Origin of the sequence: Kocuria kalidii, from assembly GCF_044462225.1 — a bacterium.
GTDB classification, from domain to species: domain Bacteria; phylum Actinomycetota; class Actinomycetes; order Actinomycetales; family Micrococcaceae; genus Kocuria; species Kocuria kalidii.
In genome coordinates this window covers 56,279-100,770 of record NZ_JBISWJ010000025.1, presented here as the reverse complement: position 1 = coordinate 100,770, position 44,492 = coordinate 56,279, and the positions used below count along the sequence as shown (strand labels likewise).

General features: G+C 75.1%; 36 protein-coding genes (1 of these 36 cut by a window edge). 14 read left to right on the top strand and 22 right to left on the bottom strand.

Translation table 11 applies throughout. The annotated features are described in order from the left end of the window. The 4 genes from ACH9D3_RS04315 to ACH9D3_RS04300 form a co-directional block, all read right to left on the bottom strand. On the bottom strand, positions 1 to 1,017 hold a 1,017-nt coding region (locus ACH9D3_RS04315), incomplete at its 3' end, for a peptidoglycan bridge formation glycyltransferase FemA/FemB family protein (protein ID WP_396409997.1). 55 nt (positions 1,018 to 1,072) lie between these two features. Continuing rightward, complete coding sequence (locus ACH9D3_RS04310) at positions 1,073 to 2,689, bottom strand: LCP family glycopolymer transferase (protein WP_396409996.1); 1,617 nt, start codon at positions 2,687 to 2,689, stop codon at positions 1,073 to 1,075. Between the two features lie 64 nt (positions 2,690 to 2,753). Next, complete coding sequence (purE, locus tag ACH9D3_RS04305) at positions 2,754 to 3,239, bottom strand: 5-(carboxyamino)imidazole ribonucleotide mutase (RefSeq protein ID WP_396399232.1); 486 nt, start codon at positions 3,237 to 3,239, stop codon at positions 2,754 to 2,756. A 136-nt stretch (positions 3,240 to 3,375) separates the two neighbouring features. Further along, positions 3,376 to 4,539: a 5-(carboxyamino)imidazole ribonucleotide synthase gene (locus ACH9D3_RS04300; protein ID WP_396409999.1), complete on the bottom strand. Its 1,164-nt coding sequence runs from the start codon at positions 4,537 to 4,539 to the stop codon at positions 3,376 to 3,378. Between the two features lie 316 nt (positions 4,540 to 4,855). Here ACH9D3_RS04300 and ACH9D3_RS04295 point away from each other — a divergent pair, with 316 nt between their 5' ends. Next, complete coding sequence (locus ACH9D3_RS04295) at positions 4,856 to 5,452, top strand: GtrA family protein (RefSeq protein WP_396409995.1); 597 nt, start codon at positions 4,856 to 4,858, stop codon at positions 5,450 to 5,452. 12 nt (positions 5,453 to 5,464) lie between these two features. Here ACH9D3_RS04295 and ACH9D3_RS04290 read toward each other — a convergent pair whose 3' ends face one another. Next, complete coding sequence (locus tag ACH9D3_RS04290; RefSeq protein ID WP_396409994.1) at positions 5,465 to 6,247, bottom strand: TIGR03089 family protein; 783 nt, start codon at positions 6,245 to 6,247, stop codon at positions 5,465 to 5,467. A gap of 309 nt (positions 6,248 to 6,556) precedes the next feature. Here ACH9D3_RS04290 and ACH9D3_RS04285 point away from each other — a divergent pair, with 309 nt between their 5' ends. The 5 genes from ACH9D3_RS04285 (at position 6,557) to ACH9D3_RS04265 (ending at position 10,954) form a co-directional block, all read left to right on the top strand. After that, positions 6,557 to 7,087, top strand: a complete 531-nt coding sequence (locus tag ACH9D3_RS04285; protein ID WP_396399199.1) for a WhiB family transcriptional regulator — start codon at positions 6,557 to 6,559, stop codon at positions 7,085 to 7,087. A 14-nt stretch (positions 7,088 to 7,101) separates the two neighbouring features. Next, positions 7,102 to 7,788, top strand: a complete 687-nt coding sequence (locus tag ACH9D3_RS04280; protein ID WP_396409993.1) for a DUF3499 family protein — start codon at positions 7,102 to 7,104, stop codon at positions 7,786 to 7,788. A 146-nt stretch (positions 7,789 to 7,934) separates the two neighbouring features. Then, a complete protein-coding gene (locus ACH9D3_RS04275) occupies positions 7,935 to 8,294 on the top strand; it encodes a Trm112 family protein (RefSeq protein ID WP_396409992.1) in 360 nt (119 codons plus the stop codon). Between the two features lie 279 nt (positions 8,295 to 8,573). Beyond that, positions 8,574 to 9,791 carry a L,D-transpeptidase gene (locus ACH9D3_RS04270; RefSeq protein ID WP_396409991.1) on the top strand — a complete coding sequence of 406 codons (1,218 nt, stop codon included), beginning with the start codon at positions 8,574 to 8,576 and terminating at the stop codon, positions 9,789 to 9,791. Positions 9,792 to 9,946: 155 nt separating this feature from the next. Continuing rightward, entirely contained in the window at positions 9,947 to 10,954 is a 1,008-nt protein-coding gene (locus ACH9D3_RS04265) for a TIGR01906 family membrane protein (RefSeq protein ID WP_396409990.1), read from the top strand. 177 nt (positions 10,955 to 11,131) lie between these two features. Here ACH9D3_RS04265 and ACH9D3_RS04260 read toward each other — a convergent pair whose 3' ends face one another. Beyond that, positions 11,132 to 12,775 carry a phospholipid carrier-dependent glycosyltransferase gene (locus ACH9D3_RS04260; RefSeq protein ID WP_396409989.1) on the bottom strand — a complete coding sequence of 548 codons (1,644 nt, stop codon included), beginning with the start codon at positions 12,773 to 12,775 and terminating at the stop codon, positions 11,132 to 11,134. Between the two features lie 78 nt (positions 12,776 to 12,853). Between ACH9D3_RS04260 and rsmI the strand changes: the two genes are divergently transcribed. Then, entirely contained in the window at positions 12,854 to 13,771 is a 918-nt protein-coding gene (gene rsmI, locus ACH9D3_RS04255; RefSeq protein WP_396409988.1) for a 16S rRNA (cytidine(1402)-2'-O)-methyltransferase, read from the top strand. A 153-nt stretch (positions 13,772 to 13,924) separates the two neighbouring features. On the opposite strand, the gene ACH9D3_RS04250 is transcribed toward rsmI, so the two are convergent. From ACH9D3_RS04250 to ACH9D3_RS04240, 3 genes are read right to left on the bottom strand one after another with little or no spacing between them, the layout of a single operon-like run. Continuing rightward, entirely contained in the window at positions 13,925 to 16,324 is a 2,400-nt protein-coding gene (locus tag ACH9D3_RS04250) for a transglutaminaseTgpA domain-containing protein (RefSeq protein ID WP_396409987.1), read from the bottom strand. Next, positions 16,321 to 17,796, bottom strand: a complete 1,476-nt coding sequence (locus ACH9D3_RS04245; protein WP_396409986.1) for a DUF58 domain-containing protein — start codon at positions 17,794 to 17,796, stop codon at positions 16,321 to 16,323. Before ACH9D3_RS04245 ends, ACH9D3_RS04250 begins: the two co-directional genes overlap by 4 nt. Then, on the bottom strand, positions 17,793 to 18,743 hold the full coding sequence (locus ACH9D3_RS04240) for an AAA family ATPase (RefSeq protein ID WP_396399190.1): 951 nt from the start codon (positions 18,741 to 18,743) through the stop codon (positions 17,793 to 17,795). Before ACH9D3_RS04240 ends, ACH9D3_RS04245 begins: the two co-directional genes overlap by 4 nt. Before the next feature lie 197 nt (positions 18,744 to 18,940). On the opposite strand from ACH9D3_RS04240, the gene ACH9D3_RS04235 reads away from it, so the two are divergent. Further along, a complete protein-coding gene (locus ACH9D3_RS04235) occupies positions 18,941 to 19,954 on the top strand; it encodes a TatD family hydrolase (RefSeq protein WP_396399189.1) in 1,014 nt (337 codons plus the stop codon). Positions 19,955 to 20,058: 104 nt separating this feature from the next. Here the strand turns inward: ACH9D3_RS04235 and ACH9D3_RS04230 are convergent, their stop codons facing one another. After that, positions 20,059 to 20,955 (bottom strand): DUF559 domain-containing protein, encoded by an 897-nt coding sequence (locus ACH9D3_RS04230; RefSeq protein ID WP_396409985.1) that lies wholly within the window; start codon positions 20,953 to 20,955, stop codon positions 20,059 to 20,061. A 256-nt stretch (positions 20,956 to 21,211) separates the two neighbouring features. Between ACH9D3_RS04230 and rsmA the strand changes: the two genes are divergently transcribed. Beyond that, positions 21,212 to 22,114: a 16S rRNA (adenine(1518)-N(6)/adenine(1519)-N(6))-dimethyltransferase RsmA gene (rsmA, locus tag ACH9D3_RS04225; protein ID WP_396409984.1), complete on the top strand. Its 903-nt coding sequence runs from the start codon at positions 21,212 to 21,214 to the stop codon at positions 22,112 to 22,114. Then, on the top strand, positions 22,111 to 23,058 hold the full coding sequence (locus ACH9D3_RS04220; RefSeq protein WP_396409983.1) for a 4-(cytidine 5'-diphospho)-2-C-methyl-D-erythritol kinase: 948 nt from the start codon (positions 22,111 to 22,113) through the stop codon (positions 23,056 to 23,058). The genes rsmA and ACH9D3_RS04220 overlap by 4 nt, the downstream gene beginning before the upstream one ends. A 49-nt stretch (positions 23,059 to 23,107) precedes the next feature. On the opposite strand, the gene ACH9D3_RS04215 is transcribed toward ACH9D3_RS04220, so the two are convergent. The 9 genes from ACH9D3_RS04215 to ACH9D3_RS04175 all read right to left on the bottom strand — a co-directional run bounded on the left by ACH9D3_RS04215 (position 23,108) and on the right by ACH9D3_RS04175 (position 35,272). Beyond that, positions 23,108 to 23,731 carry a glycosyl transferase gene (locus ACH9D3_RS04215; RefSeq protein ID WP_396409982.1) on the bottom strand — a complete coding sequence of 208 codons (624 nt, stop codon included), beginning with the start codon at positions 23,729 to 23,731 and terminating at the stop codon, positions 23,108 to 23,110. A gap of 147 nt (positions 23,732 to 23,878) precedes the next feature. Beyond that, on the bottom strand, positions 23,879 to 24,319 hold the full coding sequence (pssD, locus tag ACH9D3_RS04210; RefSeq protein WP_396409998.1) for a PssD/Cps14F family polysaccharide biosynthesis glycosyltransferase: 441 nt from the start codon (positions 24,317 to 24,319) through the stop codon (positions 23,879 to 23,881). A gap of 11 nt (positions 24,320 to 24,330) precedes the next feature. Next, entirely contained in the window at positions 24,331 to 25,665 is a 1,335-nt protein-coding gene (locus ACH9D3_RS04205; RefSeq protein WP_396409981.1) for a hypothetical protein, read from the bottom strand. A 148-nt stretch (positions 25,666 to 25,813) separates the two neighbouring features. Then, positions 25,814 to 27,358, bottom strand: a complete 1,545-nt coding sequence (locus ACH9D3_RS04200; protein ID WP_396409980.1) for an oligosaccharide flippase family protein — start codon at positions 27,356 to 27,358, stop codon at positions 25,814 to 25,816. Continuing rightward, entirely contained in the window at positions 27,355 to 28,629 is a 1,275-nt protein-coding gene (locus ACH9D3_RS04195) for an O-antigen ligase family protein (RefSeq protein WP_396409979.1), read from the bottom strand. The genes ACH9D3_RS04200 and ACH9D3_RS04195 overlap by 4 nt, the downstream gene beginning before the upstream one ends. A 7-nt stretch (positions 28,630 to 28,636) precedes the next feature. Further along, the gene (locus ACH9D3_RS04190) at positions 28,637 to 29,599 is read right to left on the bottom strand and encodes a glycosyltransferase (protein ID WP_396409978.1); all 963 of its coding nucleotides are present in this window, start codon (positions 29,597 to 29,599) and stop codon (positions 28,637 to 28,639) included. Next, entirely contained in the window at positions 29,589 to 30,419 is an 831-nt protein-coding gene (locus ACH9D3_RS04185; RefSeq protein ID WP_396409977.1) for a CDP-alcohol phosphatidyltransferase family protein, read from the bottom strand. The genes ACH9D3_RS04190 and ACH9D3_RS04185 overlap by 11 nt, the downstream gene beginning before the upstream one ends. After that, on the bottom strand, positions 30,419 to 34,498 hold the full coding sequence (locus ACH9D3_RS04180; protein ID WP_396409976.1) for a fibrinogen-like YCDxxxxGGGW domain-containing protein: 4,080 nt from the start codon (positions 34,496 to 34,498) through the stop codon (positions 30,419 to 30,421). The genes ACH9D3_RS04185 and ACH9D3_RS04180 overlap by 1 nt, the downstream gene beginning before the upstream one ends. A 33-nt stretch (positions 34,499 to 34,531) precedes the next feature. Continuing rightward, positions 34,532 to 35,272: a hypothetical protein gene (locus tag ACH9D3_RS04175; protein WP_396409975.1), complete on the bottom strand. Its 741-nt coding sequence runs from the start codon at positions 35,270 to 35,272 to the stop codon at positions 34,532 to 34,534. Positions 35,273 to 35,731: 459 nt separating this feature from the next. Here ACH9D3_RS04175 and ACH9D3_RS04170 point away from each other — a divergent pair, with 459 nt between their 5' ends. Both ACH9D3_RS04170 and ACH9D3_RS04165 read left to right on the top strand, forming a co-directional pair. After that, a complete protein-coding gene (locus ACH9D3_RS04170) occupies positions 35,732 to 36,838 on the top strand; it encodes an acyltransferase family protein (protein WP_396409974.1) in 1,107 nt (368 codons plus the stop codon). Between the two features lie 160 nt (positions 36,839 to 36,998). Then, positions 36,999 to 37,445, top strand: a complete 447-nt coding sequence (locus ACH9D3_RS04165) for an adenylyltransferase/cytidyltransferase family protein (protein WP_396409973.1) — start codon at positions 36,999 to 37,001, stop codon at positions 37,443 to 37,445. Positions 37,446 to 37,449: 4 nt separating this feature from the next. Here the strand turns inward: ACH9D3_RS04165 and ACH9D3_RS04160 are convergent, their stop codons facing one another. Continuing rightward, complete coding sequence (locus ACH9D3_RS04160) at positions 37,450 to 38,904, bottom strand: polymer-forming cytoskeletal protein (protein WP_396409972.1); 1,455 nt, start codon at positions 38,902 to 38,904, stop codon at positions 37,450 to 37,452. Between the two features lie 207 nt (positions 38,905 to 39,111). Here ACH9D3_RS04160 and ACH9D3_RS04155 point away from each other — a divergent pair, with 207 nt between their 5' ends. Continuing rightward, positions 39,112 to 40,401, top strand: coding sequence for a ScyD/ScyE family protein (locus ACH9D3_RS04155; protein WP_396409971.1), 1,290 nt, complete (start codon positions 39,112 to 39,114; stop codon positions 40,399 to 40,401). A gap of 195 nt (positions 40,402 to 40,596) precedes the next feature. Here the strand turns inward: ACH9D3_RS04155 and ACH9D3_RS04150 are convergent, their stop codons facing one another. Both ACH9D3_RS04150 and ACH9D3_RS04145 read right to left on the bottom strand, forming a co-directional pair. Then, positions 40,597 to 41,856 (bottom strand): aminoglycoside phosphotransferase family protein, encoded by a 1,260-nt coding sequence (locus ACH9D3_RS04150; RefSeq protein WP_396409970.1) that lies wholly within the window; start codon positions 41,854 to 41,856, stop codon positions 40,597 to 40,599. 4 nt (positions 41,857 to 41,860) lie between these two features. Then, a complete protein-coding gene (locus tag ACH9D3_RS04145) occupies positions 41,861 to 43,705 on the bottom strand; it encodes an ATP-binding cassette domain-containing protein (protein ID WP_396409969.1) in 1,845 nt (614 codons plus the stop codon). Between the two features lie 338 nt (positions 43,706 to 44,043). On the opposite strand from ACH9D3_RS04145, the gene ACH9D3_RS04140 reads away from it, so the two are divergent. Then, positions 44,044 to 44,492, top strand: the 5' portion of a protein-coding gene (locus ACH9D3_RS04140; RefSeq protein ID WP_396399167.1) for a hypothetical protein. The gene runs 319 nt beyond the window's last position; 449 of the gene's 768 nt are visible here — the first part of the coding sequence; the start codon lies at positions 44,044 to 44,046; the stop codon falls past the right edge of the window.

Genomic DNA, 44,492 nt, shown 5'->3' with positions numbered 1-44,492 from the left:
CCGCACCCCTGCGACGGCCGCACGGAGCCGGTCCGGGAGCTCCTCCCGCAGCCGCGGCAGGCTCCGCCGGGCCGAGGCTGCGGTCTCCCGGGCGGCCCGCACGCGGGTGTACGCGGCGTACCTCCCGCGGCGCACGGGCAGGTCCCACGTCCCCGGGTAGGACTCCGGCCGGCCCCCGAAGGACCGCTTGAACTTCGTGAAGCCGTGCCACGCGTGGTCGGGTCCGGCGTCCTCGGGCGCGGTGCCGAAGAGGTCGAACCGGCTCAGACCCTTCTGCTTGGCGTCGAGGACCATCCGCACGACCAGCGGGATCCCGGCCGAGAGCCGGCGGTGCTCGAAGTCCATCGCGGCGTGGGCGTAGGTGCGGGTGTCGTCCGAGTCGTAGACGAGCGAGGCGCCGATGGGCTCGCCGTCGAGCCGCGCCACGTAGAGGACCGCCGCGCCCGCGGGCATGAGGCTGCGGGCGGCCTCGCGCAGGTAGGCGTCCTGCTGGCGGGCGAAGTCCTTGCGCTCGGCCGTGGCCTCGAGGAAGTCCAGCAGCACGGCGACGTCCTCGGGGTCGGTCGAGGCCGTGAAGGTCACGCCCTTCTTCGCGATGTTGCGGTGCAGGTTGCGGTTGGTGGACTTCATGTCCTGCAGGATCGCGTCCTCGTCCTGCGTGAGGTCGATCACCTGGGTGTGCCCGGGCTGGACCTGCCGGGGCGCCGGTCGCAGGCCGCGCCGGCGCAGGGACGCCTCGGGCGTCTCGAGGCCGTCCGTCACGGCGGCGTCCACGGGCTCGATCCGCACGAACCAGCACCGCTCGGCCCGGGCCGTGCGCACGAGGTCCTCGAGAGCGGCCTCGAAGGCCTGGGGGGTGCGGGCCTCGGGGCCGTACGGGCAGTACAGGTACTGCCCGGTCCGGCCGCCCTCGAGGATCGCGAGGTAGCGCCAGCCGTCCCCGGAGGCCCGGAACACCTTGTGCCCCAGGTTCCGCTGGAAGTCGGCCCATGCGTTCGACTGCAGTATGTTCGCCACGCCCCCACTGTACCGGGGCGTCCGGGCGCCGCCGGCGAGCCCGGGCCGGGCTGGGTCAGGGCACCGAGCAGGTGCCGTTCGGGGTGAGCTCCTGCGTCCCCACGAGGGGCCCGGCGGCCGGGACGGGGACCGTCATCGCGATCCCGGAGCCCACCGCGGTGCCGGGGGACCGGGCCTCGGCCCGCTGCGCGCCGCGGTCCGTGGCCTCCTCGAGCACCTGGTCGACGTCCTCGTGCAGCTGGTCGTAGTCCGGATAGGTGGGGAAGGACGGGTCGTAGTAGGGCGGGCCGGCGGCGTACTGCACCAGCTCGTGCTCCTTGGCCTTGAGGGCCACGTCCACGAAGGAGCCGATCTGGCTCTGCGGGATGTCCGTCTCGACGACCTGCGTCCCGGACTCCGCGAGGTCCTGGAACCGGGTCAGCACGTTGACGGGGTTGAGCTGCTCGAGCATCGCGGCCTGCACGCAGCGCTGGCGGGCCTGGCGGTCGTAGTCGGTGGCGCCCTCGCGGGACCGCGCGTACCAGAGGGCGTGGTAGCCGTCCAGGTGCTGGACGCCGGGCTCGATGTACCCGAAGATCTCGTTCGGCAGGCCGGTGGCGAGGTCGGTCCCGCCGCCGATCGGGACGCGCCCGCCCACGTCGACGGTGATGCCGCCGAGGGCGTCCACGAGCTGCTCGAAGCCGTCCATCTCGACGATCGCGTAGGCCTGGACCTCGATCCCGAGGATGCCCTCCGCGGCGTCCTTCATGGCCGCGGCGCCGGGGTCCTCGGCATCCGGGTAGAGGTCGGCGTGGTTGTTCGTGACGTCGGTGTAGAGGGCGTTGAGGATGCACGGGTCCCCGCAGTTGAAGCCCTCCGGATAGACCTCCGCCAGCGGTGAGTCCTCGGGGAAGGGCGTGTTCTGCAGGTTGCGGGGCAGGGAGATGGTCACCGTCCGCCCGGAGTCCGCGTCCACGCTGAGCACCGCCATCGAGTCGGGGCGGCGGCCCGTGCGGTCCTCCCCGGAGTCGGTGCCCATGAGCAGGATGTTGTAGCGCCCGTCCGAGGGGCGGAAGGGCAGACCCCCGCCGAAGACGTCGGAGACCGCACCGCGGGTCACCGAGAGCAGGTAGGCGGAGTAGGCGAGCCCGCCCGAGGTGACGAGCATGAGCGCCACCGTGGCGGCGGCCACCGCCCGGCGGGTGCGCTGCACGAGCAGTCCGGGCCGGATGAGCCGGAGGGTGTCGAAGAAGAGGAACGCCCAGCCCGCCGCCAGGGCCAGCAGAGCGGCGGTCAGCAGCAGCGACGTGAACGAGTTCGTCAGGAACCAGACCAGGGGGGCGCGCCACAGGACCAGGCAGACGAGGGCCAGGGCGAGCGCGGCCCACACGACCACGTCGACCTTCAGGGCGGTCCGGCCGGTGGCCCGACGACCCGCGACGAGCTGCGCGCTGCCGGGGACCACGAGCGTGGACAGCAGCAGGGTCCAGGCGCGACGTCCCCGGGTGGACTCCCCGGCGTGCTGGGGGTGCCGCAGGGGGTCGGTGAGCCGGCCGGGGGTCGCGGCGTCGTCGTCGACCCCGCGCACGGCCGTCACGGCGTCGGGCGGGAGGTCCCGGGTCCGGGACCCCTCGTCGGACGCGCCGCGGGACGGGCGGGGATCGTGCTCAGCGCGGGGGGTGTGGCCGTTCACGGGCAGCTCCGGCGGGGAAGGACGGGCAGGGAAGGACGGGCGGGTGAGGCTCGGGGCGGACGGGTCAGCCGTCGAGGCGGGTGCGCAGGGCGGCGCCCTTGTCGTGGGCCGTCCGCCGCAGCTCGTCGGCGAAGCGCAGGAGCTGTCCGCGCAGGGCCTCGGCCCGTGCGTCGGCGCCGGCGGCGAGGATCCGCGCGGCGAGCAGCCCGGCGTTGCGGGCCCCGCCGATCGAGACGGTGGCCACCGGGACGCCGGCGGGCATCTGCACGATGGACAGCAGCGAGTCCATGCCGTCCAGCGTGCGCAGGGGGACGGGGACGCCGATCACGGGGAGGGGCGTCACCGACGCCAGCATCCCCGGCAGGTGGGCCGCTCCGCCGGCCCCGGCGATGAGCACCCGCAGTCCCCGGTCGTGGGCCCGCTGACCGTACTCGATCATCTCGGTGGGCATCCGGTGGGCGGAGACGACGTCCGCCTCGTACGGGATCCCGAACTCCTCGAGGGCCGTGGCGGCGGCCTCCATCACCGGCCAGTCGGAGTCGGACCCCATCACGACGCCCACGACGGGCTGCTGCTTCTCGTTCACTGCTGCTCCTGGGGTGCTCGGCGGGCGGGGGACGGCACCGCGGTCCCTTCCGGTGCCACGGTATCCGTCCCGGCTGGACGGGCCGTGGGAGGCACGCGGGTCATTCCTGCCCGTCGCGCAGCACGGCCGCGGCCCGAGCGGCCCGCCGGCGCAGCTCCGGGATCTCGTCCGCGGCGCCGGTGACGTTGACGTGGCCGATCTTGCGCCCGGGCCGGACCGCCTTGCCGTAGTTGTGGATCTTGGCGCGGGGCTCCGCGCCCATCGCGGCCCGGTACGCGCCGAAGAGATCCTGGTTCGCCCCGCCCAGGTAGTTCTTCATCACCGCGGCCCCGCCGATCAGCCCGGTGTCCCCGAGCGGGAGGTCCAGCACGGCCCGCAGGTGCTGCTCGAACTGGCTGGTCACGGATCCGTCCATGGTCCAGTGCCCGGAGTTGTGCGGGCGCATGGCCAGCTCGTTGACCAGGAACCCGGCGCCGCGGCCGGGGGTCTCGAAGAGCTCGGCGGCCATCACGCCGGTCACTCCCAGCTCGGTGGCCAACGTCCGGGCGGCGTGCGCGGCGGCCGTCGCGACCTCGGGCAGCAGTCCGGGGGCGGGTGCGAGCACCTCGTCGCACACGCCGTCCACCTGGATCGACTCCACCACCGGCCACGCGAGCACCGCGCCGGAAGGGGTGCGGGCCACGAGGGCGGAGAGCTCGCGGGCGAACGCGACCTTCTCCTCGGCCAGCAGGGGGCCGTCCGTGCGGTCGAACCACCGCGACGGCTCGGCGCCGCGGGCGGCGTCGGCGGTGCCGAGCACCATCACGCCCTTGCCGTCGTAGCCGCCGCGCGGCGTCTTGAGCACCACGGGCCAGCCCGTGTCCTCGCCGAAGGCGATCAGCTCGTCGACGTCGGCCACCGCCGCCCACCGCGGGTTGGGGAGGCCGAGGTGCTCCACGGCCGCGCGCATCCGCAGCTTGTCCTGGGCGTGCACGAGCGCGGCCGGGCCGGGGCGGACGGCGACGCCCTCGTCCAGCAGGGCCTGCAGGTGCTCGGTGGGCACGTGCTCGTGGTCGAACGTCAGGACGTCGACGTCCGAGGCGAACCGGCGCAGCACGGCGAGGTCGGTGTAGTCGCCCACGGGCGCGGTGGGCACGGCGGCGACGGCCGAGACGTCGGGGCCCTCGGCGAGCACGCGGAGCTCGATCCCCAGGGCGGTGGCGGAGGGCGCCATCATGCGGGCGAGCTGCCCGCCCCCGACGACGCCGACGACGGGACCGGTCACAGAAGAAGTCACCCGACCAGGGTATCCCGGTCCGCCGGGCCCTCCGGTCCCGCACCCGGGGGCCTCCCGGCGGTCCCCGTGGCCCGTCGGCTCCTCCGGCGGCCGCCCGGCAGCCGGGCGGCAGCTGCCCGAGAACTGCCCGAGAACTGCCCCGTGGTTCCCGGGGACCGCCCGTCGGCGTGCGGAAGCTCACCGGTGCCGCGGGGGAGGGGCGAGGTAGGATGTCCCGAGGTCCGCCGCGGGTGCTCCCCCGCGCCCGTCGACCGCTGCGCCGGCCGGCGCCCACCGCCTCACCACCTGGGAGACCTGAAGCCGCGTGAACCGTCTCGTCGACCGTTTCGATGCCCTGTGGCACCTGTTCGTCAAGGAACTCATGAAGTTCGGCGTCGTCGGCGCCCTGGCCTTCCTCATCAACGCGTCGATCACCTGGGTCCTCATGCACACCTGGTTCCAGGACGGGCACCTCAAGGCGAAGTTCGTCGCCACGGCCGTCGCGATCACCTTCGCCTGGGTCGCGAACCGGCTGTGGACGTTCCGGCACAAGCGGCAGTCGGACAAGCGCCGTGAGCTCGTCCAGTTCCTCGTGGCCAACGGCATCGGCATGGCCATCGAGCTCGGCTGCCTCGGCTTCAGCTACTACGTCCTGGGCCTCACCAGCACCTACGCCTCGTTCGTGTCCGGCACGATCATCGGGACCATCCTCGGCACGGTCTTCCGGTACTTCGCCTACCGCTTCTGGGTGTTCACCGAGGAGCTCGACCAGGACCCGGACTTCGCGGACACCGCGGACCTCGAGATCGCCCTGATCACGGGCCGCGCGCCCGGCCAGGGCGCGGAGCGCCCGCACCGGGACAGCGCGGGGCACCCGGTCCCGGACGCCCCCGAGGGCGCGGGACCCGCCGACGGACGCTGAGCGCGGCCCGGTTCAGAAGGCCGTGGCGTTCTCGGCCGCCAGCACCGACCGCCAGGCCGCGTCGGCAGGGTCGGCCGGGCGGTCCGTGACGACCACGGCCCGGCCCCCGGCCAGGACCGCCAGCACGCGCAGCAGGAGTTCGGTGTCCATCCGCCGTCCCGGCACGTGCACCGCGGAGGCCCGGCCCCAGGAGCTCTCCCGCTCGGCCCCCAGCTCGCCCGCGGCCGGGAGCAGCCGCCCGTGCTCCAGGACGCCCTCGGTGCCTGCGAGCGCGGCGCCGTCCGGCGCCGGCTCCTCGAGACCGGCGTACACGTCCGCGTGGGCGCGGACCTCGGCGCAGTAGTCGAGCACGTCCCCGCCCGGCAGGTCCCCGCGGTAGCCGAGCGAGAGCGCCGGCCGGTCCAGCAGGACCGCGCGCGCACCGGGAGGGACCCGGTCCAGCAGCGGGGGCGGTGCGCCCTGCGCGTCGACGAGTCCCACGACGGCCCGGTCGCCCGCCTCCGCCCCGGCGTCCAGCGGGTCCACGGCACGCACCGCGGCGCCCATGCGCCACGTGCCCAGGACGGCGGCGAGACTGCGCCAGTGCAGGTCGTCGCCCAGGGCCACGACGTCGCCGGCCGCCAGGTCCAGCTCGTCGACCCACAGGTTCGCGGTCTTGGCCACCCAGTTGTCGAGCACCCGCCCCGAGAGCTCCACGCGCTCGCCGTCCTGCCCGTACCAGATCAGGGCGGGGCGGCTGCTGCTCCGCAGCTTGTCCACCAGACGGGGGACAGAAGGGGGGATCGTGCCGGCCATGGGTCCTCCTCGCGACAGCCGCCCCGGACGGGGCGGCGCGGCATATGCGTGGTACAGCATTCTTCACGGTCCGCGGTGTGTTCGAGAAATTGCTCCGTGACGTGGAAAAACGTCTACTCCCATCGGCATTTTTCCCCGTTATCGTGGCAAGGGTGCCCTCGCCCCGAGGGTTGACGCAGTGGTAGTTACACGCGTGTAATTATGAAGTCCGGCAGGCGGTCAGCAAAGATACGTTCTCCGGGATGCAACGGGCCGGCTCCCCCCGCACTGGGCCGGGCCCGAGCAATCATGTCGGATGGAAGGAAAATCATGGGAGAGGCCGCACGCCAGCAGGTCCTGGAATCCACCCCCCTCGGTATGGGACGCCGGAGCATGCGCTCGGTCCCCGAGGACTGGTTCGTGGACCCCGCCGACCCCCGTGCCGCCGAGCGGCACGTCCGGCGGGTGAGCGGCAGCCTGGAGGACCAGGCCACCGCCTTCCTCACGTCCCACGACGCCGTGCAGAACCTCTCCGGCGCCGGGGCGGCCCCCGTGCTCGACCTGCTCGAGGCGCCCGCCCCCGACGAGGGCTCCGACTGGAGCGCCGTCGCCGGTCTGTACGCCGTGGACGAGGACGAGGGAGAGCTCGCGTGGCAGACCGACGCGCTGTGCGCCCAGACCGACCCGGAGGCCTTCTTCCCGGAGAAGGGCGGGTCCACCCGGGACGCCAAGCGTGTCTGCGAGGCCTGCCCCGTCCAGGCCGAGTGCCTCGACTACGCGATGAGCAAGGACGAGAAGTTCGGCATCTGGGGCGGGCTCTCGGAGCGTGAGCGCCGCCGCCTGCGCCGCCTCGCCCGCTGAGGTAGTTTCAGGCCATGAGCTCCTCCGGCAGTGCCACCCGCCGCTGCTCCCGCCAGACCTGCTCGCGGGACGCGATCATGACCCTCACGTACGTGTACTCGGACTCGACCGCCGTGGTCGGCCCGCTCGCCGGGCACGCGGAGCCCCACGCCTACGACCTGTGCAGCGTGCATGCGGACCGGCTGACGGTGCCCCGCGGATGGCGCGTCGTCCGGCTGGAGCTGCCGGAGACGCGGGCCCGCCGGGAGGACATCGGCGCCGTGGCCGAGGCGGTCCGGGAACCGGAGCCCTCGGCCCCCGTCCGCGAGCGTCGCCGGACGGTGCTGCGCGACGTCTCCCTGCCGCGCGCCTCGGCGCCGGGGAGGTCGCGGCCCGGACCCGCCCGGACGGCCGCCCCCGAGGTCCCTCGGGAACCGGCCCCCGGCACCCCGCGGGCGGCCGGTCCGGAGATCTCGTCGACGGTGCCTCCGGCGAGCTCCCGGCCGGCAGCGCCGGGACGTTCGTGGACGGCGGCCCCGGAGGCCTCCCGAGCGACGGGTCCGGCGCCCGCCGGGACGCCCGCTGCGCAGACCCCCCGCACGACGCCCCGGGACGCTCCCCGGGGGCTGGACCGGGAGCCCGGTCCCGAGGTCGTGTGGCACGACCTCCCGGTCCCCGGTTCGCTACAGCGGCCGCACCTGCGCCGTCCCACCGCGCGCTGAGGCCCTCCCCGCCCTGCCCGGACCACCAGCCTGGGCGCGTCCCCGGCGGCGTCCGCGGCGCACCGGTGCTTCCGCCCTAGGATGAGCCCCAGACCGCATCTGCCCGGTGCGGTGGCTCTTCCCCCCGGAGCACCAGGAGTCCCCCCATGACCGTCCCTGCAACCATGACCAGCCCTGCGACCACGGCTGTCCCGGCGACGACGCGGCCGACGCACGGGTTCCGGGCCGAGGACCGGCACGCGAGCCGGTCCGCCCCGCGCCACGACGTCCCGGCCGGCGGCCGCACGGCCCCCTGGGCGCTGCCGGGCCCCGGCCCCGCACCGGTGCCCCCGGCCGCGGGCGCCCCGGCCCCCCGGCTGCTCGAGATCCTGCGCTGCCCCCTGACGGGGGGAACGCTGATCCCCGTGGACGCCGACCGGCTGATGAGCGACCGTCCGTTCCGTGACGGCGTGCACCCGGTCTATCCGATCGTCCGCGGCATCCCCTGCCTCACGCCCGTGCGCTGACTCCGGTCCGTCACGGAGCGGCCGCACCGGCACGCGGTCCGGGCTCGCCGTGGGCGTCACGAAGGCGTTAACATTCGTGATTCCACGGCGGCGAGCGGGGCCGTTCGCCGGGGCCGGACCTATCGTGGAAGCAGTTCCCCCAGCGTTCCCCCCCACCCCCCCCCGACGCCCGAGGTGCCGCTTCCCATGTCCCTGTCCTCCTGCCCGGATCCTGCGCCCTCTGCGCCACCTGCGGTGCGGACGGCGCCGCGCGGGCGGTGCTTGCTCGTCCTCGGGGCCGTGACGGCACTGCTCGCCACCGGTTGCGCGCACGCCTCCGGCGCTCCCTCCGGAGAAGCCGCCGCGACCGCCCCGAGCGCGTCCGCCCCGGCCGCGTCCCTGCCGGCCCCGTCCGCCCCGGCTGCTGCGCTGGAACCGGCCACGACGGCCCCGGTGGAGGTCACGGTCGCCCCCGTGGACGCCTCCGTCGAGCACAACCCCGTGGAGCCGGTCGTCGTGCGGGCCGAGGAGGGCGAACTGACCGACGTCGTCCTCGTCCCGGCGCCGGGCGGCGCGCCGGTGCCGGGGGAGCTCTCTGCCGACGGGCGAACCTGGACCAGCACCGGGGTCCTCGCCTTCGACACCCCGTACGTGCTGCACTGGAGCGCCGCGTCCGGGGCCGGGCCCGCGGCGGGCACCAGCACGTTCACGACCGTCCTCGCGGCCCACGAGGTCGACGCCCGCCTCAACGTGGTGGACGGCGGGGTGTACGGCACCGGGCAGATCCTGGAGTTCTCCTTCTCCGAGCCCGTGGTGCACAAGGCGGCGGTGGAGGACGCCGTCACCGTCGAGGGCGGCGGGGACCGGGCGGGCGCCTTCCGCTGGTACTCGGACACGACGCTCCGCTACCGGCCGGCCGAGAGGTGGACGCCGCACTCGCGGATCACCGTCTCCCTGGACCTGCTCGGGCTCGACGTGGGCCGCGGCATGGTGGGCAACCACGACCTCCGCCGGAGCTTCTCGACCGGCGCCGAGCACTACGCCCGGGTGGACGACGCGACGAAGACGCTCACCGCCTACGTCGACGGCGAGGTCGCGGCGACGTTCCCCGTGACGCTCGGCAACCCGGACTGGCCCTCGACCACGGGCCGGAAGGTCATCATGGAGCAGGCCCCGGAGTACCTGTTCAAGGCGTCCTCCCTGCACCTGCAGCCGGGGGACCCGCACTGGTACGACACGTTCTGGGCCTCCAACGTGTCCCGGCTGACGGCGAGCGGCGAGTTCGTGCACCAGGCCCTGCCCTCCGCGATGCCCGTCCTGGGGATCGCCAACGTCTCCCACGGGTGCGTGGGCATGCCCCCCGAGGGCGCGAGGTTCATCCACGACGTGTTCCGCCCCGGGGACGTCGTCGAGATCGTCGGCACCGGGTATCCGCAGGCGGACCCCGACGACGGGTACGGCGACTGGAACATCCCGCTCGAGCACTACGCCGACGAGTCGTGGACGGGCGACTGGTGAGGCCACGCCGCTGAGCCCCCGGAGCTCCCGGGGGCTCGCCGGGGCTCCCGGGCGGCGGGGGAGGGGGGCGTCCGGGAGATGGGTAGGATCGGGACCGACCGGCCCGCGCCCGCCCGCGCCGGACCCCCCGACCCCTCCGACCGAAGGACCCGCCCGTGGCCACCTCCAGCAACCACCAGGCCCCCTGGCAGCAGGCCGAACCGCACCCTGACGAGGAGGAACGGCGCGAGGAGCCCGTGTGGACGGGGCTGCTCCCGGCCGTCGTCCCCGCGGGGACCGGTGCCGACGACGGGCAGGCCGGCGCGCACGAGCGCCGCAGCGGGTCCGGCCGGACGGGCAGCGGCTCCCGCGCCGTCGGGGCGGCCGGGACCGCGGGGGACGACGAGCCGGACGCGGAGGCCCGCCGCCGGACCGCGCTGCGCCGGGACGCGCTGGCCGACGAGCCCCGGCTCCCGCGGCTGCAGCAGGTCTTCCTGGTGCTCGTGCTCCCGCTCGCGCTGCTGGCCGCGGCCGTGCGCGCGGTCGCCACGCCCCTGTTCCTGTGGGCGGAGTACCACCGCCCGGGCTTCCCGGCGGACTCCTACGGCTTCTCCACGGAGGAGCGGATGGTGTTCGGCTCCTACGGGCTGGACTACGTCATGAACTGGGCTCCGGCCGGGTTCCTCGCCGGTGTCCGGGACGCCGACGGCGCCCAGCTGTTCCTCGGCTCCGAGGTCGGCCACATGACCGACGTGAAGATCGTGCTGCAGAGCGCGCTCGCCGTGGTCGCGGTCCTCGCGCTGCTCGGCATCGTCTCCTCCCTGTACCTGCGGGCGAAGGCCCCGGGCGCCGCCTCCGGTGCCCTCTTCTTCGGGTCGTGGCTGACCGTGCTGCTCCTGGTCGTGCTGGCGGTCGCCGCGGTGCTCGGGTGGCAGCAGTTCTTCGCCCTGTTCCACTCCCTGTTCTTCGCGGACGGCACCTGGACCTTCCGGGCCTCGGACACCCTCATCCGGCTCTACCCCACCCAGTTCTGGATGGACGCCGCGATCGCGGTGGCCGGGCTCGCCCTCCTCGGGGCGCTCGCGGTCATGGCCGCCACCTGGCCCACCGCGTTCCGCCGGCACCGGGCCCTCGACCGGGTGCGCCGGCGGCAGGAGCTCAAGCGCCGGCTGGCCGGTCGCTGAGCCGGACGCCGGGCCCGGCGCGGGCCCGGTCGTTCGACCTCGGGCGGGGCCTGGCCTCGAACCGGGTCCGGCCTCGCACCGGTCCCCGGGCCCGGCCTCGCGCCGGTCGCCGGGCCCGGTGCGGGACCGGTCGTGGCTCCGGTCCTCGCGCCGCGCGCGGGGCCCGGGCGTGCCGGATCAGATCCAGGCGGCGAACCACATCCGCTCCCGCCACTGGGCGTACTCGACCGTCTCGGCGTACCAGACGGGCGCGAAGTGCGCGCTCAGCAGGAGCACCGCGGCCGTGAAGACGCCCACCACCACGAGGCCGGCGCGCCGCCGCCGCACGGAGTCCCCGGACCGGCCCAGCACCAGCCCCAGCATGCCGGCGAGCATCAGCATCAGGGCCGGCTGCACCGGCAGCGCGTAGAAGTAGTACATGGTGCGCTCGGGGAACAGGAACCAGGGCAGGTACCCGGCCGCGAACACCCCGGTCAGCGCCCCGAAGCGCCAGTCCCGCCGCACGGCCCACAGCCACGCGGCCACGAGCACGGCGGCGATCCCCGTCCACCACAGCAGGGGGTTGCCGATGTTGAGGATGGCCTGCGAGCAGTGCTCCGCGGCGCACCCGGCCGTGCCACGCTCCGGGTCCTCGTAGAAGTAGGAGGTGGGCCGGCCCAGGGTCAGCCACAGCCACGGCAGCGCCTCGTAGGAGTGCTCGGTGCCCAGGCCGCTGTGGAAGCCGTAGGCCGAGGAGTGGTAGGCCCACAGCGAGCGCAGGGGCGCCGGGAGCCACTGGACGCCCTCGCCCGGGTGCTGCTGCGCCCAGGTGCGGTCGTAGGCGTCCGCCGAGGCGAACCAGCCCGCCCAGGAGGAGACGTAGACCACGAGCCCCGTCCCGACGACCGCGAGGAACGCGGGCGCGCCGTCCCTGAGCACTCCGGCCCGCATCCAGTGCCGGACCCCGGCCACCCGGCGGGCGTTGAGGTCCCACAGGACCGACAGCACGCCCAGCGCGGCCACCAGGAACAGCCCGCTCCACTTGACCCCGACCGCCAGCCCGCACGCCACGCCCGCCGCGATCCGCCACCACCGCACCCCCAGCCAGGGTCCCCACGCCAGGCGGCGCAGCAGTTCGGCCTCCGGGACGTCCTGCCCGGGTGCGACCCCCAGCCGGGCGACCAGGCGCCGGCGGCCGTGCTCCCGGTCCAGCAGGAGCAGCACGAAGGCGAGCTGGAGGAAGAACATCAGGAACACGTCCAGCATCGCGAGCCGGGACTGCACCAGGTGCAGCCCGTCGACCGCGGTGAACAGCCCCGCCAGCGTGGCCACCGTGACCGAGCGGAAGAGCAGCCACCCGGCGGCGCACACCAGGGCGATGGAGAGCGTCCCGACCAGGGCCGCGGAGAAGCGCCACCCCACGGGGTCCTCGGCGCCGAACAGCCACATCCCGAACGCGATGAGCCACTTGCCGACCGGCGGGTGGACCACGTAGGACGGGATGCTCAGGGCCTCGGGCGGGGTGCCCGCCACGAACAGCTCGTCCGCGCCCTCCGGCCACTGCCGCTCGTAGCCGTGCTGCAGCAGCGAGTACGAGTCCTTCACGTAGTAGGTCTCGTCGAAGACGATCGCGTCCGGGTGGGAGAGCCGGTGGAAGCGCAGCAGCCCGCCGAGCAGGACCACCAGCAGCGGTGCCAGCCACGCGAGACGGGCCACGGCCGCAGGGGCCGGCAGCAGCCGCTCGCGCAGGGCGGCCGGGTCCAGGGAGCGGCGCAGGGTGCCGACCGGTGCCGCCGGCCGCGGCGCCGGGGCCAGGACTGGGGTGCGCACCGGGGAACTCACGGTGTCATCGTAGGGGACGGGGCCCTGCGGGTCCGGGGCGGCCGTCAGCGCCGGGGGAGCGCGCCGTAGAGTGGACCCGTGCACACGGAACCCCACGACGACGCCCCTGCCGACGCCGCCGCCGAGGCTCTCCCCCGCCCGGCGGGCGGGACCGGGGCCCCCGGGCAGGTGGTCCTGGCGGGCACCCCGATCGGCAACCTCGGCGACGCCCCGCCCCGGCTCCGGACCGCCCTCGAGACCGCGGACGTGCTCGCCGTCGAGGACACCCGGCGGCTGCGCCGGCTCACCGCCGGGCTCGGCGTCACCACGCGCGGGCGGGTGCTCACCCACCACGAGCACAACGAGGCCGGACGGGTCGCCGAGCTGCTCGACGCCGTCCGCGCCGGCGGCACGGTGCTGGTCCTCTCCGACGCCGGGATGCCCACCGTCTCCGACCCCGGCTACCGGCTCGCGGAGGCCGCCGCCACCGAGGGCCTGACCGTCACCGCGATCCCCGGCCCCTCGGCGGTGCTCATGGCGCTGGCCGTGTCCGGCCTGCCCACGGACCGGTTCACGTTCGAGGGCTTCCTGCCGCGGAAGTCCTCGGAGCGCGCCGGCCGGCTGGCCGAGCTCGACGGCGAGCGGCGCACCATGGTCTTCTACGAGGCGCCCCACCGGCTCGAGGTCATGCTCACCGCCCTGCGGGACGCGTTCGGCGCGGGCCGCCGGGCGGTCGTGGCGCGGGAGCTCACCAAGCTGCACGAGGAGGTCGTGCGGGGCACGCTGACCGAGCTCGTCGACTGGTGCGGGGAGGGCCAGGTGCGCGGGGAGATCGCCGTCGTCGTCGCCGGTGCCCCGGCCCCCGCGGCGGCCCGGCCCGAGGACCTCGTGGCCGAGGTCGAGGACCTCGTGGCCGGCGGGACCCGGCTCAAGGACGCCGCCGGACGGGTCGCCGAGCGCTCCGGCGTGGGCAAGCGGGAGCTCTACGAGACGGTCCTGTCCGCCCGCAAGGCCTAGCACCCCGGCCCGGCGCGCCCACCGCCGGCTCCGACTCCGGTTCCCCGATCCCGATGCCCGCCGAGTCCCCAGATCGGCCGCATTTCCCCATGATCGATCGTGGGGGAATGCGGCCGATGTGGGGACTCGGCGTTCGGTGGGGCCGCCGGGAGGTCAGGGACGGGTGGTCACCGAGCGGGGGAGCCACCGGGCGCGGCGTGCCCCGGGTCCGCCGCGCGCCTCCAAGCCCGCCCGCAGCGCCGTGACGTCCTCGGGGGCGGCCTCGGGCGACCACGCCGTCGTCCCCGGCGCGTAGAGGGCCCGTTCGGCGTCCCGGCCGAGCCGGCCCAGCGGCCCCGCGGCGGCCGGAACCGCGGCGCCGAGCCGCTCGACGAACGCCCGGGGGGTCTCGGCGGCGGCGCGGCCGAGCCCGTGGTCGACGGCGAGGTCCTCCACCTCCGCCCACCCCGCCAGGGCCCGGTCCGCCGCCGGGGCCCGAGGGTCGCCCAGCACGCCCGTCCGGCGCCGGCGCCGGCGGGACCGGAGGAGCCGGGGGAGCGCGGCGAGCAGGGCGAGCAGCGCGGCGGCCAGGGCCCCGGCGAGCCAGGGCAGCCACGCCGCCGGACCCGTCTCCTCCGGCACGGGGGCCGCGGAGACCTCGGGGGTCGGCACCGCGGTCGGCTCGGCCGACGGGGCGTCCGTCTCCGAGGGCCCGGCCGTGGTCGCCGGTGTGGGGGCGTCGGTCGGCTCGTCGGTGGGCTCCGCGGCGCCTTCACCCTCCGGCGACCCGCCCTCCCCGTCCTGTGCCTGCTCGGCCGCGTAGCCGGGGAGGTCGCCGGTGCCGGGCGTCGGCTCGAAGCGCACCCACCCGGAGCCCTCGAACCACAGCTCGGGCCACGCGTGGGCGTCGCGGGGCAGGACCGGGAAGGCACCCGGGTCCGCCGGGTCCGCCGCGTCGCCGAACGGGTCCCCGACGGCCGGGCCGGCGGAGGGCAGGTAGCCGACGGCCACGCGCGCGGGGATGCCCAGCTCGCGGGCCATGACGGCCATCGCCGGGGCGAAGTGCCCCGCGTAGCCCGTGCGCACGGCCAGGAACTCCTCGAGGGAGGCCATCCCGCCGGCGTCGTAGCCCTGCTCGAGCGGAGCGTCCACGTCGTAGCGGAACTCCTCCGAGCGCAGCCACTCCTGCAGGGCCAGCGCCTGGTCGAACGCCGTGGGCGCGTCCCCGGCCCGCTCCCGGGCCGCCTCCCGGAGAGTGGCCGGCGTGCCGCCGGGCAGCTCGCGGAACGGGGCGAGCTCCGGGTCGTCCGGCGCGGCGGGGGCCTCGCGCAGCTCGGCGGACGTGGGCTCGGGCGCGATCGAGCGGACGTCGTAGGCCGTGCCCTCGGGCGGCACCCGGTCCCCGTGCACGGTGAGGTCCCGGGGGCTCCACGCCCATCCGCCGTCCTCGAGCCCCGCCACGTCCACGGGCGCCCACGGCAGCGGGAGCCAGGGCTCCGACCAGTCCCGCAGCCCCACGGCGGTGCTCCGCTCGGGGCCGTCGGCCACCGGGCTGAGGGGCGTGGGCCCGAGGGCGTCGAGCTCGGGGTCGAGCCCGGTGCTGTCCGGGAACCACTCCGCGCCGGAGAAGTCGGCCAGGGTGAGCACCCGCAGCAGCTCGGGCTCGCCCGTGCTCGTCGTGTACTCGAGCCGGGGCACCTGCTCCGCGGTGCGCAGGTCCTGGCCCACGGCCCGCAGCGGTCCCACCCCGGGGGCGCGATCCCCGGCCGGGCCGCTGCCCTGGGGGAACGCGCCGTTCACGAAGCCCGGCACGAGTCCCGGGACCAGCAGGGTCACGGCGAGCACGCCGGCACCCACCACCAGGACCCGCGGCCAGCTGCCCGGCGCCGCGGCGGTGCGGGGCTCCCGGACCGCGCCGAACCGGCGGCCGCCGCCGAGCAGGACCAGGGCGGCGAGCACGGCGGCGGCGGTCCCCACCGGGCCCACGCTCTCCGGCAGCACAAGGGCGGGCACCACCAGCGGCGCCAGCACGCCCAGGGCACTGACCCCGGGCAGCCGCAGCGCCACGAGCACGGTGTCCACGAAGAGCGTCACCGCTCCCGATCCGAGGGCCGCGACGAACGCGAGCGCCGCGGCATCCGGGTACGGTGCCGGTCGTGCCGCGAGGACCCCGGCGGCCTCCCGCCACAGCTGCGCCGCGAGCTCCAGGCTCCCGGCGGTGGGGACCAGGCCGAGGAGCGCGGGATCGCGCAGGAACAGCACGGTGAGCACGAGCACCAGGGCGCCGGCGCCGAACAGGGGCGCGAGCACGGCCGGCAGACCCAGCACCCGGGCCGTGGTGGTCGCCGCGACCACGGCGAGCGCGGCCAGCAGCGCGCCGGGGACCCAGCCCGCGCCGTCGAGCACGCCGGTCAGCGCCACGAGGGACAGCCAGACCGCCACGAGGACCGTGCCGGCCAGACCCAGGGCGGCGGGCGCCGGGCGGCGGTCCGTCGCCGGGCCCCCGCGTGGCCGGTCGGACCCCGGGGCTGCCGCTGCGCCGGGATCCGCCGGCGTGCGGACGGCGGCGCTCATCGGCGGGCCCCGGCCGTGCGGGACCCGCTGCCGAGCTGCGCCCACGCGTCCTCGGGCGCGGCGGACGCCGTGACGACGACGACGGACCACCCCGCCGCCTCGAGCACGCCGGCCCCGTCCGGGCCCCGGTCCGCGCCCCTGCCGGGCGAGGAGGTCACCAGCACCGCGCTGCCCGTCGCGGCCCGCTGCGTCCCGCGCAGGACCCGCTCGGCGGCGGCGGCGGACAGGTCCCCCGAGACCAGCAGCACCGGGTGCACCAGGCCGTCGCGGTCGAAGCGGTCGGCCAGCTCGTCCTCCGCGGTCCGGCCGTCCGCCGTCCCGCCGGTCGCGGTTCGGCCGGTCGCGGTTCGGCCGTCCGCGGTTCGGCCGTCCGCGGTCCGGTCGTCGGCGGTCGGGTCGTCCCTTGTTCGGCCGGGAGCGGGCTCGGGGCGCACCCGCGCCAGACCGTGCCGGGCGTCCTCGGCGCCGTCGTCGGTGACGGCGGCGGCGCGGGTGCGCGCGGGAGCGGCGTCGTCGTCGTCCGCCCCGCCGCGGGGCAGCGGATCCCCGGAGGCATCGAGGGCGTGCACGGCGGTCTCGCGCTGCGTGAGGTGCTCGAGCACGGCCGCGGTGAAGGACACGGCCCACTCGAACTCGACCGTGCTGGGGAGCACACCGGCCCACAGCCGCTCCCCGGGCCAGGAGGCCTCGTCGCGGTCCAGGAGCAGGGTCAGCCGCCGGGTGCTGCGGGGGTCCTCCTGGCGGACCATCAGCTGCCCGTGCTTGGCGGAGGCGGCCCAGTGCACCCGGCGCATCGGGTCCCCGTGCCGGTACTCGCGGGTGGTGACGTTGTCCGGTCCCGGCTGCGGCTGCGCCGTCCGGGACGGGTCGGTGCCGGACTCCCGCAGCCGGTGGGCGCTGATCTCCGGCAGCTCCACGGGATCCGGCGCCACGTGCAGGGACGTGCGCTCGGAGGCGTCGAGCAGCTCGGCGGCCAGCCCGAACGGGTCCGCGACCCGCACCGTGGCCGGGCCCAGGGCGTACACGCCCCGGCGGCGCGGCCGCACGGTGTAGGCGGCGGGCTCCCCACCGGTCTCCACGCTCAGCTCCCGGTCCCCGCCCAGCGGCTCCGGCACCGTCTCGTGCACGGCGACCGCCCCGGAGACCGACCCGCCGCGGCGGCTCCGGTGCCGCACGCGCAGCCGGACCACGGCGGAGTCCCCGGCCGTCACGAGCGCGGGGGCCACGCCGCGCTTGAGCAGCACCCTCGGCTTCACCACGTACAGGGACAGCGCCGCGAACAGCGGGGCCGCTCCCAGGAAGAGCGCCAGCGCCAGCACGTCCTTGCGGCCCAACCAGGTGGCCAGCAGCAGGCACAGCGCGCCCGCCCCGAGGAACGCCCAGCCGCGTCCCGTGAACCGGGCGCGGGAGTCCACGGGCTGCTCCGCGCGCTCGCCGTCCGCCGTCCGCTCTCCCTCCGGCCGGCGGCTCATCGGCTCCGGGGGGAGTGCTCGGCCGGGACCCGCACCTCGTCCAGCACCGCCCGCACCAGCTCCTCCGCGGAGTCCGTGCCGGCGCGGCGGTCCAGGATCAGGCGGTGGGCGAGCACCGGCACCGCGACGGCCCGGACGTCGTCGGGCAGGGCGTACTCCCGCCCGCTCAAGGCCGCCTCCGCCCGGGCGGAGGCCTGTAGCTGGAGCAGCGCACGGGGGCTGGCGCCCAGCCGGATCTGCGGGTGCGAGCGCGTGGCCTGGCCCAGGGCCACCACGTAGGCCCGCACCGCGTCCGAGACGTGGATCCCGCGCACGTGGGCCACCAGGCGTGCCGCGTCCTCGAGGGTGACCACCGGCCGCAGGCCCTCGAGCGGGGATCCGCCGCCGTGGTCGGAGAGCATCGTCATCTCCGCCGCGGTGTCCGGGTAGCCCATGGAGATCCGGGCCGTGAACCGGTCCCGCTGCGCCTCCGGGAGCGGGAACGTGCCGTCCATCTCCACCGGGTTCTGCGTGGCCACCACCATGAAGGGGGTCGACAGCCGGTAGGTCGTCCCGTCCGCGGTGACCTGTCCCTCCGCCATGCACTCGAGCAGCGCGGACTGGGTCTTGGCCGACGCCCGGTTGATCTCGTCCCCGATCACCACGTTGGCGAACACCGGGCCGGGCTTGAACTCGAACTCCCGCCGCGCCTGGTCGTAGACGGACACGCCCGTGATGTCCGTGGGCAGCAGGTCCGGGGTGAACTGGATGCGCGAGACCGTCCCGCCGACCGCGGTGGCCAGCGTGCGCGCCAGCATCGTCTTGCCCACGCCCGGCACGTCCTCCACCAGCAGGTGCCCGCCCGCCAGCAGCACGCTCAGGGCCGTGCGCGCCGCCTCGGGCTTGCCGTCGATCACCGTGTTGATCCGGTCCAGGATCGCCTGCGTGTACTGGGGGAAGGACTCCATGGGCTCCTCGGCTTCCTGCTCGGGCGTCTGCTCCCAGTATGTCTGTCCGACTCCACCTCGTAGATTGGTCCGTGCCCGCGTGTTCCCGCACCGTTGCCCGTCCTGTCCCGCCTGCCCCGCCTTCTCCGTCATTCCTGTCCGTCCACGTCTGACGTCCTCCGCCCGTCCTCCGCCCGACTTCCTCCGAGGTGCCGCCCGTGACCGACCCCAACGCCACCCTCCTCGCCAGCTCCCTGTGGCCCGACCCGGCCGCCCGGCCCGTCCCCGCCCCAGGCGCGGCGCCTGCCGCCTATCAGCCGGAGCACCACGCCGTGCCCGAGGACGCGCCCGACGGCGAGGGCACCCGGCGCCGCTCCGCCCGGGCCGACGACGGGCGACGCCGCAACCTCTCCTACCCGCCCGCGCCCGAGCCGCTGCCGCACCCGGTGGTCGACAACCACACCCACCTCGACCTGCAGGACGGGCAGGTCCACGTCTCGGTCCGGGACGCCGCGGACGCCGCGGCGCTGGCCGGGGTGGGCGGGCTCGTGCAGGTCGGCTGCGACGTCCCGTCCTCCCGCTTCGCCGTGGCCGCGGCCCGGGCCGACCCCCGGGTGCTGGCCGCGGTGGCCCTGCACCCCAACGAGGTGCCGGGGCTCGCGGCCGCGGGGACCCTCGACGAGGCGCTCGCGGAGATCCGCGAGCTGGGGCGGCACGAGCGGGTCCGGGCCTTCGGGGAGACCGGTCTCGACCACTACCGCACCGAGGGGGAGGGCCGGGAGCACCAGAAGATCTCCTTCCGGGAGCACATCCGCTTCGCCAAGGAGACCGGCAAGGCCCTGCAGATCCACGACCGGGACGCCCACGCCGACGTCGTCGCCGTCCTGCTGGAGGAGGGGGCCCCCGAGCGCACCGTGTTCCACTGCTTCTCCGGGGACGCGGAGCTCGCGCGGACCTGCAACGAGCACGGCTGGTACATGTCCTTCTCCGGGACCGTCACCTTCAAGAACAGCCACGACCTCAGGGCCGCACTGCGCACCGCCCGCCCCGAGCTGGTGCTCACCGAGACCGACGCCCCGTTCCTCACCCCGCACCCGTACCGGGGCCGGCCCAACGCCAGCTACGTGGTCAACTACACGGTGCGCGGCATGGCCGGGATCCTGGAGGAGGAGCTGGAGCCGCTGTGCGAGCGCCTCTGGGCGAACACGGTCGCGGTGTACGGGGAGTTCTGAGCCGCGGCGGGCACCCCCCTCGGCCCGCACACTGAGTCCCCACGGTGCGGTCGCTCCCTGCCGCCGGGGCGGCAGCTGCGGCGGGGCAGGCAGGGCAGGGCGGGTCAGCGGGTGCCGGCCGAGCGGCGCAGCGCGGCCTCGATCCGGGCTGCGGTCGCCGCGGGAGTGCGCACGACGTCGTGCCACCCCACCCGGATGACGGTCCACCCCAGCTCCTGGATCTCGACCTCGCGCCGCCGCTCGTTGCGGGTCACGTCGGCGGGGGAGTCCGCGTACTTGCACTCGCCGTCGAACTCGAGCACGAGCATGCGCTCCGGCCAGGCGAAGTCGGCACGGTAGGGCCCCGTCCGGCCCACGATCGCCCACTGCAGCTCCGGCGCCGGCAGACCGTACTCCATCAGGACGAGCCGGGTGAGGGTCTCACCCACCGACTCGGAGCGCGTGTCCATGGCGTCGAGCACGCGCCGCGCCCTGCGCACGCCCCGCCGGCCTGCCCACTCCGCCAGGCGTGCTTCCATCCGGGTCCGGGTGAGGTCGAAGCGTTGCGCCTGGTCCGCCAGGACCACCGCGTCGGTGAAGGGCAGCAGCCGAGCGCAGTCCAGGAGGGTCCGCTCGACCGACGTGGCGCGCAGTCCGTCGACCGTGACGACGTCGGGCCCCGGCAGCCGCTCCTGGTGCCTCACCACGCCGGCGTACCCGTTGTGGGTCCTCTCTCCGGGCCGGGTGAGCGTGTGCAGGCGGACCGGGACCCGTCGGAGGTCCAGGCCGTGCACGAGGGCGGCGGAGGCGAGACAGAAGACCGGCGGCGCGGAGGCGGCCCGGCTGAGCGCCCGGTGCCGGAGCAAGGACTGCTCCTCGGGGCTGAGCCGCCGATAGGCGTCCGCAGGCGTGAAGCAGCCCGCGCGGACCCGGCGGAGCTGCCCGTTGCGGAGGCGGCGCCGGATCTCGTGGCCGCTGAGGCCGGTGTCGTGCAGCTGGGCGAGGCTCATGAGGTCGGTCATGGTCCGTTGATAGGTCCGGCCGAGGTCCGGTGGTGTGACGCCGCGGCGACGGGGGACAAGAAAGCGCACGGGACGCGCAGCACAGCTGTGGGGAGTGGGGACGAGCGCCCCGCCGATTCCCCGGATCAGCCGCATCTCCCCATGCGGATTCGTGGGGGCGTGGAGCACCGTGGGGGACCCGGCGCGCACGGGAGGTGATGGCTGGGGGCTCGGCCGCATGAACGGGGTGGGGTAGGGCGCCCGATACGATGACCCGGTGACAGAATCCACCGCGCCAGAGCCCGCCGCCCGCGCCCTGCTCGGGCCCGCGGAGATCCGCGCGCTCGCGGAGCAGCTCGGGATCCGGCCGACCAAGACGCTCGGGCAGAACTTCGTGATCGACCCCAACACGATCCGCCGGATCATCGCCGCCGCGCGGCTGGGCGAGCACGAGACGGTGCTCGAGGTGGGGCCCGGGCTGGGGTCGCTGACCCTCGGGCTGCTGGACGCCGCCGAGCGTGTCGTGGCCGTGGAGATCGACCCGCCGCTGGCGGCGCAGCTGCCGCACACGGTGGAGCGCATGCGCCCGGAGCTGACGGGGCGGCTGACCGTGCTCGAGCAGGACGCCATGCGCGTCGAGGAGCTGCCGGCGGAGCCCACCGCCCTGGTGGCGAACCTGCCGTACAACGTGGCCGTCCCGGTGCTGCTGCACCTGCTGGCCCGCTTCCCCTCGATCCGCCGCGGGCTGGTGATGGTGCAGGAGGAGGTCGCGGACCGGCTGGCCGCGGCGCCGGGCTCCAAGGTCTACGGGGTGCCGTCGGTCAAGGCCTCCTGGTACGCCGACGTCACCAAGGCCGGGACCATCGGCAAGAACGTGTTCTGGCCGGCCCCGACGATCGCCTCCGGACTGGTGCGCTTCGTGCGCCGCGAGCAGCCGGTGGCGGACGTGGACCGGGAGCTGGTCTTCGCGGCGGTGGACGCCGCCTTCGCCCAGCGGCGCAAGACCCTGCGGGCCGCCCTGGCGGGCTGGGCGGGCTCCGCCGCCGCGGCCGGGGAGATCCTCGGGGCGGCCGGGATCGACCCGGCCCGGCGGGGCGAGAAGCTGGACGTGCACGAGTTCGCCCGGATCGCACAGGCCGGTGCCGCCGCGGGACTGACCGCACGGGTGCGCGGCGGATGACCGCGGCGCAGCCCACGGAGCGCGCGTCCGCGCCGGGCAAGGTCAACCTCTTCTTCGCCGCCGGCCCGCCGCGCCCGGACGGCTACCACGACGTCGCGAGCCTGTACTGCGCGGTGGGCACGGGAGAGACCGTGACGGCCACGCCGACCCGGCACACCGGGACCACCGTGGACGTGGCGGCGGTCCCCGGCTCGCTCGTGGCCCAGCAGATCGAGCGCGGGACCTTCTCCCTGGACGCCGTGCCGCGGGACGGGTCCAACCTCGCCGTCCGGGCCGCCCGTGCCGTGCTCGAACGGTTCCCGGTGCTGCCGGGCGGGCTGCACCTGCGCATCGACAAGGCCGTGCCCGTGGCCGGCGGCATGGGCGGCGGGTCCGCGGACGCCGCGGCGGCGCTGACCGCCGTGAACCGGCTCGCGGCCCGCGTCTCGGGGGAGCCCGCGCTCGACGACGACGCGCTGCTCCGGCTCGCCGCCGGTCTCGGCGCCGACGTGCCGTTCGCGCTGACGGGCGGCGCTGCGGTGGGCACCGGAACCGGAGCCCGGCTGCGGCCGGTGGCGGTCGGGGCGCCGCTGCACCTGGTCCTCGTGGCCGCCGAGGCGGGGCTGTCCACACCGGCCGTCTACGCCGAGCTGGACCGGCTGCGCGCGCACCGGGACGTCGCCCCGCCGCGGCTGCCGGCGGGGCTCGAGGAGCTCCTGGGCGCCGGTGCGGCGGCCGAGCTCGCCCCGCTGCTGGACAACGACCTGCAGGCCGCGGCCCTCTCGCTCGCGCCCCGGCTGCAGCCGGTGCTCGCCGCCGGCGCGGCCGCCGGCGCCCTGGCGAGCCTCGTGTCCGGTTCGGGCCCCACCGTGGCGCACCTGGTGGCGGACGCCGCCGCGGCCGAGGACCTCGCGGACGTGCTCAGGGGCCAGGGAGCGCCCGCTCTCGCGGTGCGTGCTCCCTGACCCCTGGCGTCCGGCCGCCGGCGCCCGGATGTGACCTGACCTCCCGGGTTCAGGCGGCGCCGGCGGACGATCGGTGGGACTGCGGCAGCGACTCGCGCGCCGTCCACAGCAGCCGTCGGGTCAGGTCTCCCGGGCGCCGTGCCGCGCGCTGGGCCCTGGCGAGCGCGGAGTCCAGCTCGCGGGTGGCCAGCTCGGGGGAGGCCCGGCGCGGCTCGGTGCGGAACTCGGCCGGTCGGGTGAGCGCGGCGTCCAGGAGTCCGGCGAGCGCATCGCCGGTGTCGGGGCGCAGGGCCTCGCCCTGCTCCACCATGTAGGCGGTGAACACGGCCTGGTGGTTGTCCACGTGCTCGCCCAGGCGGGCCAGCCGCGGCACGGCGAAGGGCATCAGCCCGAGCCCGCGGGCGTCGAGGATCGAGCCCGGCCCGCCCTGGACGACCACGGCGGAGGCCCGCCGGTAGTGCTCCAGCAGCTCCGTGCGGGGCAGCCGCGGAACGGACGTGGCCAGGCTGGACGGGCGGCTGAACCCGTGCTGCAGCAGGCAGCGCACGTCCGGGCGGGTCGTGAGCCAGGCGTCGAGCCAGTCGACGAGGCGGTCGAAGCGGTGGTGGTCGGTGCCGAGGGAGACCACGACGTCGTAGGTGACGCCGGGGCCTGCCGGTTCGACGGGTTCCATGGTTCCTCCTGGGGTGCCGAAAGGGAGCCGAACGGGTGCCGGACTGCCGGACGAGAGCCGGGCGGTTGCCGGGGTGCCGGGCGGGTTCCGGGCTGCCGGGCGGGTGCCGGGGTGCCGGACGAGGACGGGTGCGGGAGTGCCGCACTGCTACATGAGCGCGCCGATGTTGACGGCCTCGGGGAAGTGCTTGCGCTGCTCCTCCCACTGGACGGCGAACACGTCCGAGAAGGGGTAGCACAGGCGCCCGCTGAGGGTCGGCATCGTGATCCGGTCGAAGCACTCGATGAACACCGTCCGGATCCCCAGCAGCCGCGCCACGAGGAAGAACGGGAAGGAGACGCCGGCGCCGGTGGTCATGACCGTGTCCGGGCGCTCGGTGCGCAGCAGCCGCCACGCGAGCCCGGCGTTGCGGATCGCGTTGGGGATGTTGCGGGTGGTGGGGAAGTGGGCCCAGTGGACCGTCTCCCCCTCCAGCACGGCCCGCACCTCGGGCAGGTCGAAGGTCACCCAGGACCGTTCGTGCCGGCGCCACAGCTCCTCGAGGTTCAGCAGCTGCGCCAGGTGCCCGCCGCCGGAGGAGACCATCATGATGCGCACGCTCACACCTCCGTCGTGGCGGCCGGCGCGGGGCGCGCCTGGCGCTGGGTGACGAACGCGGGCACCACGGTGGCGTGCCGTCCGGTCAGCCGGTCCAGCAGGTTCCGGGACCGGCGCAGGTCGCTGCGGGCGTCGACGGCGACGACCATGCCGTCGACCCGGTCGGAGAGGGCGGCGAGCTCGGCGACGCCGGTGCGGGACGGCACCACGGCCATCAGCACGGTGGGCGGGGCGTCCTGCAGGGTGAGCCAGTCGTCCAGCGGGCCGACCGCGTTGGTGAGCGTCTCCTCGTCGACGAGCTCGACGGAACCGCCCCACCGGTCGAGCACCGAGCTCAGGGCCCGGACGACGACCTCGGCCTCGCCCGGACGCGGGGAGTGCACGGCGATCCGGGAGCCGGGGCCGGGCACGGAGCCCTCGCCGTCGCGGGCCAGCAGGCGCAGCAGCTCGAGGGCGCCGTCCTCGTCGTCCTCCGAGCGCAGGGACACCACCGCGGACGCGCCGGCCTCGGCCAGGCGGTCGGCCCGGCGGACGCTGCGGTCGGAGCGCTCGCGCAGCAGTCCGGCGAGGACGCCCAGCACGAGCCCGCCGACGATCCCGCCGGCCGTGAAGAGCAGGAGCCCGGCCGAGGACGGGTCCTCCGGGGCCACGGCGGCGCTGATGATCCGCCCCGGGGTCGGGGCGATGAGGGACGCCGCGGTGCGCTGCTCGCGCAGCTGGTCGACCGCGGAGTCCTGGTCGTCGTCCCGCTCGAGCGCGGCGATGGAGTCGTCGAGGCGCTCCACGGCGGCCGCGGCGGAGGCGGTCACGGTCTCGGCGCGGTCCTCGAGGTAGGCGCCGGCGAGGGCGTTGGCCCGGGCGGCGACCTGCTGGGGGTCGGTCCCGGTGACGCTGACCCGGAGCACCTGGCTCTGCGACGGCGCCTCGACGTCCGCGGACTCGATGAGCTCCTCGGCCAGCTGCGGGTCGGCCTCCTCGAAGGGCACGTCCTCCAGCTCCGCGGCGGCGCGCAGCGCGACCTGCTGCGAGGACAGGGTGGCCGCCTCGGTGTGCATCTCGATCTCCTCGTTGCCGGCCTCACCGGTCAGCGGGTTCACGGCGGCGGGGGTCACGGCCAGCGAGGCCGTGGCCTGGTAGGACGGGGGCCAGAGGAGGCCCGCCGTCACGGCGAGGGCGGCGACCACCAGCCAGGTGCCCAGGATGGTGGGCCACCGGCGCAGCGCCCGCCGCCACTGCGCCGTCAGGTCGGACGGCGGGGCCTGTCGTGCGTTCTCCCGCGCAGTCCGGGTGCGGGACCGTCGCCGGTCGGTGCGGATCGTGCTCAGCGTGTCGCTCATGTGGAACTCCCCCTAGTGGATCTGTGGTGCGTCGATCGGTCGTGGTCGGTGCCCGCCCCCCGGCGGTCCTTCCGGCCACGTCCCCCTGCGGGCGGCTGCCGAGTCCAGCCCCGGTGGCAGCGCCCTGAATTGTCGATCACTTTGAATGTTACTTGTGCAAATTCACCGGGACCACGGCCGGACCGGGATCGGCCGTGGTCTCTTCGGGTGACAGGTCGTCGTGCGCGGCGGCGGCCGCCGCGCGCGCACGCCGCACCAGGACGGCACCGGCCGCGCCGACCGCCAGGCCCAGGACGGCAAGGTGGACGAGCAGCCCGGCGGTGTCCGGGACGGGCAGGGCGCGGATCAGCAGCCCTCCGCCGCCGGCCACGACGGCCGCCGCGAGGGCGATGGCCCCGACCACGGACCAGCGCGGGGCGATGCCCAGCAGGCGCACGGACTGGAACAGGGCCAGGCCGGTGTCCGTGAGCACGGAGGCGGCCCACGCCGTGGCGGCGCCGACCAGGCCCCACTGCGGGATGAGCCACAGGTTGAGGACCACGGCCACGGCCAGGGCCGCCGACTTGTTCATCAGCTGCCACCGGCTGCGCCCGGCCATGAGCAGCAGCGACTGCACCCCGCCGGCGGAGACCGCCAGCAGCATGGCCGAGGCGATGACCAGCAGCGCCGGATAGCCGGACTCGAAGCCCTCGCCGAAGAAGGACAGGATCGTGGAGCCGAAGACGATGAGCGTCAGGTAGAAGGGCCACGCCCCGGTCACGAGCACGGCGGTGGTCCGGGTGAACACGGACCGGGCCGTGGCGACGTCGTCGACGGCCAGGGCGGCGCTGATGGAGGGGCCGGTGACGATGCGCGCGGTGTGGTCGAGCATCGTGCCCACCCGGATGCAGCGGTTGACCACCCCGTAGACGCCCGCGGCGGCGGGGCCGAGGAAGAACGCGACGAGCAGCACGTCGAGCCACTCGAGCAGGGCCTCGACCACGGCGGTGACCCCGCGTGCGGAGGCGAAGGACCAGAACGCCCGGGACTGCTCCCGGTGCGGCTCCGGCGCGGCGCCCGCGTCCTGCGTGCCGGCCGCGGCCACCCCGCGGCGCACCAGCGCGAGGGCCACGACCACCACGACGACGACCGGCACGGTCCAGGCCGCGGTCAGGGACAGCAGGCCACCGCCCAGGGCGACCACCGCGATGACGCCGAGCACGCGCAGGGAGGGGAGCAGGACGTTCTGCAGGAACGAGAACGTCGGCACGCGGTGCAGCCCGCGCAGGGTGCCGAAGGCCAGGTTCAGCACCGCGCCGAGCACGAGGAACGGCGCCGCCAGCAGCACGGCCGAGCGCACCTCGGCGGACACCGGGACGAGCCCGGGGATCCCCACGAGCAGGGCGGCGGTGCCGGCGACGGCGGTGGCCAGGACCAGGACGGGCCTCGCCGCGATCCGCAGCACCGCCGGCACCCCGGCGGACCGGCCCCGGGCGGTGAGGGCGGGAACCGCCCGCACCAGACCCGTGTCGGCGCCGAAGGTGGACAGGGTGGTGGCGATCGCCAGCAGCGCCACCACCTGGAAGAACTGTCCTGCCGCGGCCGGGCCGGAGGCGTTGGAGACCACCAGCGTGGCGACGAACGCCAGGACCGCCCCGGTCACCACGAAGGCGAAGGTGAGCGAGCCCGAGCGGGCCAGCCGGTGCGGGTTCACAGCGCCTCCCCGTAGCGGCGGGCGCGCAGGAGCACGGCCAGGCTCAGGGAGATCAGGATGAACTGGACCGCGTCCAGGCCGTAGTAGGCGAAGAACATGCAGGCCGCGACGGGCACGGCGTGCACCAGCAGGCCCGTGGTGGACCGCACGCCCAGGGTGAGCACGGTGCTCCCGTGCAGGAAGGCCACGAACAGTCCCAGGCCCACGAACCCGTAGCAGAACATCAGGGTCCAGAGATAGCCCTGGGTGCCCATGTGGATACCCACGGACTCGTCCAGCAGGGGCGCCCCGTAGCCCAGCAGGGGCGAGTCGAGGGTCGCCCGGAACGTGTCCAGGTACAGGTCGCCGCGGTCCCCGGTGCTGTCGCTGTACTGCTGCCGGCCCAGGATCCGCTCCACCGATCCGCTGACCACGAGCCATCCGGCGACCGCCGCCACGATCGTGATGCCGCCCAGGGCCGGGAGCACCCGGCCCTGCAGCGCCCAGCGCACGAGCACGTACCCCATGGCCACCCCGATGCCGAGGAACATCCCGCGGTTGGTGGTGGCCACGGCCGGCACGAGCGAGACGGCGAGGCCGGCCACGATCAGCAGGTGCCGGGCGCGGAAGCGCACCGTGGTCAGATAGGCGAGCACGAGCGGGGTGAGGATCACGAAGGCGGAGCCCCAGCCGTTGGTGTACGGGAACGGGGCCGAGGGCCGGTTGTACGGCTCCGGTGCGCCCCACGGCTGCTGGACCTCGGCCAGCGGCGGGAACACGAAGTCCTGCACGAGCTCGTTGGAGGTGAACGCCTCCGGCACCAGCAGCCCCACCGGGGTGGTCAGCCGTGCCTCGGGAATGACCAGGGCCAGGCAGCCCAGGCCCACCAGGGTGGCCCAGGCGGCCACGGCGGCCCGCAGCACCCGGCGGTGGTCCAGGTTCTCCCGGGCGTTGTAGTAGTAGACGAGGAAGATCAGGGCGGAGAAGAGGTTGACCCAGCGCAGGGCGAATCCGGCCCAGGAGCCGAAGCCGTCGATCTGCACGGAGCTCGCCGCCGCCCACAGGAGGAAGACCGCGAGGATCCAGGCCGCCCCCGGCACCACCACGCGGCGGCGCAGCACCAGCAGCACCAGCATGAACAGGGCCAGGACCGTGGGCGCGAACTGCAGGGCCCCGGCCGCCCAGATCAGCGGCAGGCCGTAGAACAGCGTCAGCAGCGGCCAGGCCGGCAGGACCGCGGCGGTGGGGGCGGCCCGATCAGGCCGCGCCACCGGGGACGTCATCAGTGCCATGGGCTGCTCACAGCCCCCGTCCGAGGTTGGCCACCGCGTTCTGAAGCCGTTCGGCGCTGACCAGACCGGTGGTCACGGCCAGGGCGCCCCAGGCCCGCAGCTGTCCCGGGTCCCGGCGCAGGGCGGCGCGGGACCAGCGCAGCGCCTCCCGGCGGTCGCCGCGGGCCGCGTGGGCGAAGGCCACCTGCCCGGCGATCTCCGCCGTGCCCTTCGCCGTGGTCTCGAACTCCGGGTACTTGCGCAGCAGGTAGGTCAGGGCCTCGGCGATGTCCCCCCACTTCTCGCGGAAGAAGGACGGACGGTCCCAGCGCACGGTCAGCACCGTCTCGGGCACCGAGTGCACGGGCGCGTGGCGGGCCAGGCGCAGGAGCAGGTCGTAGTCCTCTCCGTAGGAGGAGGGCAGCTCCTCGTCGACCAGGCCCACCGGGCCGAAGAGGTCGGCGCGGCGGCAGATCAGCGCGGACGGGTGGATCTCCACCATCCGGTCGACCAGCAGCTCCTCGAACGTGGCCACCGGCTGCGGGTGGCGCTCGGTCGTGCGGGCGTGGGAGACGATGCGGATCCCGCCCGCGATCGCGGAGGCCCCGGGGTGCTCGGCCCAGAGCCCCATCTGGCGGACCAGCTTGCCGGGCGCCCAAACGTCGTCGTCGTCGCAGAAGGCGATGATCTGCCCGGCCGCGGCGTGCAGGCCGGTGTTGCGGGCGCCCGCCAGGCCCGGGGACCGGGTGTTGGGCACGGTGCGCAGCTCGACGCCGGCCGGGACGGCCACGTCCTCGAGCGGGTCGACGTCGATGCGGTCGAAGACGACGACCACCTCCAGCGGGCCGGGGTAGTCCTGCTCGACGATCGAGCGGACCGCGTCCCGCAGCATCCGGGGACGGCCGGCGGTGGCAATGAGCACGGAGACGGACGGGTGGCCGGTCGAGGTGCCGGCGGCCGCCGGGGACGGGATGAGGGCGTCAATGGACATCGGAGGCACTCCTGGAGTCGGACGGTACGGACGAGTGGTCGGGGACCGGGGTGGACGGACGGGCGGGTGCCGCGGCGGACCGCGGCACCAGTCCGACGTACTTGCGCCGCATGGAGACCGCGGCGATCGCCGCGAGGGCGAGCAGCAGCGCGGCGTAGGCCGGGACGAACAGTGCGGGGACACCCCAGAGGACGAAGATCCAGCAGGTGACGCCGGCGTCGGTGGGCAAGTTGAGGAACGAGCGCAGCGTCCCGCCGGCGGACGGACCGCCGATCCCGCCCCGCCGGCGCAGCTGCTCGGCCAGGATCTGGCTCATGAACTGGCCGGTCTCCACGAGGACGAACAGCATGGGCAGCCCGACCGCGAGGGCCGGTGCCGTCCCCGCGGGGACCCCGTGCACCAGCCAGGACGCGAGGACGGCGAGGTGGACGGCCGGGGTGCGAACGGAGTCCACCACGTGGTCCAGCCACTCCCCGGCCGGGGAGCCCGTCCCGGTGAGCCGGGCCACCTGGCCGTCGGCGGAGTCCATGACGTAGCCGGCGGCCAGCAGCACCGCCACCACGAGGCCGGTGACCACCGTGGGCGGGATCGCGACGAGCACCGCCAGCCCCGCGGCGGACAGCACCGCGCTGAGACCGGTCACCGCGTTGGCGGTGAGCCCGTCCGCGGCGGCCCGGGCGGCAGCCCGGCGGGCCAGCGGCCGGTTCACCCACCGGGTGTAGGCCGGGACCCCCTGGCCGGGCTTCTGCGCCGCGCGCAGCCCGGCCAGGGCCTCCGGGTAGGAGAGGTGGTGCCGCGGGGCGGCGGTGCTGCTGTTCATCAGGCCTGCTCCTCCGTGCTGGGCACGAGCTCGAGGTCGAAGGTGGCGTCGGTGGTGTTCGTCCAGTTGGAGTGCACCTCGGCGGCGATCACGTTCTTGCCGTTGCGCAGCGCCGACGCGGGGATCCGCACCACGACCGGCTCGGCCACCGCGGTGGCGGTCCGGCGCGGTGCCGTCGCGTAGGTGCCCGGGCCGAGGTCGCCCTCCGGGAGGTTGTCCCGGACCACTTCCTTGCCGTTGACGTAGACCGCCACGGCGTCGTCGGCCCGGGTCGTGAGCGTCAGGCTCACGAACTGCGAGACGTCGGCCACGTCCACCTCCTTGCGGTAGTAGGTGGTCAGCGGGCGGGTGCCGTCGGCCACGAGCGTGGTCGTCACCTGGTCGCTGCCCCAGCCGAGGACGGCCGAGCCCTGCTTCCACGCGGCGTCGTCGAACGCCGTGCCGGCCCAGTCGTCGGCCGGCGGGGTGGCGCGGTCGTGGTGGTACTTCCACGTGGCGCCCTCGGCGATCAGCGCGTCCGCCTCCTCGCCCGGGAGCTGCTCCCCGGCGGGCGGCGCCGGCTGCGTGCCGGCGGTGACGACCGCGGAGAGCTCGAAGCTGGCGTCGGTGGTGTTCGTCCAGTTGGAGTGCACCTCGGCGGCGATCACGTTCTCGCCGTCGGTCAGCATCCACGCGGGCACCTCGACCACGACCGGCTCGGCCACCGCGGTGGCGGTCCGGCGCGGTGCCGTCGCGTAGGTGCCCGGCTCCAGGTCGCCCTCCGGCAGGTTGTCCCGGACCACTTCCTTGCCGTTGACGTAGACGGCCACGGCGTCGTCCGCACGGGTGGTGATGGTCAGCTTCTCGACCTTCGAGGCGTCGGCCACGGACACCTCCTTGCGGTAGTAGGTGGTCAGCGGGCGGGTGCCGTCGGCCACGAGCGTGGTCCTCACCTGGTCGCTGCCCCAGCCGAGCACGGCCGAGCCCTGCTTCCAGGCGGCGTCGTCGAAACCGGTGCCGGCCCAGTCGTCGGCCGGCGGGTTGGCGCGGTCGTGGTGGTACTTCCACGTGGCACCCTCGGCGACCAGCGCGTCCGGGTCGGTCGGCTGCGGGGCCGGCTCCTCCTCGGTGGGCGGCTTCTCCTCCGCGGGCGGCGCCGGCTGGGTGCCGGGGACGGCCGTGGCGGTGAGGTCGAAGCTGGTGTCGGTCGTGTTCGTCCAGTTGGAGTGCATCTGCGCGGAGACGACGTTCTCGCCGTCGCGGAGCATCCACGCGGGCACCTCGACCGTGACGGGCTCGGCCGCCGCGGTGGCGGTCCGGCGCGGGGTCAGGGCCCACGGGTGGTCCTCGAGGTTTCCCTCGTCCAGGTTGGACCGCACGACCTCGTGGCCGTTGACGTGCACGGCCACACCGTCGTCCGCGCGGGTGGTGATCTTCAGCTTCTCGACCTTCGAGGCGTCGGGCACGTCCACGGTGCGGCGGAAGTAGCTCACCAGCGGGCGGGTGCCGTCGGCCACGAGCGTGGTCTTCACCTGGTCGCTGCCCCAGCCGAGCACGGCCGAGCCCTGCTTCCACGTGGTGTCGTCGAAGCCGGTGGCGGACCAGTCGTCGGCCGGCGGGTTGGCGCGGTCGTGATGGTACTTCCACGCGGAGCCCGCGGCGATCAGGGTGTTCGTCCCCGGCTGCGGGGCCGGGTCCGTGCCCACCTCGACCACCGGCGTGGACGCCGAGACGTTGCCCGCGGCGTCGGCCGCGCGCACGGCGTACCGGGCGCCGTCGACGTGCGGCACCTTGCTGCTGGTGCCCGTGACCGTGCCGATCGGCCGGTCGTTGCGCAGCACCTGGTAGGTCACGCCGGACTCGGGGGCCGCGGTCCAGGACAGGGCGTCGGAGTTCCCGTCCCGGGCCACCGTCAGCCCCGCGGGCGCGGCCGGGGCCTTGGCGTCGCGCGGGGCGAACCGGACGAAGCCGCCCGCCCACTGGGGGGCGCCGCTCGCGGAGACGATGCGGTTCACGTCGCCGCCGGCCCACAGCACGCCCTTGCTGTCCACCAGCGAGGCCCAGGGGCCCCAGCCGCCGAAGCCCCTCCACTCGGGGTTGAACTCGGGCAGGTACTGCCCGCTCTTCGCGTCCCAGGCGCCGATGGCGTTGATCCGCTCGGCGATCACGGCGGGCTGGGTCGCGTAGTTCCTGCGCACCCAGTGGGTGGTGCCCACGTTGAACCACTGGAAGCAGTGGCACCCGGCGAACACCGTGTCCGCGGTGGAGGTGGCCGTCTGGAAGTCGCCCCCGTTGGAGGCCACGCCCCAGGACGTGCGCTCGAACGTGGCACGGTCGAAGCCGAACATGTTGTGCTGGGCCCCGCCGGCCCAGACCGTGCCGCCCTGCTCGCGGACGGCGAGCTGGAAGCCCTGCTCGCCCGGGTTGTCCGGGTTGTACTCGTTGGGCGGCACCGAGTTCTCCCACTCCCAGGCGGGCGTGGCCAGCGCGGCGCCGGCGGTGGTCTGCACGGCGGCCAGCCGGAAGGCGGGAACGCCCTGCGAGGCGTTGAAGTAGCCGGCCGCGTAGGACCGGTCGCCCTTCTCGGAGGCGTCCACGCTGACCACGGTGCCGTTGAACTCCGGGTTCCAGGAGGCGTCCGGGGTGCGCGTCGAGATCTTGATCCGGGCGCCGCTGCGGGAGTAGATCTTGCCCGTGGCGCCGCCGCCGCTGAGGTGCGTGAAGGCGCCGCCGAGGTAGAGCCAGTCGCCCTGGACGTCCATCGAGCGGATCTGCAGCACGCCGTTCGTGAGCAGGTTCTCGACCGTCACGTTCCAGGCGGTGTCGACCTGGCCGGTCGTGGCGTCGAGCACCACGAAGCCGGTGACCGGGACGCCGTTGACCTTCGTGAAGCGCCCGCCCACGGCCAGCCGGTTGTTCGGCAGCTCCGCGAGGGACTTGACCTGGCCGTCGAAGACGGGACGGAAGCCGGTGCGCAGCTCGCCGTTCTCGACGTCGAACGCGGCGAGGTAGGACTGCTCGACGCGCCCGCCGCCCGCCTCCGTGCGCTGCATGGCCTTGAAGTTGCCGCCCGTGAAGACCGTGCTGCCGATCTGCTCCAGGGCCTGGACCTCGGTGTTCATCTCGCCGCCCAGGCCGTCGGCGCGCTCCACGGCGCCCCAGGTGGTGGGCTCGGCGCCGCTCTGCGGCAGGGCCCGCTGGGCCACCGCGGCGGTCCCGGTGTTGGGGATCGCCTTGCCGTCGAAGGCCTCCTGGGTGACCTTGGGCCGCAGGTACATCTGGGTGAAGGGCAGGGCGCCCGGGCCGCCCTCGGCCGGCGTCCACAGGTAGGACGTGTTCGAGGAGCTGCCGGTCACGGCGTCGCCGTAGCGGAATCCGCGCTGCCAGCCGGTCGCGGAGGTGTCCTGGAACCGCACCCGGCTGTAGGCGGCGTCCGTGCCGAAGTCGTGCGTGACGCCGCTCGTCCCCGTGGCGGTGCCCCCGTCGGAGGAGAGGGAGAAGGAGGTCACCGGGGTGCCGGAGCCGAAGGTCCAGTTCCAGCGCGGCTTCGCGGAGATCTGGAACCGGCCCTCCTGCCAGGTGGTGCCCTGGGCGTCACGGGCCCGGCGCAGCCGGATGCCGTCCTCGAGGGTGTCGGGCTCCTGGCCGTTCAGCAGGGCGTCGACGGTCTTGGACGGCAGCTGCTTCGGCGCGAACGCCGCGCTGCCCGTGACCGTGGAGGAGACCTCCTGGGGCGTGCCGACGCCCTGGTGGTACTCCTTCCAGTTGTTGCGGCCGCGGCCCACCAGGACCCAGCCGCCGCCGTCGGTGGCCTGGTCGCAGTAGAACTCCTCGGGCGCGGTCATGGCCGGGGTGACCAGCCAGTAGACGCCGGACGCGGACGCCGGGTCCTTCTGCTTGATCTCCCAGCAGGACGCCGCGGCCGAGGCCGCGGACTTGCCGTCCACCGGCGGTGCCGTCGCGGCGCTGACCGGTGCGGCGGTCAGCAGGGTCGCGGCGACGGTCATCACGGTGGCGATCCCGAGTGACGTTTTGCTGCGGGCCGCGCGCGTGCTGCGCCGGCTCCGCTCCGCCGGGGGCGGGGTGTTCGTGTTTCCCATGGTGGTGTTCCTCAACTGGCTCGTGCGGGCGGATCAGCAGGTCGGGTCGTTCGGGAAGCCGTGCTGGACGACTTGCCAGGACTGGCCGGGTTCGCGGAAGAGGTCGTAGTTGTGCAGCGCCCGGCGGTCCTTCTGCGGACCCCGGACGACCTCGCCGTCACGGTCCACGACCGTGACCTGGGACGAGTCGAGGCAGACCGTGACGCGCGCCGCGTCGCCCCCCTCGGCGGGCAGCGGGGCCAGGACGGGGCGTCCGACGACGACGGGCACCCCGCGCTGCTCCCAGCCCTGGTGCTCGAACTCGGTCAGGGACGCGACGACCTCCTGGAGCGCGGCACCGCTGGCGGACTCCTCGGCCGCCGCGACGGCGGCCGGGTCCAGCTCCGTGGGCTCCTGCGGACCGGGCGCCTGCGGGTTCTCCGGCGTCGGCCGGTCCGACGGCACGAAGGTCTCCTGGGCCTCGAAGACGGCCGCGATCTGCTCGACCTCCGGCGCGTCCGCGGCCACGGGCTTCGACGAGGGCAGGTCCGACGCGAGGACCTCCAGCGGCGTCTCGAGCTCCACCGCCTCGCCGCCCTCGCCGGAAGCGGCGTCGCCGCCGGCCTCTCCGCCGCTCTTCTCGTCGGTCTTGTCCCCGTTCTTGTCCCCGGTCTTGTCACGGGCCTCCGTGGCGGCCGCGGACGAGCTGCTGCCCGTGTCCGGCGCCGTTCCGTCGGCCGCGCCGACGGCGCCGCACCCGGCCAGGAGCCCGGCGAGCACGAGCCCGCCCAGCACCCTGTGGGCTGTACGTGCAGTGGGACCTCGAGTGCTCGAATGGCACGACAGGTCAAGGATCATGTCAGCTCCCCCCAGATCTGAACTTCCGGCACCGAAGGGCCGGCGCCGCGGTGACCCGCCGCGGGTCGTGGGTCGGAGGACCCCCGCGGCTTCCGGACGACCCCCGTCCGAATTCATTGGATCGCATGGAGTCTAACCCCGGCGTTAACTATCGGGAACGAGTTCCGATGTCCCCTTTTGTGACCCGCCTTCTCAGATGCAAACGCAGGTTTCTCCGCAGTAGGGTGAGGCGATCACCGTGATTCCCTGAAGCAAACAGGGGTGCGGAGGCAGCACGGGACGGCCGCGGCTCGGGGGGAGCGCGGCGTCGGGCGAACGCAGGGGGGCGTTGTGGCGGGGGAGACAGCAGTACCGGTGCCGGCAGCGGTGCGCGGGCGGTCGGCAGCACGGCTGCCCGTGCGGCAGTTCGCGCACCTGGACGCGATGCGGGCCGCCGCGGTCATGCTCGTGGTGCTCGCCCACGCCGGCCTCGAACTGGTGCCGGGGGGCAGCGGGGTGACGATCTTCTTCGTCATCTCCGGGTTCATCATCACGCACCTGGTCCTCAAGGAGCACCGGCGCACCGGGGGGTTCGACCTCACCGGGTTCTACCGCCGGCGGGCCCTGAAGCTGGCCCCGCCGCTGCTGGTGGCCCTGGTGCTGCCCACCGCCCTGTACGCGTGGCTGGTGCGCCCGGTGAACCTCGGGGACTTCCTGGGGCAGGTCTTCTTCTTCTTCAACTGGCGCTACACGGACTCCCAGGTGGACGTCCTGCCCGGCTCGATCGTCGTGTGGAGCCTGTCCATCGAGGAGCAGTTCTACGTGGCGTTCGCGCTGATCTGGCTGCTGCTCGTGGGCCGGCGCCGGCCGGCGACCGCGCTGGCGGTGCTGGCCGGGACCGCCGCCGTCGCCTCGGCGGGCGCGCGGGTGGTCCTGCACCTGGGCGGGGCCGGCGCGGACCGGATCTACTTCGGCACGGACACCCGGCTCGAGGCGATCGCGATCGGGGTGCTCGCCGCCGTCTGGTACGCCCGCAGCACCGGCAGGGAGGCGGCCTCCGGCACCCCGGCGTGGTGGGGCCGCGACCGTGTCCTGGTGCTGGCCCTCTTGCTGTACCTGGGGTCGCTGCTGATCCGCGACGAGCTCTTCCGCGAGACGGTGCGCTACACGGTCCAGGCGGTCGCGGCCTGCCTCGTGGTGCTGTGGGGCCTGCACGGGCCCACCGGTGCGCTGGGGGTGCGCGTGCTGGCGGGCATGCGGTGGAAGCCGATCCAGCTGCTGGGTCTGGCCAGCTACAGCATCTACCTGCTCCACCTGGGGACCGGGCACGCCCTGACCGCGCTGGTGGGAGAGGTCCCGGGCGCGGCCGGGGTGGCCCTGCGGGTGGTGGCCGGGACCGCCGCCGGCATCGCCTGCTGGTGGTTCGTGGAGGAACCGGTGGCCCGCTGGCACCACCGCCGCCGGACCGGACGGCGCCCCGCGGCGGCGACCGCTGCGGTCCCGGCCGGGCAGACGCCCGGCTGAGCCGGCCGGTCCGCCCGGGGCGGGCGGGCCCACAGATTTCCGCCGCGCACTCCGGTGCCCGCGGCGAGCAGACCGAGAGGGACTCCCGGCGTCGTCCGGGTGGTCCACCGGGCCGGGGCACAGGAGGCCCCGGCAGGAACCCGAGGGGGGAACGACAGACATGAGCATCGACAAGCACACACCGCGCGTGGGGTACGCGGCCGGGGCGTTCGACCTGTTCCACGTGGGGCACCTGAACATCCTGCGCCAGGCGAAGCAGCACTGCGACCACCTGATCGCGGGCGTGGTCTCGGACGACCTGATCGAGATCACCAAGGGGCACCGCCCGGTGGTCTCGCTGCGGGAGCGGATGGAGATCGTGGAGCACATCCGCTACGTGGACCAGGTCCACGCCGAGGTGCTCCTCGACAAGCTGGACACCTGGCAGGAGCTGCGCTTCGACGTGTTCTTCAAGGGCGACGACTGGCGCGGCACCGCGAAGGGCGAGCGGCTCGAGCAGGAGTTCGCGGCCGTCGGCGTGGAGGTCGTGTACTTCCCGTACACGGTCCACACGTCCTCCACGAAGCTGCGCGCCGCCCTCGAGGTGCTCTCGCTCCCGGTGGGCTGAGGATTCAGCGCGGGGCGTCCGCCCCCGGCCCGGGGGCGGACCCGCCCGCCTGCCACGGCGGCCGGGCGGTCGTCGAGCCCGCCGTCGGCGACGGCTCGCCCGGTGGCCGGCCCGTGCCGCGTCCGCGGCGGTGCGCCCGGCTGCGGCGGGCGGCGTCCCAGAGCCACACGACCAGCGCTCCGAGGCCGAACAGCGCCACGAGCAGCGCGACGACGGGGCCGAGGAAGGGCACGGCCCGCAGCAGCACGTAGATCAGCAGGCCGAGGGCCAGGACCAGCACGCGCTTGCCGAAGCGCGGCGGGGCGGGGTCCCGCAGCAGCAGGCCGCCCGCGGTGTACCCCACCACGACCGGGGCGAGCAGGGACACCGCGAGCACGAGGCCCACGACCAGCACGAGGTCGAGCACCAGGCCCGTCACGACGACCGCGGCGGCCAGCCCGCCGAGGGTCAGCAGGCCCAGCCCGATGCCCAGCAGGACCGCGAGGACCAGGACCGCGATCACCGCCACGACGGTCCCGGCGATCGTGAGCGCGCCCCACCCGAGGCTGAGCCAGGGCCGGGTCCGGAGCACGCCGGACGCCCCGGCTGCGGTGCGGGGCAGCAGCCAGAGCACGAGCAGGCCGACCACGAACAGCGTCACGAACAGGCGCAGACCGTCCAGCAGCAGGGCGAGCGGGCCGGTGGGCTCGGCCGGCCGGGCCTCGTCCACCGCGACCTGCTCGTAGGAGACCTCCCCGGCGATCTCGGCGCCCGGGGCGATCGAGGCCTCCGTCCCGGATCGGTAGGACAGGTCGCCGCCGAGCCGCGCCGCGTCGGTCAGGGTCAGCCCGGGATCCACCCGGGGCACGACGACCTCGGTCGTCGGCGCCCACGCAGCCCCGACCTCGTCGGCGGAGCCCACGTCCGCCTGCACGTCCCCGCCGACCGTGCCGGCCAGGGCGAGGGCCGCGGCGCCGGCGGTCACGTCGCCGTCGACCGTGCCGGACAGCAGGGCCTGGTAGGCGCCGAGGAGCACGTCCCCGCCGATCTCGGCGCCGGGGCGGGCCTGCAGGCTGTAGCCGGCCGTGACCAGGTCGTCCGCCACCCGCGCCTCCTCGCCGAGGAGGAGCACCTGGGCGGCCACGCGGGCGTCGTCGCCCACGGTGCCCTCGATCACCACGGTCTGGGCGGCGGCCATCAGGTCCCCCTCCACCGTGCCGTTGATCGTCACCGTCCCGCCGGCGACCAGCAGGTCACCGCGCACGGTGCCGTCGACCACCACGGTCCCGCCGGCCGCGTACAGGTCGTCGTCCACGACCTCGTCCGCCGCCACCAGGACGTCCTCCTCGCCGCGCAGCTCGGCGGCCCCGGCCGCCGGCGCGGTGAGCAGGGCGCCCGCGAGGGCGGCGGCCAGCAGTGTCAGCAGTGTCAGCAGGGTCGGCAGGCGGAGCAGGAACGGGACGGGTGAGGTGCGGGACACCGGCGGGGACTCCATGCTCCCGAGTGCACGCCGGGGCGGCGGGGGTGTCAAGGAACGGGCCAGTGTGACGGCGCCCCGCCATGTACCCGCGCGTAGGTCAAGAGGTGGTCACGGTTGCCGATCGGTCCTGGTGGGGGTGGGGTCGCGGTCCTAGCCTGAGGCTGTCGTGCGGCTGTCGCGCGGCAGGATCCGACCGGGGGGTGGGTCATGGCAGGACAGGGACTCGGAGCAGGACTGGCCGCGGCCGTCGTGGTGCTGGCGGGGCCGGTGCCGGCGGCGCTCGCGCACGGGGAGGACCGGCCGCCCGGGCCGCGGGTCGTCGCGGACGAATTGGACAACCCGCGGCAGCTCAACTGGGACCAGGACGGGAACCTGGTCGTGGCCGAGGCGGGACGCGGCGGAACGGAGTGCGTCGACGCCCGGTGCGCGGGGCCGACCGGAGCGGTCACGCTGATCGAGGACCCGCACCGGGACGCGCCCACGGTGTCGAGGGTGGTCGAGGGGCTGCTGTCCGTGGCGTCGCCGGGCGGGGTCTTCGCGGAGGGGCCCGGCGGCGCGGACGCCACGGACGTGGAGGGGCAGTACATCGTCGCGGGCTACGACCCGGACCGCATCGACCTCTCCGTGTTCACGGCGCGGGGCGGGTCGATGCTCGTCGCGGGCACCGAGGAGGACGGGGAGGAGTATCTGCTCCCGTACGCCGACCTGCAGGCGGCGGAGGAGGAGCTGAACCCCGACGGCGCGCAGATCGACTCGAACCCGTACGCGGTCCTGTACGTGGACGAGGACGACGAGGCGTCACCGGACGGCTACGCGCTCGTGGCCGACGCCGGGGCCAACGCGGTGTGGAAGGTCGAGCCGGACTTCTCCACCGCCACGGAGGACTCGCCGCCGGAGTACGAGATCACCGCGTGGGCCGCGTGGCCGACCACCGCTCTTCCCGACGGGACGGACGACCCGGCGGGCCCGGCCGAGTTCGTGCCGACGTCGCTGACCGCCGACAAGCACGGCAACGTGTACGTGGGCGGGCTCGGGTCCGACCGCCCGGGGGAGGCGTCGGTCGTGCAGTTCACCGCGGACGGCACCGAGCTGCAGCGCTGGGACGGCTTCACCGCGGTCACCGGCGTGGCCGTGGACCGCGGCCACCTGTACGTCTCGCAGCTGTTCGGGCCGACCCCGCCGCTGCCCCCGGGGGAGACCCCGGCGGAGGAGGCGCCGCCGGCCGCCGACGAGGCACCGGGCCAGGTGGTGGTCCTGCACCGCCATGAGGAGGACGCCGTGCGGTACGCGATCGACGTCCCGTTCCCGGCGGGGCTCGCGGCCGACCGGCACGGCAACGTGTACGCGTCCGTCAACAGCGTGGCCACGGCCGAGGGCATCGCCGAAGGACCGGAGAACCCGGCCGGCGTCGCCGTCGACGGCGGGGCGGTCTGGGAGCTGGACTTCTCGGACGCCTACCGGCTGGTGACGCCGGAGCCGGAGACCTCGGAGGAGTAGTCGCCGAGCACGAGGGGAACGACGACGGCGGTGGCGGGCCGGTCCCGCCACCGCCGTCCGTTCTGTCGCGTGCGGTTCTGTCAGGGCTGTCATGTGGCGTGTTCTCTCTTGCGTGCCGTCCTGTCGCACGCCGGACGGACGGGCGTCGGCCGTGTCACCTGTCGGCCAGGGCGCGGCACGCCGTCGCCGCAGGGCTCAGGACGCCCTCTCCTGCGCAATCGCGAGGAACCGCTCCGCGATGGCGAGCCGGCGACGGGCCCGGTCGGGAGGGCCGCCGGAGCGTCGGGCGCCCGCGACGAGCGAGAGGGCCACCCCGGCGCAGCGCACCCGGAGGGCAGCGGGATCCACCACGGTGTCGAAACCCGCCAGGAACCGCTCCGTCGCGGCGGGCGCGTGCGTGTAGCGGTCGCTGACCGTCGGCAGCACGGCGAGGTGGGCCACCAGGCACGCGAGGTCGTCCACCCGGTGGCCCGGACCCACCGCGTCGACGTCCAGCAGCCCGCTCACCGGGCCGAACCGGCCGGCCGTGTCCGGTGCGACGAGCAGGTTGGCCTCGTAGAGGTCTCCGTGCACGGGGACCACCGGACCCGGGTCCGTGCCGTGGCGGGCGAGCTCGACCGTGCGGGTGAGCCGCTCGATCCGCCCCTGCTCCTCCGGCAGGGCGACCGCGGCCGCGTGCCCGTAGTGCAGGACCCGGTCGGTCCAGGACGGGCGGTGAGGCAGGTCGAGCGCGGCGGCGGGCAGGGCGTCGAGCAGCGCGAGCACGTGGTCCGGCTGCAGGGCTGCGGCGCCGTCGTCCCGCACCGCGGCCGCCATGGGCGCCCCGGGCAGCTGGTGGAGCACGACCACGTCCTGCTCCGGCTCGGCCGCCGGGACCGGCGCGGGCAGACCGGCGTCGAGCAGCATCCGCAGCCGGGACTGCAGGGCTGCGGCCCTGCCGCGCCGCAGCACCTTGAGGTAGCGGACCTCCGGCCCGTGGGCCGCCCGCAGCACCGCGCGCCGGGTGGGCCGGTAGGAGATCTCCGTGAGCGCCGCGGGCGCGGCGGCCGAGAACACGTCCCGCCCCACGACCCCGGGGGAGGACGCCCGGGCCAGACCGGGCAGCCACGGATCGTGCGGGTGCCGCCACGCGGTCAGGACCAGGCCCTCGTGCTCGAGCCGCACCCGGCTCCGGGCGGCGTCGTCGGCGTCGCCGGCGCCGTCCCGAGCGGTGTCCTCCGTCCCGTCCGCGGGCGGGTGCGCCGTGCTCACGCACACCGCCTCCGGACGCCGCAGCTGCCCGTGCAGGGCGGCGACGTCGAAGACCGCGCTGACCCCGGCCCCGGGTCGGTGGTGCACCCGGCGCAGCGTCCAGCGGCCGGTGTCCAGCCCGGCGGGGCGCAGCACCCGCTCCAGGACCGGACCCATCCCGGGCCCGGTCAGGAGGGCCACCGCCTCCCGCTCCGGGCCCGTCACGGGGCTAGACCAGGTCCTCGGACAGCTCGAGCCAGCGCAGCTCCAGCTCCTCGATCTCGTCCTGCACCGCGGTCAGCCGGGCGGTGATCTCGCCCAGGCCGGTGTAGTCGGACTGGTCGTGGGCGGCCATCTCCGCGTGCAGCGTCCCGACCTTCGCGGTGAGCTTCTCGAGCTTGCGCTCGATCGCGCCCACCTCCTTCTGCGCGGTGCGGGCCTGCGCCCCGGAGAGCCGGGGCGCGCCCGCCGCCGTCGTCCTCCCCGCGCCCGACGACGTCCCCGTGGCCGCCAGCGGGTTCGAGGCGCTCGCGGAGCCGGCCGCCGTGCCGGTGCGGGACTGCGAGGCGAGCTCGAGGTACTGCTCCACGCCGCGGGGCAGGTGCCGGAAGCGGCCGTCGATCACGGCGTACTGCTGGTCGGTGACCCGCTCCAGCAGGTAGCGGTCGTGGGAGACCACCAGGAGCGTGCCGGGCCAGGTGTCGAGCAGGTCCTCCATGGCCGTGAGCATGTCGGTGTCGAGGTCGTTGGACGGCTCGTCGAGGATCAGCACGTTCGGCTCGTCCAGCAGGATCAGCAGCAGCTGCAGCCGCCGCTTCTGCCCGCCGGAGAGGTCCTTGACCGGGGTGGCCAGCTGCTCGTTGGTGAAGCCGAGCCGCTCCAGCAGCTGACCCGGCGTCATCTCCTTGCCGTCGGCCAGGTAGGTGGCGCGCTTGGACGCGACCGCGTCCGAGACCCGGTCCTCGGCCACGTCCTCCAGCTCGGACAGCTGCTGCGTCAGGGTCGCGATCCGCACGGTCTTCCCGCGCTTGACCCGCCCGCTCGTGGGCTGCACGTCGCCGGTGACCAGACCGAGCAGCGTGGACTTGCCCGCGCCGTTGACGCCCAGGATCCCGGTGCGCTCGCCGGGGGCGATCAGCCACGTGACCTCCCGGAGCACCTCCCGGGGGCCGTCGTCCTCGGTGGGGTAGGAGACGGAGACCTTCTCGAGGTCCACCACGTCCTTGCCCAGCCGGGAGACCGCGAGCTGGGACAGGGCCACGGTGTCGCGCGGCGGCGGGACGTCGTCGATCAGCTGGTTCGCGGCCTCGATCCGGAACTTGGGCTTGGCGGTGCGGGCGGGCGCGCCGCGGCGCAGCCACGCCAGCTCCTTCTTCATGAGGTTCTGCCGCTTGGACTCCACGGTGGCGGCCTGCCGGTCCCGCTCCACCCGCTGCAGCACGTACGCCGCGTAGCCGCCCTCGAAGGGCTCCACCATCCGGTCGTGCACCTCCCAGGTGTCGGTGCACACGGCGTCCAGGAACCAGCGGTCGTGGGTGACCACGGCCAGGCCGCCCTGGTTCTTCGGCCAGCGGCTGTTCAGGTGGCGGGCCAGCCACGTGATGCCGTCCACGTCCAGGTGGTTGGTGGGCTCGTCCAGGAAGATGACGTCCCAGTCCCCGGCCAGCAGCGCGGCGAGCGCCACGCGGCGCTTCTGCCCGCCGGAGAGCTCACCGGCCTTCGCGTCCCAGTCGAGGTCCTTGACCAGCCCGGAGATCACGTCCCGGACCTTCGCGTCCCCGGCCCACTCGTGCTCCTCGCGCCCGCCGACGACGGCGTGGCCCACGGTCAGCTCCGGGTCCAGCGCGTCGGCCTGGTCGAGCATGCCGACGCGCACGCCGGAGCGCACGGTCACCCGGCCCCCGTCCGGCTTCAGCCGTCCGGCGAGCAGCTTCATCAGCGTGGACTTGCCGTCGCCGTTGCGGCCCACGATGCCGATCCGGTCGCCCTCGTCGATGCCGAGGCTGACGGCGTCGAAGACCGTCTTGGTGGGGAATTCCAGGTGCAGGTTCTCGCCGCCGAGTAGATGTGCCACCCGTCAAGGGTACTCGCGCCCCCACCACGCCCCCGCCGCAGCCCCGAGCCCTCCTGCCGCCCTTTGGCCCCGCCGACTCCCCACCTCCCGTCCCCTGGCCCCGCCGAGTCCCCATCCCCCGGGGCCAACGCCCGCCGACTCCCCAAGCATGTGGCATTTCCCCAACCAAATACCTGGGGATATGGAGCAGGACTGGGGACTCGGCGGGACCAGGGGTGCGCAGCGTGGGGGGCGCCGGGGGTGGGTGGGTGGCGTCGAGGCTGGGGCGGCGGGGAGGGGGCGGTGTGCGAACAGGAATTTCACAGCTGCGTCCCCGGCGCGGATGAGACCATGGGTCCATGGAGCAGAACCCCGCGGAGCGACCCTCAGCGACCCCGAGCACGCGTCCCCTCGGCACCCGGCTGGACGGCATCGCGGACCTGGACGCGGCCGTCCGCGCCGTGACGGCGCACCCGGGCCCGGTGGAGATCACGGTGGGACCGGGCCAGCTGGCCGGCCGGCACCTCGGCTCGGTGCCGCAGCGACAGGTGGGGGAGTCCCTGCGCGGAGCCGGCGCCGACCCCCTGATGATCCGGGCGGACATCTCGATCGACCAGGACATCCCGGACGAGGGCGTCATCGCCGTCCTCGACGACCACCTCTCCCTGGCCGCGGGCATGGGCGCCGAGTATCTCGTGGTGCCCCGGGCCGGCGTCGGGGGACGGGGCCGCTCCGAGGACCGCATCTTCTCGATGCTCGCCGCGCTCGCCGAGGCGGCCTCGGCCCACCAGGTGCACCTGCTGCTCGA

Excerpts from the sequence above, each read along its gene's own strand:
- ACH9D3_RS04155 (WP_396409971.1), top strand. The coding sequence starts at position 39,112 with ATGGCAGGACAGGGACTCGGAGCAGGACTGGCCGCGGCCGTCGTGGTG.
- ACH9D3_RS04285 (WP_396399199.1), top strand. The coding sequence starts at position 6,557 with ATGGGAGAGGCCGCACGCCAGCAGGTCCTGGAATCCACCCCCCTCGGT.
- purE (WP_396399232.1), bottom strand. The coding sequence starts at position 3,239 with ATGGGGTCCGACTCCGACTGGCCGGTGATGGAGGCCGCCGCCACGGCC.
- ACH9D3_RS04220 (WP_396409983.1), top strand. The coding sequence starts at position 22,111 with ATGACCGCGGCGCAGCCCACGGAGCGCGCGTCCGCGCCGGGCAAGGTC.
- ACH9D3_RS04280 (WP_396409993.1), top strand. The coding sequence starts at position 7,102 with ATGAGCTCCTCCGGCAGTGCCACCCGCCGCTGCTCCCGCCAGACCTGC.
- ACH9D3_RS04165 (WP_396409973.1), top strand. The coding sequence starts at position 36,999 with ATGAGCATCGACAAGCACACACCGCGCGTGGGGTACGCGGCCGGGGCG.
- ACH9D3_RS04290 (WP_396409994.1), bottom strand. The coding sequence starts at position 6,247 with ATGGCCGGCACGATCCCCCCTTCTGTCCCCCGTCTGGTGGACAAGCTG.
- ACH9D3_RS04185 (WP_396409977.1), bottom strand. The coding sequence starts at position 30,419 with ATGAACAGCAGCACCGCCGCCCCGCGGCACCACCTCTCCTACCCGGAG.
- ACH9D3_RS04230 (WP_396409985.1), bottom strand. The coding sequence starts at position 20,955 with ATGACCGACCTCATGAGCCTCGCCCAGCTGCACGACACCGGCCTCAGC.
- ACH9D3_RS04250 (WP_396409987.1), bottom strand. The coding sequence starts at position 16,324 with ATGAGCGCCGCCGTCCGCACGCCGGCGGATCCCGGCGCAGCGGCAGCC.
- ACH9D3_RS04275 (WP_396409992.1), top strand. The coding sequence starts at position 7,935 with ATGACCGTCCCTGCAACCATGACCAGCCCTGCGACCACGGCTGTCCCG.
- pssD (WP_396409998.1), bottom strand. The coding sequence starts at position 24,319 with ATGATGGTCTCCTCCGGCGGCGGGCACCTGGCGCAGCTGCTGAACCTC.
- ACH9D3_RS04180 (WP_396409976.1), bottom strand. The coding sequence starts at position 34,498 with ATGGGAAACACGAACACCCCGCCCCCGGCGGAGCGGAGCCGGCGCAGC.
- ACH9D3_RS04240 (WP_396399190.1), bottom strand. The coding sequence starts at position 18,743 with ATGGAGTCCTTCCCCCAGTACACGCAGGCGATCCTGGACCGGATCAAC.
- ACH9D3_RS04190 (WP_396409978.1), bottom strand. The coding sequence starts at position 29,599 with ATGTCCATTGACGCCCTCATCCCGTCCCCGGCGGCCGCCGGCACCTCG.
- ACH9D3_RS04195 (WP_396409979.1), bottom strand. The coding sequence starts at position 28,629 with ATGGCACTGATGACGTCCCCGGTGGCGCGGCCTGATCGGGCCGCCCCC.
- ACH9D3_RS04245 (WP_396409986.1), bottom strand. The coding sequence starts at position 17,796 with ATGAGCCGCCGGCCGGAGGGAGAGCGGACGGCGGACGGCGAGCGCGCG.
- ACH9D3_RS04205 (WP_396409981.1), bottom strand. The coding sequence starts at position 25,665 with ATGAGCGACACGCTGAGCACGATCCGCACCGACCGGCGACGGTCCCGC.
- ACH9D3_RS04215 (WP_396409982.1), bottom strand. The coding sequence starts at position 23,731 with ATGGAACCCGTCGAACCGGCAGGCCCCGGCGTCACCTACGACGTCGTG.